The organism is Cellulosimicrobium sp. NPDC055967 (assembly GCF_042269845.1).
Lineage (GTDB): Bacteria > Actinomycetota > Actinomycetes > Actinomycetales > Cellulomonadaceae > Cellulosimicrobium.
In genome coordinates, this window is the sequence record NZ_JBHJYJ010000001.1 from 338,848 (window position 1) to 396,518 (window position 57,671).

General features: G+C 74.7%; 47 protein-coding genes, 1 tRNA gene and 1 pseudogene (1 of these 49 running past the window's edge). 25 read left to right on the plus strand and 24 right to left on the minus strand.

The annotated features are described in order from the left end of the window. From ACFC2L_RS01390 to ACFC2L_RS01405, 4 genes and pseudogenes are all read left to right on the plus strand, one after another. Positions 1–382, plus strand: a pseudogene (locus ACFC2L_RS01390) (acetylated xylan deacetylase); the annotation flags it as partial. Between the two features lie 180 nt (positions 383–562). Beyond that, the gene (locus ACFC2L_RS01395) at positions 563–1,357 is read left to right on the plus strand and encodes a (Fe-S)-binding protein (RefSeq protein ID WP_375822443.1); all 795 of its coding nucleotides are present in this window, start codon (positions 563–565) and stop codon (positions 1,355–1,357) included. Further along, positions 1,354–3,054: a LutB/LldF family L-lactate oxidation iron-sulfur protein gene (locus tag ACFC2L_RS01400; RefSeq protein ID WP_375822444.1), complete on the plus strand. Its 1,701-nt coding sequence runs from the start codon at positions 1,354–1,356 to the stop codon at positions 3,052–3,054. Before ACFC2L_RS01395 ends, ACFC2L_RS01400 begins: the two co-directional genes overlap by 4 nt. Beyond that, on the plus strand, positions 3,051–3,710 hold the full coding sequence (locus ACFC2L_RS01405) for a lactate utilization protein C (protein WP_375822445.1): 660 nt from the start codon (positions 3,051–3,053) through the stop codon (positions 3,708–3,710). Before ACFC2L_RS01400 ends, ACFC2L_RS01405 begins: the two co-directional genes overlap by 4 nt. Before the next feature lie 70 nt (positions 3,711–3,780). Here the strand turns inward: ACFC2L_RS01405 and ACFC2L_RS01410 are convergent, their stop codons facing one another. Further along, on the minus strand, positions 3,781–4,446 hold the full coding sequence (locus ACFC2L_RS01410; RefSeq protein ID WP_375822446.1) for an NUDIX hydrolase: 666 nt from the start codon (positions 4,444–4,446) through the stop codon (positions 3,781–3,783). A gap of 60 nt (positions 4,447–4,506) precedes the next feature. Between ACFC2L_RS01410 and ACFC2L_RS01415 the strand changes: the two genes are divergently transcribed. Beyond that, positions 4,507–5,214, plus strand: a complete 708-nt coding sequence (locus tag ACFC2L_RS01415) for a uridine kinase (protein ID WP_375822447.1) — start codon at positions 4,507–4,509, stop codon at positions 5,212–5,214. 3 nt (positions 5,215–5,217) lie between these two features. On the opposite strand, the gene ACFC2L_RS01420 is transcribed toward ACFC2L_RS01415, so the two are convergent. From ACFC2L_RS01420 to ACFC2L_RS01455, 8 genes are all read right to left on the minus strand, one after another. Beyond that, complete coding sequence (locus ACFC2L_RS01420; RefSeq protein ID WP_375822448.1) at positions 5,218–5,766, minus strand: hypothetical protein; 549 nt, start codon at positions 5,764–5,766, stop codon at positions 5,218–5,220. Positions 5,767–5,923: 157 nt separating this feature from the next. Continuing rightward, positions 5,924–6,979 (minus strand): methyltransferase, encoded by a 1,056-nt coding sequence (locus ACFC2L_RS01425; protein WP_375822449.1) that lies wholly within the window; start codon positions 6,977–6,979, stop codon positions 5,924–5,926. 131 nt (positions 6,980–7,110) lie between these two features. Then, positions 7,111–8,187: an LLM class flavin-dependent oxidoreductase gene (locus tag ACFC2L_RS01430; RefSeq protein WP_375822450.1), complete on the minus strand. Its 1,077-nt coding sequence runs from the start codon at positions 8,185–8,187 to the stop codon at positions 7,111–7,113. Beyond that, the gene (locus tag ACFC2L_RS01435; protein ID WP_375822451.1) at positions 8,184–9,587 is read right to left on the minus strand and encodes an LLM class flavin-dependent oxidoreductase; all 1,404 of its coding nucleotides are present in this window, start codon (positions 9,585–9,587) and stop codon (positions 8,184–8,186) included. Before ACFC2L_RS01435 ends, ACFC2L_RS01430 begins: the two co-directional genes overlap by 4 nt. After that, on the minus strand, positions 9,584–10,387 hold the full coding sequence (locus ACFC2L_RS01440) for an ABC transporter ATP-binding protein (RefSeq protein ID WP_375822452.1): 804 nt from the start codon (positions 10,385–10,387) through the stop codon (positions 9,584–9,586). Before ACFC2L_RS01440 ends, ACFC2L_RS01435 begins: the two co-directional genes overlap by 4 nt. After that, on the minus strand, positions 10,363–11,226 hold the full coding sequence (locus ACFC2L_RS01445) for an ABC transporter permease (protein ID WP_375822453.1): 864 nt from the start codon (positions 11,224–11,226) through the stop codon (positions 10,363–10,365). The genes ACFC2L_RS01440 and ACFC2L_RS01445 overlap by 25 nt, the downstream gene beginning before the upstream one ends. Further along, the gene (locus ACFC2L_RS01450; RefSeq protein ID WP_375822454.1) at positions 11,223–12,356 is read right to left on the minus strand and encodes an ABC transporter substrate-binding protein; all 1,134 of its coding nucleotides are present in this window, start codon (positions 12,354–12,356) and stop codon (positions 11,223–11,225) included. The genes ACFC2L_RS01445 and ACFC2L_RS01450 overlap by 4 nt, the downstream gene beginning before the upstream one ends. Before the next feature lie 517 nt (positions 12,357–12,873). After that, on the minus strand, positions 12,874–15,441 hold the full coding sequence (locus tag ACFC2L_RS01455) for an ATP-dependent Clp protease ATP-binding subunit (protein ID WP_087472769.1): 2,568 nt from the start codon (positions 15,439–15,441) through the stop codon (positions 12,874–12,876). A gap of 279 nt (positions 15,442–15,720) precedes the next feature. Between ACFC2L_RS01455 and ACFC2L_RS01460 the strand changes: the two genes are divergently transcribed. Further along, positions 15,721–16,368: a hypothetical protein gene (locus ACFC2L_RS01460; RefSeq protein WP_375822455.1), complete on the plus strand. Its 648-nt coding sequence runs from the start codon at positions 15,721–15,723 to the stop codon at positions 16,366–16,368. Between the two features lie 249 nt (positions 16,369–16,617). Continuing rightward, the gene (locus tag ACFC2L_RS01465; protein WP_375822456.1) at positions 16,618–17,574 is read left to right on the plus strand and encodes a universal stress protein; all 957 of its coding nucleotides are present in this window, start codon (positions 16,618–16,620) and stop codon (positions 17,572–17,574) included. A gap of 70 nt (positions 17,575–17,644) precedes the next feature. Here the strand turns inward: ACFC2L_RS01465 and ACFC2L_RS01470 are convergent, their stop codons facing one another. Beyond that, positions 17,645–19,717, minus strand: a complete 2,073-nt coding sequence (locus tag ACFC2L_RS01470; RefSeq protein WP_375822457.1) for an ABC1 kinase family protein — start codon at positions 19,715–19,717, stop codon at positions 17,645–17,647. Positions 19,718–19,848: 131 nt separating this feature from the next. On the opposite strand from ACFC2L_RS01470, the gene ACFC2L_RS01475 reads away from it, so the two are divergent. Then, complete coding sequence (locus ACFC2L_RS01475; protein WP_375822458.1) at positions 19,849–20,181, plus strand: cupin; 333 nt, start codon at positions 19,849–19,851, stop codon at positions 20,179–20,181. Positions 20,182–20,271: 90 nt separating this feature from the next. Here the strand turns inward: ACFC2L_RS01475 and ACFC2L_RS01480 are convergent, their stop codons facing one another. Further along, on the minus strand, positions 20,272–20,772 hold the full coding sequence (locus tag ACFC2L_RS01480; RefSeq protein WP_375822459.1) for a hypothetical protein: 501 nt from the start codon (positions 20,770–20,772) through the stop codon (positions 20,272–20,274). 110 nt (positions 20,773–20,882) lie between these two features. Here ACFC2L_RS01480 and ACFC2L_RS01485 point away from each other — a divergent pair, with 110 nt between their 5' ends. The 7 genes from ACFC2L_RS01485 to ACFC2L_RS01515 all read left to right on the plus strand — a co-directional run bounded on the left by ACFC2L_RS01485 (position 20,883) and on the right by ACFC2L_RS01515 (position 29,611). After that, positions 20,883–21,926: a LacI family DNA-binding transcriptional regulator gene (locus ACFC2L_RS01485; RefSeq protein ID WP_375822460.1), complete on the plus strand. Its 1,044-nt coding sequence runs from the start codon at positions 20,883–20,885 to the stop codon at positions 21,924–21,926. 102 nt (positions 21,927–22,028) lie between these two features. After that, the gene (locus ACFC2L_RS01490; RefSeq protein WP_375822461.1) at positions 22,029–23,195 is read left to right on the plus strand and encodes a Gfo/Idh/MocA family protein; all 1,167 of its coding nucleotides are present in this window, start codon (positions 22,029–22,031) and stop codon (positions 23,193–23,195) included. An 86-nt stretch (positions 23,196–23,281) separates the two neighbouring features. Next, a complete protein-coding gene (locus tag ACFC2L_RS01495) occupies positions 23,282–24,511 on the plus strand; it encodes a dihydrodipicolinate synthase family protein (protein ID WP_375822760.1) in 1,230 nt (409 codons plus the stop codon). Then, a complete protein-coding gene (locus ACFC2L_RS01500) occupies positions 24,508–25,428 on the plus strand; it encodes a sugar phosphate isomerase/epimerase family protein (RefSeq protein WP_375822462.1) in 921 nt (306 codons plus the stop codon). Before ACFC2L_RS01495 ends, ACFC2L_RS01500 begins: the two co-directional genes overlap by 4 nt. Before the next feature lie 201 nt (positions 25,429–25,629). Continuing rightward, on the plus strand, positions 25,630–27,933 hold the full coding sequence (locus ACFC2L_RS01505; protein ID WP_375822463.1) for a heavy metal translocating P-type ATPase: 2,304 nt from the start codon (positions 25,630–25,632) through the stop codon (positions 27,931–27,933). Positions 27,934–28,045: 112 nt separating this feature from the next. Next, positions 28,046–28,645: an alpha/beta family hydrolase gene (locus ACFC2L_RS01510; protein WP_375822464.1), complete on the plus strand. Its 600-nt coding sequence runs from the start codon at positions 28,046–28,048 to the stop codon at positions 28,643–28,645. A 219-nt stretch (positions 28,646–28,864) separates the two neighbouring features. Beyond that, entirely contained in the window at positions 28,865–29,611 is a 747-nt protein-coding gene (locus ACFC2L_RS01515) for a hypothetical protein (protein ID WP_375822465.1), read from the plus strand. 10 nt (positions 29,612–29,621) lie between these two features. Here the strand turns inward: ACFC2L_RS01515 and ACFC2L_RS01520 are convergent, their stop codons facing one another. The 5 genes from ACFC2L_RS01520 to ACFC2L_RS01540 form a co-directional block, all read right to left on the minus strand. Continuing rightward, positions 29,622–29,813 carry a hypothetical protein gene (locus ACFC2L_RS01520; protein ID WP_375822466.1) on the minus strand — a complete coding sequence of 64 codons (192 nt, stop codon included), beginning with the start codon at positions 29,811–29,813 and terminating at the stop codon, positions 29,622–29,624. Between the two features lie 202 nt (positions 29,814–30,015). Next, a complete protein-coding gene (locus tag ACFC2L_RS01525) occupies positions 30,016–31,239 on the minus strand; it encodes a Fic family protein (RefSeq protein ID WP_375822467.1) in 1,224 nt (407 codons plus the stop codon). 533 nt (positions 31,240–31,772) lie between these two features. Further along, positions 31,773–31,845, minus strand: a tRNA-Thr gene (locus ACFC2L_RS01530). A gap of 112 nt (positions 31,846–31,957) precedes the next feature. Next, the gene (locus ACFC2L_RS01535; protein WP_375822468.1) at positions 31,958–33,505 is read right to left on the minus strand and encodes an alpha/beta hydrolase; all 1,548 of its coding nucleotides are present in this window, start codon (positions 33,503–33,505) and stop codon (positions 31,958–31,960) included. A gap of 89 nt (positions 33,506–33,594) precedes the next feature. Then, on the minus strand, positions 33,595–34,188 hold the full coding sequence (locus tag ACFC2L_RS01540) for a hypothetical protein (RefSeq protein WP_375822469.1): 594 nt from the start codon (positions 34,186–34,188) through the stop codon (positions 33,595–33,597). Between the two features lie 129 nt (positions 34,189–34,317). On the opposite strand from ACFC2L_RS01540, the gene ACFC2L_RS01545 reads away from it, so the two are divergent. The 3 genes from ACFC2L_RS01545 (at position 34,318) to ACFC2L_RS01555 (ending at position 37,175) form a co-directional block, all read left to right on the plus strand. Beyond that, entirely contained in the window at positions 34,318–35,562 is a 1,245-nt protein-coding gene (locus ACFC2L_RS01545) for a low temperature requirement protein A (RefSeq protein WP_375822470.1), read from the plus strand. Between the two features lie 150 nt (positions 35,563–35,712). Beyond that, positions 35,713–36,087, plus strand: coding sequence for an SHOCT domain-containing protein (locus ACFC2L_RS01550; RefSeq protein ID WP_375822471.1), 375 nt, complete (start codon positions 35,713–35,715; stop codon positions 36,085–36,087). Between the two features lie 86 nt (positions 36,088–36,173). Then, the gene (locus tag ACFC2L_RS01555; RefSeq protein ID WP_375822472.1) at positions 36,174–37,175 is read left to right on the plus strand and encodes a TIGR03557 family F420-dependent LLM class oxidoreductase; all 1,002 of its coding nucleotides are present in this window, start codon (positions 36,174–36,176) and stop codon (positions 37,173–37,175) included. Position 37,176: 1 nt separating this feature from the next. Here ACFC2L_RS01555 and ACFC2L_RS01560 read toward each other — a convergent pair whose 3' ends face one another. The 3 genes from ACFC2L_RS01560 to tmk all read right to left on the minus strand — a co-directional run bounded on the left by ACFC2L_RS01560 (position 37,177) and on the right by tmk (position 44,893). After that, positions 37,177–42,834, minus strand: coding sequence for a PKD domain-containing protein (locus ACFC2L_RS01560; RefSeq protein WP_375822473.1), 5,658 nt, complete (start codon positions 42,832–42,834; stop codon positions 37,177–37,179). A 170-nt stretch (positions 42,835–43,004) separates the two neighbouring features. Continuing rightward, a complete protein-coding gene (locus ACFC2L_RS01565) occupies positions 43,005–44,141 on the minus strand; it encodes a DNA polymerase III subunit delta' (RefSeq protein ID WP_375822474.1) in 1,137 nt (378 codons plus the stop codon). Next, positions 44,138–44,893, minus strand: coding sequence for a dTMP kinase (gene tmk / locus ACFC2L_RS01570; RefSeq protein WP_375822475.1), 756 nt, complete (start codon positions 44,891–44,893; stop codon positions 44,138–44,140). The genes ACFC2L_RS01565 and tmk overlap by 4 nt, the downstream gene beginning before the upstream one ends. A 58-nt stretch (positions 44,894–44,951) precedes the next feature. Here tmk and ACFC2L_RS01575 point away from each other — a divergent pair, with 58 nt between their 5' ends. Next, positions 44,952–45,659, plus strand: coding sequence for an HAD family hydrolase (locus ACFC2L_RS01575; protein WP_375822476.1), 708 nt, complete (start codon positions 44,952–44,954; stop codon positions 45,657–45,659). 88 nt (positions 45,660–45,747) lie between these two features. On the opposite strand, the gene ACFC2L_RS01580 is transcribed toward ACFC2L_RS01575, so the two are convergent. Next, positions 45,748–46,263: a MarR family winged helix-turn-helix transcriptional regulator gene (locus ACFC2L_RS01580; protein WP_375822477.1), complete on the minus strand. Its 516-nt coding sequence runs from the start codon at positions 46,261–46,263 to the stop codon at positions 45,748–45,750. A gap of 121 nt (positions 46,264–46,384) precedes the next feature. On the opposite strand from ACFC2L_RS01580, the gene ACFC2L_RS01585 reads away from it, so the two are divergent. Then, a complete protein-coding gene (locus ACFC2L_RS01585) occupies positions 46,385–46,561 on the plus strand; it encodes a hypothetical protein (protein ID WP_375822478.1) in 177 nt (58 codons plus the stop codon). 87 nt (positions 46,562–46,648) lie between these two features. Here the strand turns inward: ACFC2L_RS01585 and ACFC2L_RS01590 are convergent, their stop codons facing one another. Further along, entirely contained in the window at positions 46,649–47,731 is a 1,083-nt protein-coding gene (locus tag ACFC2L_RS01590; RefSeq protein ID WP_375822479.1) for a Gfo/Idh/MocA family protein, read from the minus strand. Positions 47,732–47,868: 137 nt separating this feature from the next. On the opposite strand from ACFC2L_RS01590, the gene ACFC2L_RS01595 reads away from it, so the two are divergent. Further along, a complete protein-coding gene (locus ACFC2L_RS01595) occupies positions 47,869–48,741 on the plus strand; it encodes an ABC transporter ATP-binding protein (RefSeq protein ID WP_375822480.1) in 873 nt (290 codons plus the stop codon). Next, positions 48,738–51,404: an ABC transporter permease gene (locus ACFC2L_RS01600; protein ID WP_375822481.1), complete on the plus strand. Its 2,667-nt coding sequence runs from the start codon at positions 48,738–48,740 to the stop codon at positions 51,402–51,404. The genes ACFC2L_RS01595 and ACFC2L_RS01600 overlap by 4 nt, the downstream gene beginning before the upstream one ends. Positions 51,405–51,471: 67 nt before the next feature. Here ACFC2L_RS01600 and ACFC2L_RS01605 read toward each other — a convergent pair whose 3' ends face one another. Together ACFC2L_RS01605 and ACFC2L_RS01610 are read right to left on the minus strand one after the other, a co-directional pair. Next, entirely contained in the window at positions 51,472–52,863 is a 1,392-nt protein-coding gene (locus ACFC2L_RS01605; RefSeq protein ID WP_375822482.1) for an MFS transporter, read from the minus strand. A 1-nt stretch (position 52,864) separates the two neighbouring features. Next, positions 52,865–53,419 carry a MarR family winged helix-turn-helix transcriptional regulator gene (locus ACFC2L_RS01610; RefSeq protein ID WP_375822483.1) on the minus strand — a complete coding sequence of 185 codons (555 nt, stop codon included), beginning with the start codon at positions 53,417–53,419 and terminating at the stop codon, positions 52,865–52,867. Positions 53,420–53,511: 92 nt separating this feature from the next. Between ACFC2L_RS01610 and ACFC2L_RS01615 the strand changes: the two genes are divergently transcribed. From ACFC2L_RS01615 to ACFC2L_RS01625, 3 genes are all read left to right on the plus strand, one after another. Further along, positions 53,512–54,012, plus strand: a complete 501-nt coding sequence (locus ACFC2L_RS01615; protein ID WP_375822484.1) for a PadR family transcriptional regulator — start codon at positions 53,512–53,514, stop codon at positions 54,010–54,012. Continuing rightward, on the plus strand, positions 54,009–54,746 hold the full coding sequence (locus ACFC2L_RS01620; RefSeq protein WP_375822485.1) for a hypothetical protein: 738 nt from the start codon (positions 54,009–54,011) through the stop codon (positions 54,744–54,746). Before ACFC2L_RS01615 ends, ACFC2L_RS01620 begins: the two co-directional genes overlap by 4 nt. A gap of 145 nt (positions 54,747–54,891) precedes the next feature. Continuing rightward, the gene (locus ACFC2L_RS01625) at positions 54,892–56,037 is read left to right on the plus strand and encodes a glycerol dehydrogenase (RefSeq protein WP_375822486.1); all 1,146 of its coding nucleotides are present in this window, start codon (positions 54,892–54,894) and stop codon (positions 56,035–56,037) included. Positions 56,038–56,180: 143 nt separating this feature from the next. Here ACFC2L_RS01625 and topA read toward each other — a convergent pair whose 3' ends face one another. Further along, positions 56,181–57,671 carry the 3' portion of a type I DNA topoisomerase gene (topA, locus tag ACFC2L_RS01630; protein WP_375822487.1) on the minus strand. Its footprint extends 1,287 nt past the window's final position, so the window shows 1,491 of its 2,778 coding nt (coding positions 1,288–2,778); its start codon lies beyond the right edge, outside the window — the gene reads right to left on this strand; the stop codon is at positions 56,181–56,183.

Consider the following 57,671-nt stretch of genomic DNA (forward strand, 5'->3'; position numbering starts at 1 on the left):
GAGCGGCACCCTCACCGCGACACCCAACGGGAACGGCGACGCCTTCGGCATCACGCTGTACTCGAACGGCAACACCACGCTCCCGACGGCCACCTGTGCGTCGGCCTCCGGGGGCGGCGGCGAGACGTGCACCGTGACCGTGACCCGGGGCGACTCCTGGGGCGACCGCTTCAACACCACCTTCCAGGTCTCGGGCGCGTCCGACTGGACCGTGACCATCCGCACCGGCTCCGGCCAGAGCCTGCAGAACTCCTGGAACGCCGCCGTCTCCGGCACGAGCGGCACCCTCACCGCGACACCCAACGGGAACGGCGACGCCTTCGGCATCACGCTGTACTCGAACGGCAACACCACGCTCCCGACGGCCACCTGCTCGGCCTGACCGGAGACCGCCGGGGTGGTGGGACCGTCCGTCCCGCCACCCCGGCGTCCGTGCCGCGCCAGGGCCGGCAGAGCCACGTCGTCCGACCACAGCCGCAGCGCCTCGCCGCGGGGGTCTCGACAGGCGGCACGGACGCGCCCCGGCGAGACTGGACCGGACTCGCCCTCTCCCGGAGCAACGATGCGCATAGCCCTCACCGCGACCTGCCTCGGCGACGTGATGTTCCCGCAGGCACCACGCGCCACCGCCCTCCTCCTCGAGCGCCTCGGGCACGAGGTGTTCTTCCCCGAGCGGCAGGCGTGCTGCGGCCAGATGCACGTCAACACCGGCTACCTGGACGAGGCGGTCCCGGTGGTGCGCAACCACGTCGAGGCGTTCTCCCCTGTGCTCGACGGCGAGTGGGACGCGATCGTCGTCCCGTCCGGGTCGTGCACAGGGTCGGTCCGGCACCAGCAGGGCATGGTCTGCCGGCGCGCCGGTCTCGACGACCTCGCGCGCACCGCCGACGCGGTCGCCGCGAAGACGTACGAGCTGTCCGAGCTGCTCGTCGACGTGCTGGGTATCACCGATGTCGGCGCCTACTTCCCGCACCGCGTCACCTACCACCCCACGTGCCACTCGCTGCGCATGCTGCACGTGGGCGACAAGCCGCTGCGCCTGCTGCGCGCGGTCGAGGGCATCGATCTCGTCGAGCTGCCCGCCGCCGAGTCGTGCTGCGGGTTCGGCGGCACGTTCGCGCTGAAGAACGCCGAGACCTCGACCGCGATGCTCGCCGACAAGATGACGCACGTGAAGTCCACCGGCGCCGAGGTCCTCACCGCGGGCGACGCGTCGTGCCTCCTGCACATCGGCGGCGGGCTCTCGCGCATCCGCGCGGGCGTCCGCACGCTGCACCTCGCGGAGATCCTCGCGTCCACGAAGGACACGCCCGCCCCCGCCGGGGCCGGTCCGTCGACGCGCGGGGGTGCCCGGTGAGCCGCACGTTCCTCGGCCTGCCCGTGCGCCGCGGCGCGCGCACCCTGCCCGACGACGTCGCCCGCCCGGGCGGGCGCGGCACCTCTGCGGGCGCCGGGTCGGCGTCGGGGGCGCTCGGCGACGTGCCGCACCCCGACGCGCCGCTGCGCTGGGGCGACGCCTTCCCCGACGCCGCGCGCGCGGCGCTGCAGAACACGCAGCTGCGCCGCAACCTCGCGCACGCGACCTCGACCATCCGGGACAAGCGCGCCGCCGTCGTGGGCGAGGTGCCGGACTGGGAGGCGCTGCGCGACGCGGGCTCCGCGATCAAGACCGACGTCATGGCGCGCCTGCCCGAGCTCCTCGAGGAGCTGGAGCGCAACGTCGTGGCGCGCGGCGGCGTCGTGCACTGGGCGCGCGACGCGGACGAGGCGAACCGGATCGTCGCGGACCTCGTGAAGGCCACGGGCGTCGACGAGGTCGTCAAGGTGAAGTCCATGGCGACGCAGGAGACCGGGCTCAACGAGGCGCTCGCCGCCGAGGGGATCGCAGCGCACGAGACGGACCTTGCGGAGCTCATCGTCCAGCTCGCCGACGACATGCCGTCGCACATCCTCGTCCCCGCGATCCACCGCAACCGCGCGGAGATCCGCGAGATCTTCCTCGCACGCATGGGCGACGCCCCGCCGGACCTGTCGGACGTCCCGCGCGAGCTCGCGATGGCCGCGCGCGCCCACCTGCGCCGCGCGTTCCTCTCGGCGAAGGTCGCGATCAGCGGCGCGAACTTCGGCGTCGCGGACACCGGGACGCTCACCGTCGTCGAGTCCGAGGGCAACGGCCGCATGTGCCTCACGCTCCCCGAGACGCTCATCACCGTCATGGGGATCGAGAAGGTCGTGCCGACGTACACCGACCTCGAGGTGTTCCTCCAGCTCCTGCCGCGCTCGTCCACGGGCGAGCGCATGAACCCGTACACGTCCCTGTGGACGGGCGTCACGCCGGGCGACGGGCCGCAGGAGTTCCACCTCGTGCTGCTCGACAACGGGCGCACGGACGTCCTCGCCGACGAGGTCGGGCGGGCCGCGCTGCACTGCATCCGCTGCTCGGCGTGCCTCAACGTGTGCCCGGTGTACGAGCGCGTCGGGGGCCACGCGTACGGGTCGGTCTACCCCGGCCCGATCGGCGCGATCCTCACGCCGCAGCTCACCAAGTCCTCCGGCGGGCTCTCCGGCCACCACGACCCGAACGCGTCCCTCCCCTACGCCTCGACGCTGTGCGGCGCGTGCTACGAGGTGTGCCCCGTGAAGATCGACATCCCGTCGATCCTCGTCGAGCTCCGCGCGCGCGAGGTCGACGCCGACCGCGGCCGGCTCACCGGCTGGGGCGCCGCGATGAAGGCAGCCTCGTTCGTCATGTCCGACGCGCGGCGGTTCGAGCTCGCGGAGAAGGCGGCCGGGCTGGGCCGCGTCGTCGCGGGCCCGAAGGGCCGGATCTCGACCCTCCCGCCGCCCGCGTCCGCCTGGACTCGCTCGCGCGACCTCCCGGCCCCCGCCAAGCAGACCTTCCGCGACTGGTGGCGCGACCGCCCCACCCCCGCCACCCCGCCCGCCGACCCTGGGGTTTCCGCACCCCCTGGTGCCGTACCCGGGGATACGGGTGGGTTCGGCGCCTCGGCGGCCCACAACCCCGGGTTGGGCGAGGGGGGTGAGGGCCGATGAGCGCGCGCGACGACGTCCTCGCCCGCGTGCGCGCCGCGCTCGGCGGGTCGACGACGACGGGCGACGCGGCGCCGGGCGCCGTCCCGCGTGGCTACCGCGAGCACGGCGACCTCGCGCCGGGTTCACCGGACGCCGTGGACGTGCTCGTCGACCGGCTCGTCGACTACCGGGCGCACGTGCACGTGGCCGCAGGCCCGGCCGAGGTCGCGACGATCGTCGGTGACCTGCTCGCGGACGCAGGCTCCGTCGTCGTGCCACCGGGGCTCGACCCCGCGTGGCTGGGCGCGCTCGGCGCCGGGACCGCCGTCGTGCCCGACGCGCGCGACGACCCCCGCACGCCCGACGAGCTGGACCGGGTGGACGCCGTAGTCACCGCTGCACGCGTCGCGATCGCCGACACCGGCACGATCGTGCTCGACGGCGAGCCCGACCAGGGGCGCCGCGCGATCACGCTCGTCCCCGACCTGCACGTGTGCGTCGTGCGCACGGACCAGGTGGTCCAGACCGTCCCCGAGGCCGTGCGGCTGCTCGCCGCGCACCCGGAGCGACCGCAGACGTGGATCAGCGGCCCCAGCGCGACGAGCGACATCGAGCTCTCCCGCGTCGAGGGCGTCCACGGCCCACGCACCCTCCACGTGATCCTGGCGCCGAGGTAGAACCGGCGGTCGCCAGGTAGAACTCCGCACGTTCTACGTCGCGACCGCACGTTCTACCTCGCGGCAGAGGTCATGTCCGACGGCGGTGGCGCACCTCCGCGAGAACCGTCGCCAGGCGGACGGGGAAGTCGTCCGGCGTGCCGGCGGGGAGCGCGTCGACCCGGAACCAGGCCACGTCCTCGCTCTCGTCGCTCACGACCGTGCGCGCGTCGGGGTCGGCGAACGCGACGAACCCGACGTCCCAGTGCGTGCGGCACGTCCCGAACGCCGCGGCGAGGTCGTGGCGGTGCACGTCGACGGGCGCCGCGGGGCCGACGGCCTGGTGCCCGGCGCCGGGGCCGTCGTCCGGGCCGGTGGACGGCTCGGGGTCCGGGTCGAACGGGACGAGGTCGTCGAGGCCGCTCTCCTCGCGGGCCTCGCGGTAGGCGGCCTCCGCGAGCGTCGTATCGCCCGGCTCCGTGTGCCCGCCCACCTGGACCCAGAACTGGCCCTTGCGGTGGAAGCAGAGCAGCACGCGGTCCAGGTCCGGGCTGAGCACGAAGCAGCTCGCCGTGAGGTGCTGCGGTCCGCCGTCGCGCCGGACGGCGTCGGCACGCGCGCCGGAGCCACCGTCGCCGCGGAGGAACGCGCGGTACTCGGCCGCGAGCGCCGCCTGCTCCGCGTCGACCGGCTCCCACCGGTCGAGGCGGGCGAGGGCGTCGCGGGCGAGCAGGGCGGCGGGGTCGAGAGCGGTCACCGGGGAAGGTTACGCGGCGCGCGTGGCCGTCCCCGTGCGGCGCTGCGAGAATGGGGTCCCGTGAGCGACCCTCAGCACGACGACGGAGGCCCCGTCGAGACCGGCACACGTCCGGCGACCGACGGCCTCGGCACGGACCCCGCGCTGTTCGACCTCCCGCCGGGCTCGCGCGAGGTCCCGACGCGCGTCGTGCTCCTCACGGGCGCGTCCGGCTCGGGCAAGACGTCGCTCACGCGGCGCCTCGGCCTCCCGGTCGTCGCGCTCGACGACTTCTACCTCGACCACGACCACCCGGACCTGCCGCAGCGGTTCGGCATCGTCGACTGGGACGACCCCCGGTCGTGGGACGCCGCAGGCGCGGTCGCGGCGCTCGTCGACCTCGCGCGGACCGGGCACGCGGACGTGCCGGTCTACGACATCCCGACGTCGCGCCGCACGGGGACGACGCACCTCGACGTCACGGGCTCGCGGGTCGTGCTGGCCGAGGGGATCTTCGCGGCGGAGATCGTCGCGGCGTGCCGCGCCCAGGACGTCCTGGCCGACGCGATCTGCCTGCGCCGACCGCGTCTCATGACGTTCTGGTTCCGCCTGCTGCGCGACCTCGCGGAGATGCGCAAGCCACCGCTCACGCTGTTCCGGCGCGGCTGGGCGCTGCTGCGCGCCGAGCCGGCCCTCGTGCGCCACTGGGAATCGCTCGGCTGTCGCGCGCTGACGCCGACGCAGGCCGAGAAGGAGATCCGCGCGCTCCTGCGACCCAGCCCGGCGTAGGCGTCACGCCCGCGGGTCGGTGACCTCGACCGTCGCGACCGACGGGCCGCCGCAGTCGGGCCCGAAGTCGCCGGTCGTCATCTCCCACACGGGGTCGACCTCGTGCACGACGACGACGTCACCCGACGCGAGCTCCACGACGCGGACGGCGATCGGACCGACCGCGCCGTTCATCGCGGAACCCGTCCAGCCGCCGCGCGACGGCTCGACGGGCATGTCCTCCGCCGCCGCCTCGGGCGAGCTCTGGGCAGCCTCGGGCTGGGCCGGCAGGACCAGGTGGTCGGGGACCGCCGTAGGGATCGGCTCCGGGTCGAGCGAGACCGCCCCGTCGCGCACGAGCCCGCAGGGGTTGATCCCGACGCAGCCCACGAGGACGCCGTAGGCATCCCGATCCGGCCAGGAGTCGTCGAGCCGGACCTCGAGGCGCGCCACGTAGCCGACCGCGGGGCACGCGGTGACCGGGCCTCCCGGGCCACCGCACGCGGGCAGCACGGCGACGAGCAGCGCTGCGGCGAGCCCGCGCGCACGCCGTCGTCCCCGTCGGTCGCTCATCGTCGGCACCCCCTCCGCAGGCCGGCACGTTCGCCGGGCCCTCGTCCAGAACCTGTCGTGTGCGGCCGGATCCTTGCACCGAGACCCCCGAGTCCGCCGCGGAGCGCGACGAGACGTGAGAAGTGGTCCCTGACCCGCCCGTCCCGGGGGCCACTTCTCACGTCTCGGCGGGGAGCGTCCCGACGACGATCGTCGCGCCGATCTCCTCGTCGCGGACGACGCGCGCACGCAGTCCGGCCCGTTCGAGGACGTCGACGGCGCCCGACGCCTGGCGCTCGCCGGACTCGGTGAGCAGGTGGCCGCCCGGAGCGAGCCACGCGGGCGCCTCGGCGGCGACGCGGCGCAGCACGTCCAGCCCGTCGCCGCCGCCGTCGAGCGCGACGTGGGCCTCGTGGTCGCGCGCCTCGTGGGGCAGGAGCGGGATCTCGGCCGTGGGCACGTACGGCACGTTGGCGAGCAGCAGGTCGACCCGGCCGCGCAGACCGGGCGGCAACGGGTCGAACAGGTCGCCCGCGTACGCGGTGCCGCCGACCGCGGCGACGTTGCGCGCCGCGCACGCGACGGCGGCCGGGTCGACGTCGCTCGCGTGCAGCGCGACGGTCTCCGCGCCGCCGAGGCCCACCGAGGTCGCGAGCCCGAGCGCCCCGGCGCCGCAGCACACGTCGACCACGACCACCGCCGGGCCGACCGTCCGGCCGTCCGGGCCGCCGCCCGGCCCGCCGTCCAGGCCGTTGTCCCGGCCACCGTCGGGGTCGCCGACCGCCACACCGCCCGCGCTGCCGCCCGCCCCGCTGTCGGGGTCGTCGACCGTCACGCCGCCTGTCCCGCCGCCCGCCCCGCCGTCGGGGTCGCCGACCGCCACGCCGCATGTCCCGCCGTCGGGGTCGCCGACCGCCACGCCGCATGTCCCGCCGTCGGGCACCCGGACCGGGCGCCCGGCCTGCCGCCCGAGAGCGACCGCCTCGTCGACGAGCAGCGCGGTGCGCTGGCGGGGCACGAACACCCCGGGGTCGACGGCGACGCGGAGCCCGTGGAAGTCGACGTACCCGAGCACGTGCTCCAGCGGCTCGCCCGCGACCCTGCGCGCGACGAGCGTCTCGAGGTGTGCGGCGTCGCCGGCCCGCTCGGCGAGGAGCGCGGCCTCGTCCTCCGCGAAGACGCACCCGGCGGCGCGCAGGTGGGCGGCGAGGTCGTCGAGCTGGTCCCTGTCCACGTCCGGACGCTACTCCTGGCCGGGTCGCGTGCGCACGGGGGATCCGTGGCCACGAGATCGACCCGAGCGTCCGAGATCGGCCCTCAGGGGGTCGATCTCGGGACGCACGGGTCGATCTGGGCGATAGCCGGTCAGTCGCGCAGGAGCGGGAGGAGGCGGGTGCCCTGGCGCTCTATCTCGCGCAGGTACGGGGTGTCCGACAGGACGAAGTGCGTGACGCCGAGGTCCTGGTAGCGCCGCAGCGACTTCGCGACGTCCTCCGCGGAGCCGACGAGCCACGTCGTGCCCGCTCCCCCGCCGCCGAACCTGCCGGGCGTCGTCCACAGGTTGTCGTCGAGCACCTCACCCCGCGCCGCGAGGTCGAGCAGACGCTGCTGCCCGACGGCGGTCCGCCGCCCCCGGTCGCGGGCGGACCACGCCTCGGCCTCCTGGGACCGCGCGGCCAGCTCCGCGACCTTCGCTTCGGCGTCGGCCCACGCCTCCTCGGTGGTGTCGCGGACGAACGTCGTGATCCGCAGACCGAACTCGAGCGGAGCGTGCTCACGCCCCAGCTCGGCGCTCAGGCGCTTCAGCCGGTCGATGCGCTCCGCGATCCCGTCGAGCGGCTCGCCCCAGAAGAGCTGCACGTCGGCCTCGGTCGCGGCGACCCGCTCGGCCGCCTCCGACGCGCCGCCGAAGTAGATCCGCGGATGGGCGCGGCCCGCGCGCGCCACGGGGCGCGGCCCCAGCCGTGACCCGGTCACCGAGAAGTGCTCCCCGGCGTACGTCACCTCCTCCTGCGTCCACAGTCGGCGCACGATCTGGAGGAACTCCCGCGTGCGGGCATACCGGTGCGCGGGGTCGGCCTCACCGTCGCCGTACGCCTGCTGCCCGTCGGTGCCGGACACGATGTTGACGCGCAGCCGGCCGCCGCTGAGGTGGTCGAGCGTCGCGGCGGCGGACGCGAAGTGCGCAGGCCGCCAGAACCCGGGCCGGATCGCGACGAGCGGCTCGAACGTCGTCGTGCGCGCCGCGAGCGCCGTCGCGACGGTGAACGTGTCCGGACGCCCCCAGCTCGTCCCGAGCAGCGCCCCCGCGAACCCGTGGCGCTCCAGCGCGTGCGCGTGGCTCGTCAGGGTGTCGAGGCTGTTGTGGTCCTGGACCGTGTCGTCCCCGCGGTGCCCCGGCCGCACCTGGTTCGGGATGTACCAGAGGTGCTCGGCGCTCACGCGAGGGCCCCCTCGAGGACGCGCGGTCCGTCGCCGGGCGCCGCGCCGACGTCGCCCGCGTACCGGTTGGCCGGGCGCTCGAGCCCGTAGTGCTCGCGCAGCGTCCGGCCCTCGTACTCCGCGCGGAACAGCCCGCGCTCGCGCAGGACCGGCAGCACGTGCTCGACGAACCGCTCGAGCCCCGACGGCAGCACCGCGGGCATGATGTTGAACCCGTCGGCGGCCTCGGCGTCGTACCAGTCCTGGATCGCGTCGGCGACCTGCTCGGGCGTGCCCGCGAACGTGCGGTGCCCCCGCCCGCCGCCGAGCCGCCCGATGAGCTGGCGCACCGTGAGCCGCTCGCGCCGCGCGAGCTCGACGACCAGCGTGTACCGGCTCTTGGCCCCCTCGATCTCGTCCTCGGTGGGCAGGCCGTCGGGGAGCTCGCGGTCGAGCGGCAGGTCCTCGGGCGCGAGCCGCAGCGTCTTCGCGAGCTGGGCGCGCGCGTACTCGGGGACGATGAGCTCGTCGAGCTCGCGCTCGCGGGCGAGCGCCTCCGCCTCGGTCGACCCGATGACGGGGACGATGCCGGGCAGGATCTTCATCGTCCCCGGGTCGCGGCCGACGGCGACCGCCCGGGCCTTGAGGTCGGCGTAGAAGGCGCGGGCGTCGTCGAGCGTCTGGTGCGCGGTGAACACCGCCTCGGCGTAGCGCGCGGCGAGGTCCTTGCCGTCCTCCGACGACCCGGCCTGCACGATGAGCGGTCGCGCCTGCGGCGAGCGCGGCGTCGTGAGCGCGCCGTGCACGGAGAAGTGCGTCCCCGCGTGCGCCGGGGCGTGGATCTTCGACGCGTCCGCCCACACGCCGGCGTCCTTGTCCGCGAGCACGGCGTCGTCCTCCCACGAGTCCCAGAGCTGGAACGCGACGTCGAGGAACTCCGCCGCGCGCTCGTAGCGGACCGCGTGGGCGGGCTGGTCGTCGAGGCCGAAGTTGCGCGCGATGTCCGGCCCCGCCGTCGTCACGACGTTCCACCCGGCCCGGCCGCCGGAGACGTGGTCGATCGACGCGAACCGCCGCGCGAGGTTGTACGGCGAGTTGTACGTCGTCGACGCCGTCGCGATGAGGCCGATCCGCTCGGTCACCGTCGCGATGGCGGTGAGGACGATGAGCGGGTCGAGCGACCCCGCCGGGCGGCGCCCGACGTCGGACCGCAGCCCCGGGCCGTCCGCGAAGAAGATCGAGTCGAGCCTGCCCGCCTCCGCGATCTGCGCGAGGCGCTGCAGGTGCGCGATGTTCGTCGACGTCCACGACGGGTCGCTCTCCGGCAGCCGCCACGACGCCTCGTGGTGGCCCGTGCTCATGAGGAACGCGTTGAGGTGCAGGCGCCCGGGGCGGTGGCCTGCGGAGGAGTGGCGGGTCATGCGGCGGTGTCCTTCCTGTCGTCCCGGACCACGCCGAGCGCGTCGAGCAGCTCGGTGCGGAGCCGGGAGAAGCGAGGGTCGGCGGGGTCGCGCGCCTCGCCGGGGCGGTAGCTCTGGTCGATGCGGCGCTCGGCCGCGATGCGTCCCTCGTCGAGGACGACGACGCGGTCCGCGAGGACGATGGCCTCGTCCACGTCGTGCGTCACGAGCAGGACGGCGGGGCGGTGGCGGGCGCACAGGTCGCGCAGCAGCGCGTGCATCCGGATGCGGGTCAGCGCGTCGAGGGCCCCGAAGGGCTCGTCGGCGAGCAGGAGCCGGGGCGAGCGCACGAGCGAGCGGGCGAGCGACACGCGCTGCTGCTCCCCGCCGGAGAGCTCGTTCGGCCACGCGCGCTCGCGCCCGGCGAGCCCCACCTCGGCGAGGCTCGCGCGGCCCGCGTCGCGCGCCGCGCTCCGGCCGCGCGCCCCGGCGTCGAGCCCGAGCACCACGTTGTCCAGCACGCGCGCCCACGGCAGGAGCCGCGAGTCCTGGAAGACGACGGACACCTGGTCCGGGACGACGACCTCGCCCGAGCCGTCGACCCCGTGGTCGAGCGCGGCGAGCGCGCGCAGGAGCGTGCTCTTGCCCGAGCCGGAGCGGCCCAGGATCGCGACGAACTCGCCGTCGTGCACCGTGAGGTCCAGGTCGTCGAGGATGCGTTTCTCCCCGTACGACCGCACGAGCGAGCGGACCCGCACGGCCGCGCCGTCCGCCGTCGGGCGTTCCGCCTCCACGGTCAGTCCTCCAGCGTGCGCCGCCACGACAGCACCCTCCTCTGCAGGAGGCGGACGGCGAGGTCCGCGGAGTAGCCCAGCACGCCGTAGACCACGAGGCCGACGAGGATGATCTCCGTCTGCCCGTACGTCCGGGCGAGCTCCATCATGTAGCCGATCCCGGCCGTCGCGTTGACCTGCTCGACGACGACGAGCGCGAGCATCGACCCCGTCACCGCGAACCGCAGCCCGAGGAAGAACCCGGGCAGCGCGCCCGGCAGGATCACGCGTCGCACGAACTGCCACCGCGAGAGCTGCACCGTCTCGGCCAGCTCGACGTATCGGCTGTCGATCGCCCGCAGGCCGTTGTGCGTGTGCAGGTAGATCGGGATGAACACCCCGAGCGCGATGGTGACGACCTTCATCTCCTCGCCGATCCCGAACCACAGGATGAGCAGCGGCAGCAGCGCCAGGTTGGGGATCGCGCGCTTGACCTGGATCGGGCCGTCGAGCACGGCGTCGCCGACCCGGCTCAGCCCGGCCGCGAGCGCGAGCACGACGCCCGCGACGATGCCGAACGCCAGCCCGAGCGCGGCGCGCGTCAGGGACACCCCGAGGTGCGCGCCGAGCTTGCCGTTCGCGACGAGCTCCGCACCCGTCGTGACGACCGTCCACGGTGCGGAGAGCACGCGCGGGTCGATGAGCCCCGTGGCGGACCCGACCGACCAGACACCCACGAGGAGCGTCACCCCGACGAGCGCCGCGAGCGGGATCGGCCGCCCCAGCCCCAGGCGAGTGCCGCGAGGGCGCACGTCGGTGGTGACCGCTCGTGCGTCGTCGAGCCTCGGGGCCGCGAGGTCCACCCGGTCGACGACCGCCGCGCTCACTGCGCTCCCCCGTCCCGCGCCGCTGCCGCGGCCTCGCCCGCGACGGGGCCGAAGCGCTCGTCGAACAGGTCGGTCGCCTCGAACGCCTCCTGGTCGAGCTCGGTCGCGAGCAGGTCGATCGTCGCCTGCGTGCGCTCGATGCCCTCGGTGAGGTCGGACGGGATGTCCGGGACGGGCGCGTGGTCGATGAGGTACTGCGCGTCCTCCTCGCTCAGGCCCTGGTCCTCGATGTAGTACCCCTGCTTCCACTCCTCGGGGTGCTCGTCGATCCAGATCTTCGCCGCCGCCCACGCCGCGACGTACTCGCGCAGCGCCGCGGCCTTCGCCGGATCCTGCACGACCTCCGTCGGGCCGTAGAGGTGCGAGGCGTCGTCGCGGAGGTGGTGCTTGACCGACGTCGCGCCGTCCGCCTCGTAGGTGGCCAGGTAGCGGAAGAGCTGCGTCCCACCCAGCGGGGCGATGTCGACCTCGCCCGCGGCGAGCGCCGTCGAGTACACGTCGCCCGTGCTCGGCAGCTCGACGAGCTCGACGTCGTCCTGCGTGAGACCGGCCTCCTGCAGCGCCTTGAGCACGATCGCGCCCTGCGCCTGGCCCGGGCTGAAGGCGATGCGGTGGCCGCGGAAGTCCTCGAGGGAGTCGAGCTCGACGCCCGGCGCGCCCGCGAACTCGTAGATCGGCGCGTCCTCCCAGTTCTCGCGGTAGATCGACGCGTAGATCTGCACGTCCAGGCCCGTCCACGTGGCGTGGATCGGCGGGATCTCCGCCACCGCGCCCACGTCGAGGGAACCGGCACGGAACGCCTCGGTCGTCGCCGGGCCGCCGGAGATGTTGGCCCACTCGACCTCGAACGAGAAGTCGCTGTCGAGGTCGTCGCCGGCCAGCTCGAACGCCTTCTGCGTCGTCGGGTCGCCGATGCGCAGGACCGTGCCCTCGGGCACCTCGGTGGGCAGGTCGGCGTCGGCGGCGAGGGTCGCGCCGTCGGCCGGGTCCGTCCCGCCGGACGCCTGCGCGGCGCCGCACGCACCCGTCGCGAGCAGCGCGACGAGGCCGAGCGCGACGGCGGTCACGCTGCGGCGGCCAGACGGTCGGCCGGGCGGTGCGGAGGAACGGACGAGCGGGTGTGCGGGCATGACGAGTCCTCTCGGGGAGAGCGCACGTGGGCATGCGGGAGCCGTGCGCGGGAGGTGCGGTGGTGAAGGGGCCCGACGGCGGCCGGTGCGGCCGTCGGTCAGTGCGTCGACGTGCTCAGCGGCACGGGGTCGGACGACACGTGGCGCGGCGACACGCCCGCGCGTCGAGCGCACGACGACGCGCGAGGCCGGGCACGCGCCCGGCGTCGGCGGCGGGGACGGCGACATGGCCCCCCGGTGTCGTCTGCATGCGGGCGACTGTGCCAGCGCGCGCACGCCACAGGAAGGGCACCCGCACCCCGTCCCACGACGAGGACGAACGTAACGCCGTGCAACGTCGTCGCATCCTTCACCGCGAGGTAGAACCAGCGGTCTCGAGGTAGTGCTCGCGGAGCTCTACGTCGCGACCGCTGGTTCTACCTCGCGCGGCCTCCGCTCTCCCTCGGTGGGACGACGACAGGCCCCGACCCTCCGGGTGGAGGATCGGGGCCCGTGTGTCAGGCGTTTCAGGAGTGCGTCACTCCGCGCCGGCCTGCAGCTCGCCCGTCGGGGGCAGGTCGCGGACCGAGACGCCGGTGGGGGCGTCGAGCGCGGCGGCCGCGCCCACGCTCACCGGGCCGCGGTCGTGCTCGCCCTTGGAGACACCCCGGAAGGTGAACTCCCCGAGCAGGCCCTCGCCCTCGGCGTCGACCAGGACGATCTCGCCGGCCTTGAGCTCGCCGAACAGGATCTTCTCGGACAGCACGTCCTCGATGTCGCGCTGGATCGCGCGGCGCAGCGGACGGGCACCCAGGACCGGGTCGTAGCCCTTCTCCGCGAGGAGGTTCTTCGCGGGCTGCGTGAGCTCGATGCCCATGTCCTTGTCCCGCAGGCGGGTGTCGAGACGGGCGATCATGAGGTCGACGATCTGGATGATCTCGGTCTGCGAGAGCTGCGGGAAGACCACCACGTCGTCGACGCGGTTGAGGAACTCAGGCCGGAAGTGCTGCTTGAGCTCGTCGTTGACCTTCGCCTTCATGCGCTCGTAGGACGTGACCAGGTCGCCGCCGGCGTTGAAGCCGGTCTGGACGCCCTTGGCGATGTCCCGCGTGCCGAGGTTGGTCGTCATGATGATGACGGTGTTCTTGAAGTCCACGACGCGGCCCTGCGAGTCGGTCAGGCGACCGTCCTCGAGGATCTGCAGGAGCGAGTTGAAGATGTCCGCGTGGGCCTTCTCCACCTCGTCGAACAGGACGACCGAGAACGGCTTGCGCCGCACCTTCTCGGTGAGCTGGCCACCCTCGTCGTACCCGACGTAGCCGGGGGGCGAGCCGAACAGCCGCGAGACGGTGTGCTTCTCGGAGAACTCCGACATGTCGAGCTGGATGAGCGCGTCCTCGTCCCCGAAGAGGAACTCGGCGAGCGCCTTGGCCAGCTCCGTCTTCCCGACGCCCGTGGGGCCGGCGAAGATGAACGACCCACCGGGGCGCTTGGGGTCCTTGAGGCCCGCACGCGTACGGCGGATGGCCTGCGACAGCGCCTTGATCGCGGCCTCCTGGCCGACGACGCGCTTGTGCAGCTCGTCCTCCATGTTGAGCAGGCGGCTGGACTCCTCCTCGGTGAGCTTGAAGACCGGGATGCCCGTGGCCATGGCCAGGACCTCCGCGATCAGCTCCTCGTCCACCTCGGCGACGGTGTCCAGGTCACCGGACTTCCACGCCTTCTCCTTGTCGGCGCGCTTCGCGGTGAGCTGCTTCTCCTTGTCGCGCAGGCCGGCGGCCTTCTCGAAGTCCTGCGCGTCGATCGCGGACTCCTTCTCGCGACGCGCCTCGGCGATCTCCTCGTCGAGCTCCTTGAGCTCCGGCGGGGCGGTCATGCGGCGGATGCGCAGGCGCGCGCCCGCCTCGTCGATGAGGTCGATCGCCTTGTCCGGGAGGAACCGGTCGTTGATGTACCGGTCCGCGAGCGTGGCCGCGGAGACGAGCGCGGCGTCCGTGATGGACACGCGGTGGTGCGCCTCGTAGCGGTCGCGCAGGCCCTTGAGGATCTCGATCGCGTGGTTGAGCGACGGCTCGGCGACCTGGATCGGCTGGAAGCGGCGCTCCAGGGCCGGGTCCTTCTCGACGTGCTTGCGGTACTCGTCGAGCGTGGTCGCGCCGATGGTCTGCAGCTCGCCGCGCGCGAGCATCGGCTTGAGGATGCTCGCGGCGTCGATCGCGCCCTCGGCGGCACCCGCCCCGACGAGGGTGTGGATCTCGTCGATGAACAGGATGATGTCGCCGCGCGTGCGGATCTCCTTGAGCACCTTCTTGAGGCGCTCCTCGAAGTCGCCGCGGTAGCGCGAGCCGGCCACGAGGGCACCGAGGTCGAGCGTGTAGAGCTGCTTGTCCTTGAGCGTCTCGGGCACGTCGCCGCGCACGATGTCCTGGGCCAGGCCCTCGACGACGGCGGTCTTGCCGACACCGGGCTCACCGATCAGCACCGGGTTGTTCTTGGTGCGGCGGCTCAGCACCTGCATGACGCGCTCGATCTCGAGGTTGCGCCCGATGACCGGGTCGAGCTTGCCCTCGCGCGCGGCCTGGGTGAGGTTGCGCCCGAACTGGTCGAGCACGGCCGAGCCGGACGGCTGGCCCTCGGCGGGGCCGCCCGCGGCGACGGGCTCCTTGCCCTGGTAGCCGGACAGGAGCTGGATGACCTGCTGACGCACCTTGTTGAGGTCGGCGCCCATCTTGGTCAGGACCTGGGCGGCGACGCCCTCGCCCTCACGGATGAGGCCGAGCAGGATGTGCTCGGTGCCGATGTAGTTGTGGCCGAGCTGCAGCGCCTCGCGCAGCGACAGCTCGAGCACCTTCTTGGCGCGCGGCGTGAACGGGATGTGCCCGCTCGGGGCCTGCTGGCCCTCGCCGATGATCTCGGTCACCTGGGTGCGGACGCCGTCGAGGGAGATCCCGAGGGACTCCAGCGCCTTGGCCGCGACACCCTCGCCCTCGTGGATGAGGCCGAGGAGGATGTGCTCGGTGCCGATGTAGTTGTGGTTGAGCATCCGCGCCTCTTCCTGGGCGAGGACGACGACCCGACGGGCTCGGTCTGTGAATCTCTCGAACATGTGCTGCTCCTCGTGAGCGGCGTACACCTGCCCGCCGGACGACGGGTACAAGCCTGACCGCATTGACTCTATGCGGTTCGAACGAGCCGCACCCCCTCCGTATGCCGTTGTTCGCCAGGGGCGTGAAAGAGGGGTCGGGCCGTGACCTGCGGGCGCGCCGGACGCCGTCGTGCGCAGATCACCCGGCCCGACACGCGCGCGGCGCGTTGACCGCGACGCGCGCCCCGGGCAGGCTCGGGAGTGCGCCCCGCACGGACGGCCAGAAGGGTGGCGAGAGCGATGCACCAGCCGGACCAGCAGCCCGAGGACCCGACCGCGCCGGGAGCCGACGAGCGAGCCGCGCGGCCCGCGAGCGCGCCCGCCACGTGGGAGCAGGTCGTCGCCCGGTTCCACGGCGTCGTCGCCGAGGTGGACGACCCGCTGACGTGGGGCCTCGACCTCGACGAGGAGACGCTCACGGGGGCCGGGCACGGCGCCCACGACCCCGCGGAGGAGCGGTTCCTGCGCTCCTACGTCTCGTTCACGGGCGAGACGCTGGACGTCGAGACGCTGCGCGTCCTGGCAGCGCACGACGAGCAGGCGGAGGACATCGTCCGCACCGCCCTCAGCGGGGCGCTCGCCGCGCCGCTGCACTCCGACACCCCGGGCGACGACGACTTCCTCGACTCCTACCAGGAGTACCGCGCGGCGATGCGCGCGATCGTCGAGGAGGTCGACGTCGCGCCGGTCACGCGCACCACCTTCGTCGTCGACGACGAGCCCCAGGCATGCCTGCACGTCACCGTGCGGGAGCACGCGGCGGTGTACGTCCCGCTGGACGACCGGGCGCTCGTCGTCTCGGGTCCGGCCGATCTGCTCGCGCGCGTGGACGTCGTGACCCGCCCGCTGCGCAACATCCTCCAGGACGAGCCCGAGCCGAGGTTCTGACGCCCGACCCGGTCTTGCGGGCACCCGGGCAGCCGAACCCGGGGATACGGGTGGGTCCGGCGTCGGCAGGGACGACGACCCCGGGTTCGGGGAGCATCCGGCGACCCTCGTCCGTCGGTCCGGGACCGGCGTCCCGGGCGGAGGGCCGCGGCGCGGCCTAGGGTCGAGTCACGACCGGTGCCGGGCGACGGCGCCGGGACAGCACGCCGACGGCGCACGCGGTCGGCCGACCGGGCGGAGGTGGCGCAGATGCGCGGCGTGATCGTCGGTGTGGACGGGTCGGAGGAGTCCGGCGGCGCGCTCGACTGGGCGCTGCGCGAGGCGGCGGACCGGGGCGTGCCGCTCACGGCCGCGCTCGCGTTCGAGTCGCGGCAGGGTCCGGGCGACGGCCCGGACGCGGCGGCCGAGGAGAAGCGCGCGCTGGTCCGGGAGTGGCTGGACGCCGCGCACGCGCGCACGGGTCTCTCACCGGACGCGGTGACGACCGCGGCCGTCGCCGAGCGCGGCAGCCCCGCGGCGGTCCTGCTCGCCCTCGCCCAGCCCGGGACCGCCCAGCCCGTCCAGGACGACGTGCGCCCCGCCCCGGGCGACGGCGACGACGCGGACCTGCTCGTCGTCGGGCGCTGCGGCCGGGGACGCCTGGGACGCATGGTCCTCGGGTCGGTGCCGACCGCCGTCGTGCAGCACGCGACCGTCCCCGTGACCGTGGTGCGCGGCACGCCCGACGTGCGGCACGACCACGCGCGGCCCGTCGTGGTCGGGGTCGACGGGTCGTCCACGTCGGTCCAGGCGCTGCGGCACGGCGCGGACGTCGCGCGGCGCACGGGCGCGACGCTCGAGGCCCTGTTCTGCTGGCAGATCGTGTCGCTCGCACCGCTCCCCGACTCGTGGGGGTGGACGCCGCCGATCGACGACTACGAGAAGTTCGCCTCCCAGAAGCTCGACGCCGCGCTCGAGGCCGCGGGCGTCGACCTGCCCGACGACCGCCTCGTGCGCAGCGTGAAGCACGTGCACGCCGCGAAGGGGATCATCGAGGCCTCGTCGCACGCGGAGCGGCTCGTGCTCGGCAACCGCGGCGTCGGCGGGTTCGACCGCCTCCTGCTCGGCTCGGTGAGCCGGCACGCCGTCGAGTACGCGCACTGCCCCGTGACCGTCGTGCGGCCCCCAGACGCGACCCACCCCTCGGGCGCGCACGACGACAGCTGACGGTCTCGCACCGGCACGTCGCGACCGATGCCCATCTCCCGGCACGTCGGCACCACCGACGACCCGATCGTCACCGCTGACGACCACCAGCCGCCGCGCCTCGGAAGGCGAAGACGAGGACGCGGACGGCGAGCACGGTCCCGACGAACCCGAGCGCCGCGCCGAGGACGGCGAAGAGGCGCAGGCCCTCGACGAGCTCGGGGCCGGAGTCCGCGGAGACGAGCACGACCGCCGCCACGACGGCCGCGGCGGCGATGACCGTGGACACGACCTGCTGCACGAGGCCGGTGACGAACGCGCGGTCGTCGGGGTGGGCGAACGAGCGGACGTTGACGGTGAGCCGCCCGGCCTCGACGTCGCTCGTGATCTTCGCGAGGCGACGCGGGAGCCGTTCGAGCTCGGGGGCGAGGCCCAGGAAGAGGCTGGTCGCGCGCTCGCGCAGGCCCTCCGGCGTGACGACGCGCCGCACGAGCGGCTGCGCGGTCGCGCGCGCCCCGGCGACGAGGTCGAACCCCGGGTCGATCAGGCGCAGCGTCCCCTCGAGCGAGGTGAACGTGCGGAACGCGGCGGCGACCTGCGACGGGACGGCGAGCCCGGCGTCGGTGACGAGCCGGAACAGCGCGGTGAACATCGCGCCGCTCGCGCCGGCGCCGCGGAACCGCACGATCACCTGCCCGACGGCGCGCTCCAGGCGGCGCACGTCGAGGTCGGCCGGGGCGTCGAGCAGCTCGAGCAGCGCGTCGGTCGCGGCGACGGCGTCGTCAGCGTCGACCGCGAGCAGCACGGCCGCGAGCGCCAGGCGCTCGGGCTCGCCGAGCCTCCCGACGGAGCCCATGTCGAGGAGGCCGAGGCGACCGTCGTCGGTGACGAGCACGTTGCCGGGATGCAGGTCGGCGTGGAACGTGCCCGCGACGAGCACCTGCTCGAGCGTCGCGGTGAGGAGCCGGGAGGCGAGGTCGGCGCGCACGGCGTCGTCCAGGCCAGCGAGGACGTCCGCGGCGCGGCCGACGGGAACGCCGTCGAGCCGTTCCATGACGAGCAACGTCGTGCTGGACAGCTCGGGGTAGACCTCCGGGACGCGGACGCGCGGACCCGCACCCGGGTCGGCGCCGTCGGCGTCCGGCAGCCGCTCCCCCATCGCACCTCGCGCGAGCGCCGCGCGCAGCGCGAGCGTGTTCTCCAGCTCGACGGTGTAGTCGAGCTCCTCGCGCAGCGACGCCGCGAACCCGTCGGCGAGGTCGACGACGCCGAGCGATCGCCCCCACGCGGTGTCGCGCTCGATGCGGCGCGCGAGGCGACCGAGGATCGCCAGGTCCGTCTCGACCTGTGCCCGCGCGCCCGGCCGCTGGACCTTGACCACGACGTCCCGCCCGTCGAGCAGGCGCGCCGCGTGCACCTGCCCGACCGACGCCGACGCGAGCGGCTCGGGCGAGAACTCCGCGAACGCCTCGTCGATCGGCTGCCCGAGCGCGCCCGTGACGGCAGCCTCGACCTGCGACCACGGCGCGGGCGGGACCTCGCTCTGGAGCGTGGCCAGCGCGTCGGCGAACGTGGCAGGGAGCAGGTCGCGGCGTGTCGACAGGACCTGGCCGAACTTCACGAACGTCACGCCCGCGTCGCTGAGGGCGTCGCGCAGCGCGGCCGCCTGGCGGCGCTGGTCGGTGCGCGAGAGCCGGGACCCGTCGGGCTGCCGCGCGCCGCGCGTGAGCGCCCCGCCGAGGCCGTGCCGGACGCCGATCGCAAGGATCTGCGCGTACCGCCGGGTCTCGCGCCGCCCCTGGCGCAGTCCCCGCAACGCGCGCCACGGGCCGGGCACCGAGCCGGTCGGTATCAGCAGCTCGAGCACGAGCAGGACGCACAGCCCCAGCACGAACGCCCAGGCGAACGCGAGGACGATCGCCACGAGCGCGACGCCGGGCGCGACGGTGAGCGTCCCGTCCGGGCGCGACCAGCCGACGTCGAGCAGGCCGTTGGTGAGCACCCACGACGTGACGGTGAGCATCGCGAGCGCCACCACGGCGGAACGGATCCAGCCGACCGCGGCCCCCATGACGCGGCGCGCCGTCGCCGCGAGGAGCACGAGCATGACCACCGTGGAGACGACGCCGACGAGCCCGATGAAGAATCCGGAGACGACCTGCATGACCGTCACTCTTCCCGACGCCGCCGCGGATCACCACCACGCGCCCCGGCGGCCGTCCCGACCGCGCACCGGGACGCGCACCGCGCCGCCCGGCACGGCATGATGGAGCTCCCCGACAGGTCGGAGCCCCGATGACGAACGTCGACCTTCTCACCGACGCGCACCTCACCCACGCCCGGACCGCCCCGAACGGGCGCAGCGCCGAGGTCGTGCTGCACGACGGCCCCCTGCGTCAGACGATCCTCGCGCTGCGCGCGGGCGTCGAGCTCGGGGAGCACAACTCGCCGCCCGCCGCGTCGATCCAGGTGCTGCGCGGCCGGGTCCGCGTCACCGCGCTGGGCGAGGGCGACGTCGAGCTGGGCACCGGCGAGCTGCGCGTCCTCACGCACGAGCGCCACGCGGTGGGCGCGCTCGAGGACTCGGCGTTCCTCCTCACGACGGTGACGAGCATCCCGGACGCCTGAGCGACGACGCACGACCTCCGTCGCGCCGAACCCGGGTTCTCGGGTCACGGGCGCTCGACCGTGCCCGGCGACCCCGGGTTCGGCGGGTCGTCAGCGCCGCACCGCCAGCGCCGCGAGGGTGAGCGCGACGGCGTCCTCCGCGACGGCGCCCGGCCAGTCAGGGCGCGAACCGACGGCGAGGCGTCGCCACGCCGCACCGCCCCACGTCCCGACGGCGGCCCCCGCCGCGCCCGCGACCGCGGCGGCGACGACGCCCGCGGCTCCGGTGCGGCGTCGGGCCAGGAGGACGCCACCCGCCGCCCCGCTCGCGAGGCGGAACACCGGCCCGGGCGGGTCGAGGCGGCTCGGCGTCTGCGGAAGCTTGTCGCCGACCAGCTCGCCCGCGACCCCGGCAGCGGCCGCACCGCGCACGAGCACGCCGAGAACACCCGGGCCGTCGCCCGACCCGCGAACCCGACCCCCGACCCAGCCGCCGAGCACCGGCGCCGCGACGCCGAGGCTGCTGCGCGACCCCGCGGCGACGCCGAGCGCGAGCGCCCGGGCGAGGAGCGTCGTCGTGCCGGGTGCGGGTGCTGCGTCGTCAGACGTCATGGGGTCCTCCTGCGGCTCGTCGGCCGTGCTCGGTGGGCGGTCCTCACGAACGTAGCCGCTCCGGGCGCGGCCCACCCGGGCTGCGGGAGCGGTCCCGCTAGCCTGGGTCCGTGCCCGGACCCACTCTGAGCGAGGTCGCGCGCGACGCCGGCGTCTCCCTCGCGACCGCCTCCCGCGCGATCAACGGGAGCGCGAACCGCACGGTGCGCCCCGACCTCCGGGAGCGGGTGCTCGCGTCGGCCCGTCGGCTGGGCTACTCACCGGACCCGAGCGCGCAGGCCATGGCGCGCGGTCGCACGACGAGCGTGGGCCTCGTGGTGCACGACATCGCGGACCCGTACTTCTCGTCCCTCGCCGCAGGCGTCGCGGAGGCGGCCGACCGCGACGGGCTCATCGTCACGCTGACGAACACACGCCACTCGCCGGAGCGCGAGCGCGCGTTCGTCGAGCTCATGGACCGCCAGCGGGCACGGGCGGTCGTGCTGGGCGGCGGGCGGCTGGCGGAGGACGCCGACGGCGCGCTGCGGGGTGCGCTCGAGCGGTACCGCGCGTCGGGGGGCGGGGTCTCGCTCGTGGGTCAGCCGCTCGGCGACCTGCCCGCGGTGGAGATCGCCAACGCCGACGGCGCCGCGGACCTCGCGCGCGCGCTGCACGGCCTGGGCTACCGCGCGTTCGGCGTGCTCGCGGGACCGGGAGGCCACCGCACCGCGCTCGACCGGGCGCGCGGCTTCACCGAGGCGCTGGCCGGGCTGGGCTCGCCCGTCGCCGCGGACGCTGTCGTCGAGTGCGCGTTCACGCGAGACGGCGGCCACGGCGGGATGCGGGCGCTGCTCGACCACCTGGGGCACGGCCTGCGCGGCACAGGAACACCCGTCGCCGTCTTCGCGGTGAACGACGTCATGGCCGTCGGGGCGATGGCCGCGGTGCGCGAGGCGGGCCTGCGCGTCCCCGAGGACGTCGCCGTGGCGGGGTTCGACGACATCGTGACCTTGCGAGACGTCACGCCGGGACTGACGACGGTCCGCATCCCGCTCGCCGAGGTCGGGGAGCAGGCGCTCGCGCTCGCACTCGCGGCGCCTGACGACGACGCCGCGCCGCAGCGGGTCGTGGTCCGGGGAGAGGTCGTGCTCCGGGAGTCCACGCCGCCGCTCTGACGCCTCCCTGTTGACGCGGGAAAACGGTTCCCCTACGCTCACGGAAAGCGCATTCCGCGCTCGGCGGCCCGCCGGGCGCCCGACCGACGACGGAGCCGATCGATGACCACCACCCGAACCCTGCGGATCGCGATGAACGGCGTGACCGGCCGCATGGGGTACCGCCAGCACCTCGTCCGCTCGATCCTGCCGATCCGCGAGCAGGGCGGCGTCGAGCTCCCCGACGGCACGCGCCTCCAGGTCGAGCCGGTGCTCGTCGGGCGCAACGAGACCAGGCTCCGCGAGCTCGCCGCGCTGCACGACGTCGAGCACTGGACCACCGACCTCGACGGCGTGATCGTCGACCCCGCGACCGACGTCGTCTTCGACGCCTCCATGACCGCGCTGCGCGCCAAGACGCTCACCAAGGCGATGCAGGCCGGCAAGCACGTGTACACGGAGAAGCCGACGGCCGAGACGCTCGCCGAGGCGATCGAGCTCGCGCGGCTGCGCGAGGAGACCGGGGTGACCGCCGGCGTCGTGCACGACAAGCTCTACCTGCCCGGCCTCGTCAAGCTCCGCCGGCTCGTCGACGAGGGCTTCTTCGGCCGCATCCTGTCCCTGCGCGGCGAGTTCGGCTACTGGGTGTTCGAGGGCGACCACCAGGCCGCGCAGCGCCCGTCGTGGAACTACCGCGCCGAGGACGGCGGCGGCATGACGACGGACATGTTCTGCCACTGGAACTACGTGCTCGAGGGGATCCTCGGGTCGGTGCGGACCGTCACCGCGCAGACCACGACCCACATCCCCACGCGCTGGGACGAGCAGGGCAGGGAGTACGCCGCGACCGCCGACGACGCCGCGTACGGGATCTTCGAGGTCGAGACGCCGGGCGGGGACCCGGTCGTCGCGCAGATCAACTCGTCCTGGGCCGTGCGCGTCTACCGCGACGAGCTCGTCGAGTTCCAGGTGGACGGCACCCACGGCTCCGCGGTCGCCGGCCTGCGGCGGTGCGTCGCGCAGCAGCGCGCCCACACGCCCAAGCCGGTCTGGAACCCCGACCTCCCCGTCACCGAGCCGTTCCGCGACCAGTGGCTCGAGGTCCCCGCGAACGCCGACCTCGACAACGGCTTCAAGGCCCAGTGGGAGGAGTTCCTGCGCGACGTCGCCGCCGGCCGCCCGCACCGCTACGACCTGCTCTCCGCCGCGCGCGGCGTCCAGCTCGCCGAGCTGGGACTCCGCTCGTCGGCGGAGGGCCGCCGCCTCGACGTCCCGGAGATCGCGCTGTGAGCGCGCCCGCCGCCGCGCCCCGGCACACCACCCCACCGCTCCCCGGCGCGCGCGAGCTGCGCGACCGCGACGGCAGCGGCGCCGTCGTGCGCCTGCCCCGCTTCACCGACGACGGCCGCGTCGCCGGGACCGAGGTGCGCGAGCTGCTCGTGCCCGGGCCGTGGACGACGCCGTCCGCGCCCTTCACGTCGCGCGTCGCCTTCGCGGCGGCGCACGTCGTGCCGCAGGTCGGCGCGGAGAACGTGCCCGGCGCGCCCGCCGTCGTCGACTGGGACACGACGCTCGCCTACCGTCACCGCCTCTGGGAGCACGGGCTGGGCGTCGCCGACGCGATGGACACCGCTCAGCGCGGCATGGGCCTCGACTGGGCCGCGACCCAGGAGCTCGTGCGGCGCTCGGCGGCCGAGGCGCGGACCGTCGGTGGTCGGGTCGCGTGCGGCGCGGGCACCGACCAGCTCGACCCGGCCGTCGTCGCGGGCTGGGCGCCCGGCGACCCCGCCGCGCTCGCCGCCGTCACCGACGCCTACCGCGAGCAGGTGCGCGTGGTCCAGGACGCCGGCGCCCAGGTGATCGTCATGGCGTCGCGCGCGCTCGCCCGCGTCGCCCGCTCCCCCGAGGAGTACGCGCACGTCTACGACGCCGCGCTCGCCGAGGCCGAGGCGCCCGTGATCCTGCACTGGCTCGGCACGATGTTCGACCCTGCGCTCGCCGGGTACTGGGGCACGGGCGACGACGTCGCGGCCGCCACCGACGTGTTCGTCGACCTGGTCCGCGCCCACCAGGGCCGCGTCGACGGCGTGAAGGTGTCGCTGCTCGACGCCGGGCACGAGAAGGACCTGCGGGCCCGCCTGGCCGCGCTCGACCCGGGCGCCGGCGTCGCCGCGCCAGGTCCCGTCCGCCTCTACACGGGCGACGACTTCAACTACCCGGAGCTCGTGGTCGGCGACGGCCGGGCGCACTCCGACGCGCTGCTCGGCATCTTCGCGGCGATCTACCCCGCCGCGTCGACGGCGCTCGGCGCGCTCGACGCCGGGCACCCCGACCGCGCGCACGCGATCCTCGCGTCGACCGAGGCGCTGGGGCGCCACGTGTTCGCCGCGCCGACGTACTACTACAAGACGGGGATCGCGTTCCTGTCGTGGCTCAACGGCACGCAGCCCGCGTTCCAGATGGTCGGCGGCCTCCAGTCGGGGCGCTCGGTCGCGCACCTCGTCGCGCTCGTCCGGCTCGCGGACCGCGCCGGGCTCCTGCTCGACCCGGACCTCGCCGCGCGTCGCACGCGCGCGTTCCTCGAGGCGAACGGGGCGGCGTCGTGACCAGCGCGTCGTCCGGGGCCCGGAACGCACCCGACCTCTCGCGCTGCTCGCTCAACACCGCGACGGTCAAGCGCGCGACGCTCGAGGAGGCGGTCGGCCTCGCCGCCGAGGCGGGCTACGGCGCCGTCGGGCTGTGGCGCGACCGCGTCCAGGAGATCGGCGCCGAGCGGGCCGCGACGGTCGTCGCCGACGCGGGTCTGCGCGTCTCGTCGCTGTGCCGGGGCGGGTTCCTCACCGTGACCGGCGCGGACGACGTCGCCGCGGCGCTCGACGACAACCGGCGCGCGATCGAGGAGGCGGCCACGGTCGGGACGCGCGATCTCGTGCTCGTCGTCGGCGGTCTCCCCGCGAACGGGACGCCCGGGCAGGGACCACGGCCCGATGCCGGACCGGCCGACCGCGACGTCGTCGCCGCGCGCGGTCGGGTGGCCGACCGGCTCGCCGACCTCGCCCCGTTCGCCGCGGACCACGGCGTGCGGCTCGTGCTCGAGGCGCTGCACCCGATCTTCGCGGCGGACCGCGCGGTGCTCTCGACGCTCGGCCAGGCGCTCGACCTCGCCGCGCCGTTCGACCCGGCGGTCGTCGGCGTCGTCGTGGACACGTACCACGTGTGGTGGGACCCGGACCTGCGGTCGAGCGTCGCGCGTGCCGGGAGCGAAGGGCGCATCGCGGGCTACCAGGTGTGCGACTGGGTCCTCCCGCTCGCGGCCGACCCGCTGCTCTCGCGCGGGTACGTGGGCGACGGGTACGTCGACTTCGCGACCATCACCCGGTGGGTCGCCGAGGCCGGGTACGCCGGCGACGTCGAGACCGAGATCTTCCGGCAGGAGATCTGGGACGACGACCCGCGCCGCGTCGTCGCGACCGTGGCCGACCGCTATGACCGCCACGTCCTGCCGCACCTCACCGGCGCCTGACCGGCTCCAACCGGCGCGCGACCCGACCGGGCCCGCTCAGGCCCTCACCCCGCAGCCCGTGCGCTGCTCGGCCTCCCGCCGAGCGACGCACGGGTTGTGCTGCGTCGGCCCACGACACCCCCGAGGGGTTGACGCATCGGACATGACGGTGCATGATCGTGAGCAGAGCATACCCCCTAGGGGTATCTGGGAGGAGGAACGGTGGACCACCGTACGGAGCATGACCACGGGCACGGGCCCGGTCCGGGCACCGATGCCGCGCACCCGGGGTCGCACGCCCACCACGGCGGGCACGCACCCGCCCCGCACACGCCGACCCACGCGCACGCGGAGCACGACCACGCGGGCCACGCCGAGCACGACGCGCACGCCGAGCACGACCACGCCGGGCACGACGCGCACGCCGGGCACGACATGTCCGGCCACGGGGCCCACGCCGGGCACGACATGTCGGGCCACGGTGGCCACGGGGACCACGTCGGGCAGTTCCGCCGCCTGTTCTGGGTCATGCTCGTCCTCGCGGTCCCGACCGTCGCGCTCAGCCCGATGTTCGCGATGCTCCTCGGCTACGACCTGCCCGACGCGGCGTGGCTGCCCTGGATCTCGCCCGTGCTCGGCACGGTCATCTTCTTCTGGGGCGGACGGCCGTTCCTCACGGGCGCGGTGGGCGAGCTCCGCGGTCGCAAGCCTGGGATGATGACGCTCATCTCGCTCGCGATCACGGTCGCGTTCGTGTCGTCGCTCGGGGCGAGCCTGGGGCTGCTCGCGCACGAGCTCGACGTGTGGTGGGAGCTCGCGCTCCTCGTCGTCATCATGCTGCTCGGCCACTGGCTCGAGATGCGCTCGCTCGCCCAGACGGCGTCGGCGCTCGACTCGCTCGCCGCGCTCCTGCCGGACGAGGCGGAGCGCGTCGCGGACGACGGGACCGTGACCACCGTGGCGCCGACGGACCTGCGCGTGGGCGACCTCGTCGTCGTCCGCCCGGGCGGGCGCGTCCCCGCGGACGGCGAGGTCGCGTCCGGGTCGGCGGACGTCGACGAGTCGATGGTCACCGGGGAGTCGCGGCCCGTGCGTCGCGTCGTCGGGGACGCCGTCGTCGCCGGGACCGTCGCGACGGACGACGCGCTGCGCGTGCGGATCACGGCCGTGGGCGAGGACACCGCGCTCGCGGGCATCCAGCGCCTCGTCGCCGACGCCCAGGCGTCCTCGACCAAGACCCAGCGCCTCGCCGACCGCGCCGCCGGCTGGCTGTTCTGGTACGCGCTCGGCGCGGCCGCCCTGACGATCGGCCTGTGGCTCGTCTTCGGCACGCCCGAGCAGGCGCTGATCCGCGCGATCACCGTGCTCGTCATCGCGTGCCCCCACGCCCTGGGCCTCGCCATCCCGCTCGTCGTGTCGCTCTCGACCGAGCGCGCCGCGAAGGCCGGCGTCCTGGTGAAGGACCGCCTCGCGCTGGAGCGCATGCGCACGGTGGACACCGTCCTGTTCGACAAGACCGGGACGCTGACGGCGGGCGAGCCCGTCGTCGCGCACCTCGCGACCGCGGGCGGCACGACCGAGGACGAGCTCCTCGCGCTCGCCGCCGCGGCCGAGGCCGACAGCCAGCACCCGCTCGCGCGGGCGATCGTCGACCGTGCGTCGGAGCGCGAGATCGAGGTCCCGCAGGTGACCGACTTCCGGTCGCTCACCGCGGTCGGGGTCGAGGCGACGGTCCCCACCCCGCACGGCGCGCGCCGCGTCGCGGTCGGCGGCCCCGCGCTCCTGCGCGAGCGCGGCCTCGACCCGCTCCCCGACGCCGAGGCGTGGGCGCACGACGGCGCGACCGTCCTCCACGTGGTGGTCTCCCCCGACGTCGCGGGTGCGGACGCGGACGCGCGCCACGAGCACGGGCACGCGTCGGGCGAGGTCGTGGGTGCGTTCGCCCTCGCGGACGCGATCCGCCCCGAGTCCCGCGAGGCGGTCGACGCCCTGCACCGCCGCGGCATCAAGGTCGTCATGATCACGGGCGACGCCGAGCCCGTCGCCCGCGCGGTCGGGCGCGAGCTGGGCATCGACCAGGTGTTCGCGGGCGTGCGCCCCGAGGACAAGGACGCGAAGGTCGCCGAGCTCCAGCACGACGGCCGCGTCGTCGCGATGGTCGGCGACGGCGTCAACGACGCCCCCGCGCTCGCGCAGGCGGACGTCGGCATCGCGATCGGCGCCGGGACGGACGTCGCGATCGCGTCGGCCGGGGTGATCCTCGCGAGCTCCGACCCGCGCGCGGTCCTGTCGATCATCGAGCTGTCGCACGCCTCCTACCGCAAGATGCAGCAGAACCTGTGGTGGGCCGCGGGCTACAACATCGCGGCAGTGCCGCTCGCGGCGGGCGTGCTCGCCCCGGTCGGGTTCGTCATGCCGATGGCGGTGGGCGCGATCCTCATGTCCGCCTCGACGGTCATCGTGGCGCTCAACGCGCAGCTCCTGCGCCGCATAGACCTCGACCCGGCCCGGCTCGCCTCCCGGTGACCCCGCGGGACCCCGCCGCCGAGCACGACCTGAGGGTCGGAAAGAGGCGTTTGGCGACCCTCAGGTCGTGCTCGACAGCGAGGAACGTCGTGCTCGCTGCGAGACTGGGCGGGTGACCACGACGCACCCCGCCGACCGGCCCGTCGCCGGCGTCCTGCTCACGCCGGGCGCCGGCGCGAGCCGCGACCACCGCGCGCTCGTCGCGATCGACGAGGCACTCGCCGCGCTCGACCCGCCCGTGCCGGTGCGCCGCGTCGACTTCCCGTACCGGACCGCAGGCAAGCGGATGCCCGACCGGCCGCCGGTCGCGATCGCCCACGTCCGCGCGGAGGCCGAGGCCTTCGCCGCCGAGCTCGGCACGACGACGGACCGCCTCGTGCTCGGCGGCCGCTCGTACGGCGGACGCATGTGCTCGATGGCCGTGGCCGAGGGTCTGCCCGCCGCGGGGCTCGCGCTCGTCAGCTACCCCCTGCACCCGCCGGGCAAGCCCGAGCGCCTGCGCACCGAGCACTTCCGCGACCTCCACGTGCCCGTGCTCCTCGTCTCGGGGCGCACGGACCCGTTCGCGACCCCCGCTGAGCTCACCGAGCACACCGTCGCGATCCCCGGCCCGGTCACGCGCGTCGAGCTCCCGGGCGCCCACGACCTCAAGGGCCAGGACGCCGCGGTGTGCGACGCGCTCGTCGCCTGGCTCGCGACGCTCGGTCGCTGAGCCTCGGCGCGAGTCGCCTCGGCGTCGCCGGACCCGGAGCAACGCGGCGTCGACGCGCGGCGGCGGTCACGACGCCGCGCCCGGCGCCGACCTCTCGGCGACGGCTCGGGCGACCCGGTCGACCGAATTGTCCGGGGGCGTCTCCGGACCTTTCCGAGGACGCGGCCGGACTGCGTACGATGTGCCGCGGACCACGCCCGAGCCGACCCGGAGGTGATGATGCGCGCCGCTGGCCGACTGCTCGCGCTCGCGACGCTGGGGGTCGTCACGGCGGCGCTCGCCGCCTCCCCGGCGGTGGCCGCCGACCACGACGGCGGCGGCGTGCTCACCGTCACCGTCGACACCGTGTCCTTCGACGCGACCCGGCTGCACGAGGGCCCGGGGTGGCTCGGGTACGTCGTGACCCGGCCTGACGGGTCGCACGCGCGCAACCTCGGCGACAGCTACTCGAATGAGGACGCCGCGGACGGCGTGCTGGAGCTCGACGTCCCGCGGCGAGGCCCGTACAGCGACGGGTACTGCATCAGCTGGGTCCTCGTGACGGGCATCGACCGGCAGTTCGCGGGGTGGAACGGCGACGCCGCCGTCTGCACCACGGCCGCCGCTCCCTCGCCCACGACGCCGCCCCCCGCTCCCGTGCCCGACGCCCCCGTCGAGGCGCCTCCCGCGGTCGAGGCCGCGGAACCGGTCGCCGAGGCCCCCGTCCAGACGGCGGAGGCGCCCGAGCCGGAGCTCACCGAGGAGCCGACGCAGGAGCCGACGACCGAGGCCCCCGTCGAGCCCTCGCCCGAGCCCACGACGCCGCGGCCGGAGCCCTCCCGGACACCCCTCACGTCCGCGGCAGAGCGCATGGCGCCTCCCCCGCCCGCGGACGAGGCGTTCCCGACGCTCGCCGTCGTCGGCGTCGGCGGGCTCGTCGCCGCCGCAGCGGGTGGGGCGATCCTGCTCCTGCGCCGCGTCGGCTGAGCCGGCGCGCTCAGCGCGTGCGCGACGCGACGGTCCTGGCCGCGCGGCCCTGCCACCGCACCAGCTCGTCGATGTCGCCGGCCGTGTAGTCGGGGTCCGACGGATCGTGCGCGGCGACCACGGGGCGCGGGAACCGTGCGGTGCGCGCCGTCGGGTTCCCGGCAGCGCGAGGGGTCGGTGTATCGGTCTCGCGGAGAGTCATCGGGCTCTCGACCATCGTGGGCCTCGTCTCGTCGGACAGCATCGGCACGAGCCAAGACCGGGAACACGTCCGGCCGGTGACGGCAGACCGTCCGGCAGGCGAACAGTCGGCGGAGCTCCGGCGGCATGCAGGCCCGACGCGCGAGGTGGCAACGAGCCGGCGGGCTTCCTGTCTGCCGTCCGCGCCAGGGCGGGCGTGACCCCTACTGGCCGGAGCCGTTCAGCGGTGCGGCACTGCCGTAGGAAGCGCGGCGCTTGCCTGCGCGCTCGGCGAAGTCGTCGAGGGCGGCGAGAACCTCCATGGCCGACCATGTGACTCCGTGGCGATGAACGCGGGTCTCGTTGACGATCCCTGCCCGGGTCAGGACATCCATGTGGCGACGGACGTTCGTCGGGCCGATACCGAGCGCGTCGTCGAGCACCCTGGCATTGACGACCGGCTGGCGGGTCAGCAGGTCCGCGACGTCGTAGGTGCGCGCACCGCGTCGCACCGGAATGCGCTCGTCCCAGTCGGCCCGGATCGAGCGAACTTGCTCCACCAGCTGACGCCCGTTCACCACTGCGCGGGTGCTGGCCTGGACGAACTGATGGATGATCGCCGCGGGATGCCCTGCGCGGTAGGTCGTCAGTGCAGCGTAGTAGCTGTCGACGTCGGCCAGGAGGCCTGCCGACAGCGGCATGGTGACGTTCCGGGTCAAGCCTGAGCTGTGCATCATCGCCTGCACCAGTGCGCGCCCGGTGCGACCGTTGCCGTCGGCGAAGGGGTGGATGGTCTCGAACTGGGCGTGCGCGATCGCGACGTGCGCCAACGGGACGACGTCGGCGCGGGCGACGAAAGCGACCAGGTCAGCGATACCCTCCGGAACCCGCTCATGATGCGGGGGTACGAAGTCCGCTCCCGCGGGCGAGGTGTCCGAGCCGCCGATCCACACCTGCTCGGTGCGCCAGCGGCCCGCCTGTCCCGGGTCGTCGTCCCGCAGGAGCGCGTGGTGCATCCGCAAGATGGCGGCCTGGTCAGGCTCGTCGGACAACGCGAGCGCCGCACGCATCGCATGGGTGTTCGCCACGATCGTCGGGGCGTTGGAGCCGTTCTTGGCGGCACCCAGCTCTGCCATGGCGATGGCGCGGGAGGACGCGGTCAGCCGCTCGATCTTCGACGAAGCAGCCGACTCGCTGCGCAACAGGACAGAGGAGAAGGGTGCGAGCTCCCCGCCCATCTCGGCATCGAAGCGTGCAATCTCTCGCGACGCTTCGTCCGCCTCGGCAAGGAGCTCGCCGGGTAGCTCCACAGGCAGCGTGGCGATGGGCGGAACGATCGCCGCGACGTACTGTCGGGCAGGTGCACGCCCCATCAACCCCGCGCGCGAGTAGTGCCATTCCAGCTCTTCGAACGTCAGCGCGGGCCATCGCATCTGATCACTCACCACCTCGCTAACGTATCAGTTGGTCGATAACTGATACATGAGTCCGACCCGCTGGTATCAGTTCCCGCTCGCACCGGACATAGCAGGCTCAACCCTCGCGTCGCCTACGTCAACGACGACCTGGGGGGGGAACCCTGGAGAACGCTGTTCGAATGCGCAGCATCTCTCCATGGAGCACACCACGTGGACGCCCCTGCCGGTCCCACCGGTTGGTGTGCACCCGTCGACCGTGCACACGGTCGGGCGTGCGGCGCGCGCGGTGGCGGTCGTGGTGAAGTGCGCGCGAACCCCGGCGGCGAGGTCGTCGTCGAGCCACCAGCTCGCCGCCGCGGTCGACCTCCACGTGCAGCCGACCCCGGACGGCGGACGCGGACACGCCGAGATCGGCTGCGAGGGCGCTGGAGGTCGTCACGGGCATGGATCGCATCCCACGAACGGCGCTTCGCGACACGCATCGCTACACGAGTCGCTGCGGGAGGGCTTGTCCGGCAAACGCAGAAGCCCCGAAACCGTTACGGTTCCGGGGCTTCGGGGAGAGCCGCCTGTCGGAATCGAACCGACGACCTATTCATTACGAGTGAATCGCTCTACCGACTGAGCTAAGGCGGCATGCTACGTCCCGGTCCGCTCCGCGAACCGCTGGCAACGAGCGCCTACTGTACCCAACGACCGGGCCAGATTCCAAAGCGGCCTCCTGGGCCGCCGTCGGGCGCCCTCGGCGTCAGCAGCGCAGCCCGTCCTCGGGCACGGTCCCGTCCACCAGGTAGGCGTCGACGGCGTCGCCCACGCACGCGTTGGAGCGGCCGTAGGCGGTGTGCCCCTCGCCCTCCCACGTGAGCAGGACGGCCGACTCGAGCGTGTCCGCGAGGCCCTCGGCCCACACGTACGGGGTGGCGGGGTCGTTGGTCGTCCCGATGACGACGATCGGCGCGGCGCCCTCGGCGTGGAGGTCGAACTCCTGCTCCGCCACGGGGTACGCCCAGCCGTCGCACGTGAGGCCGCCGAACGCGAAGAAGTAGCCCATGGTGGGCGCCTCCTCCTCGAGGCGGTCGAACTGGGCCTGCATCGCGTCGGGGTCGTCGTCCTGGCGCCCGTCGAGGCAGTTGACCGCGCGGAACGCCTCCGACGAGTTGGACGAGTACGTCCCGTCGGGGTTGCGGTCGTTGTAGAAGTCGGCGAGGTAGAGCAGCAGGTTGCCCGTGCCCTCCTCGAACGCCTCCGTGAGCGCCTGCGTGAGCACCGGCCAGCTCTGGTCGTTGTAGAGCGTGACGGCGACGCCGTAGAAGCCGAGCGTCTGCGTCACGCGGCGGTCGGAGTCGGTGGGTAGCGGGTTCGCCTTCGCGGCGTCGAGGAGCGAGCGGATCTGCCGCATCCCCGCGTCGGCGTCCCCGCGCAGCGGGCAGTCGCCCCCGGCCTGGCAGTCCTCGACGTACGCGCGCAGGGCGTTCTCGAAGCCGACCGCCTGCTGCTCGGAGATCGTGTCGGGGTCGAGGCTCGTGTCGATCGCGCCGTCGAGCACGAGGCGCCCGACCTTGTCCGGGAACAGCCCCGCGTACGTCGCGCCGAGCTGCGTGCCGTAGGAGTAGCCGAGGTAGGCGAGCTTCTCGTCGCCGAGCACGGCCCGCAGCATGTCCATGTCGCGGGCGGCGCTCTGCGTGTCGACCTGGCCGAGCAGGTCGCCCGTGTTCTCGGCGCACGCGTCGGCCCAGGCGCGCCGGTCCTCCGCGAGCGCCTCGAGCCCTGCCTCGTCGGTGTCGAAGTCGCGTGACAGGGACTCGTCCTTCGCGGCGTCGTCGAGGCACACGACGGGCGAGGACTGGCCGACGCCGCGCGGGTCGAACCCGACGAGGTCGTACGCCTCGGCGACGCGCTCGCCGACCGTCGGGGCGAGGGACGTGACGAAGTCGATCCCCGAGGCCCCGGGACCGCCCGGGTTGGTGAGGAGCGATCCGATGCGCTCCCCCGTCGCGGGCTGCCGCTTGACGGCGAGCTCGATCTCGCCCGCCTCCGGGTCCTGCCACGAGAGCGGGGCGCGCGCCGTCGCGCACTCCCAGCCCGCCCCGCAGTCCTCCCAGGCCAGGCTCTGGCCGTAGAACTCCTCGAAGCCCTCCGGGCCGGTCTCGCCCGTGCCGGACGCGGAGGCCGCGACGTCGTCCACGGGGGTCTGCTGCTTGGGCGGCACCGAGCACGCGCCCAGGACGAGGGCCAGCACGAGGGTCGCGGCGCCGGCGAGGGAACGTCGAGCAGCGCGGGAGAGGGGCGTCGTCACCCGCACACGGTAGCCGCTCCCCCGACGCGCGCAGGACGGTCCCGCCGGGGCGGGACCGTCCTTTCACGCGCTCTTCACCGCTGGGGCGGCTACTCCTCGACCCAGGCGGACTCGCCGGTCGTGCCGTCCGCCGCGGGCGGCACGACGACGGTCCCGCGGTCGCCGAGGACGACGCTCACCTCGCCGCTCGCGTCCACGTCGTCGGGGACCCCGACCACGGACGTCGACGGCACGTAGTCCATCGTGCAGGGCGTGTCCGGGGCGATCTCGACGAACGTCACGACGACGTCGCCGCCCTGGACCGCGGCCTCGTCCTCCGCGAGCACGGGGCACGTGCTCGACCCGTACGTCACGACGAACAGCAGCCCGGGCTCCGCGCTCCACGCGGCGCCCGTCCCGCCCTCGGTCGGCGCGTCGACGCCGGGCGGCAGGCCCGTGCCGTGCGCACCCGCCACGACGTCCATCGTCCCGGCGTCGGGCAGGCCCTCCTCCTCGGAGGCGTCGTCCGACGGCTCCTCGGACGCGTCGTCGCTCGGCGCGGTGGACTCCTCGGAGGCGGACGCGTCGTCCCCGCCGCCGTCGGTCTCGGAGGCGCACGCCCCCAGCAGGCCGACCGCGAGGACGAGCGAGAGCGCGGACGCGGTGCGAACCGTCCGGGAGACGGGGCGGCGGACGGGAACCATGAGCACTCCTCGGTCGGCGACGGTGGCGCGACCATCGTGGGCCCTGGTGGGCGGTCGTGCGCGGCGAACCGCGACGCGCCGGGCGATCGTGACCGGACGGTGACCCGGTGCCGGTGGGAGCATCCCAGCATGGACGCTCCGCTCACGACGCCCGGCACCGGGTCCGCCCCGCTGTCCTGGGGCCTGCGCACGGACCTCCGGAGACACGGCGACGGCGGCGACTCGAGCCGCGTCGGCTACGTCGAGCTCTTCTTCGACCTGGTGTTCGTCTTCGCGGTCACGCAGCTCTCGCACGGCCTCATCGCCCACCCGGGCGCCGAGACCCTCGTGCACACGCTCGTCCTGGGCGTCGCGGTGTGGTGGGTGTGGGTCTTCACGATGTGGGCCACCAACTGGCTCGACCCCGAGCGCGTCCCCGTGCGGGCGATGCTCGTCGTCCTCATGCTGCTCGGCCTGGTGCTCGCGAGCGCCATCCCGGAGGCGTTCGGCGACAAGGCCCTGCTGTTCGCGGTGATGCTCGTGACGATGCAGGTGGGGCGCAGCGCGTTCGTGCTCGTCGCCCTGGGCCGGGTCTGGCCGGAGAACGCGGTGAACTTCGTCCGCATCACCACGTGGTTCGTCGTCTCGGGCAGCCTGTGGGTCGCGGGGGCGCTCGTCGAGGAGCAGCGGCTCGTGCTGTGGGCGGTCGCGTGCGTGATCGACCTGGCGGGCCCGCGCGCGATGTTCTGGCTGCCGTGGCTCGGCGCGTCGCGCGCGAGCACGTGGGTCGTGCGGGGCGAGCACATGGCCGAGCGCGTGAGCCTGTTCGTCATCATCTGCCTGGGCGAGTCGATCATCGTCACGGGCGCGGCGTTCGCGGAGCTGCCGCTCGACGCGACGACCGTCTCCGCGTTCTGCTCCGCGTTCGCGAGCACGGTGCTCATGTGGCTGCTCTTCTTCGACCGCTCCGAGCGGCGCGCGACCGAGTACTTCACGTCGCGCGACGAGCGCGGCATGGTGGCGCAGACCGCGTACACGTACGTGCCGTTCGTCATCGTCGCGGGGATCGTACTCACGGCGGTCGCGGACGAGCTGGTCCTGCTGCACCCGCTGGGTCACGACGGCGCGGGTCACGCCGACGCGTGGACCGCCGCGCTCGTGTGCGGGGCGGCGGCGACGTACCTCGTCGGCAACGCGCTGTTCCGCCGCGCGGCCGGCGGCCCGTGGTCCCTCCCGCACCTGCTCGGTGCCGCGGCGGTCGGCGCGCTCTACGCGACGCACCTCTGGCTCACGCCGCTCGCGCTCAACTGGGTCACCGACGGCATCCTGCTCGCGGTCATCGTCGGCGACGTCGTGCGGGCTCGTCGTCGGGTGGCGACGGAGGAACCCGGGTGATCCGCCCCGAGAGACGACGTACGGCCCGTTCGTGCGCTTCACCCGGCTCTCGCCGGGCGCGAACCCCCCATCGTCGCTAGGTTCGCCCTCAAGGTGCGCGGCAGCCGGCCGTGCTCCGGGTACGGGGATCCGTCGAGAAAGGGCGCGACCGTGGACTTCTGGGACTTCTTCTGGCTCCTCGTCTGGAGCTTCTTCTTCATCGCCTACCTCATCGTGCTCTTCCAGATCATCGCGGACCTGTTCCGTGACCGGGAGCTCTCGGGCTGGTGGAAGGCCGTGTGGATCATCTTCCTCATCTTCCTGCCGATCCTGACGTCGCTCGTCTACCTCATCGCGCGCGGGCGCGGCATGGCGGAGCGGCAGGCGGCCGCGGTCGTCCAGGCGAAGCAGGACACCGACGCGTACATCCGCCAGGTCGCGACCACGTCGCCGGCCGAGCAGATCACGCACGCGAAGTCGCTCCTGGACTCCGGGGCGATCTCCCCCGAGGAGTTCGCGCAGCTCAAGGCGAAGGCGCTCGCCTGACGGGCCTCGTCTGACGGGCCTCGCGTGACCGGACGGGCCGGTCGCACCCGCGTGCGGGTGCGACCGGCCCGTCCCACGATCGAGGCATGACCCGCTTCGGCTACACCCTCATGACCGAGCAGTCCGGCCCGCGCGCGCTCGTCGAGCACGCGGTCGACGCGGAGCGCGTCGGCTTCGAGTTCGAGGTGATGAGCGACCACTACTTCCCGTGGCTCGACGCCCAGGGCCACTCCCCGTACGCGTGGTCGGTGCTCGGCGCGGTCGCCCAGGCGACGGAGCGCGTCGGGCTCATGACGTACGTGACCTGCCCCCTCCTGCGCTACCACCCGGCCGTGGTCGCGCAGAAGGCCGCGACGGTCGCCCTCCTCTCCGACGACCGCTTCACGCTCGGCCTCGGCGCCGGGGAGAACCTCAACGAGCACGTCGCGGGTGAGCGCTGGCCCGCGGTCGGCGAGCGGCACGACATGCTCGAGGAGGCCGTGGAGATCATCCGGTCGCTGCTCGACGGCGAGCGCCTCACGTTCGAGGGCGTGCACTACCGCGTCGACTCGGCCCGGCTGTGGGACCTCCCCGACGAGACCGTGGAGATCGGCGTCGCCGTCTCGGGTCCGCAGTCGGTCGAGCGGTTCGCCCCGCTGGCCGACCACCTCGTGACCACCGAGCCCGACGCCGACGTCGTCCGGCGGTGGGCGGGGGTCCGGGACCGCGCGGACCTCGCGCCGTCGCGCGTCGTCGGGCAGATGCCGATCTGCTGGGACCCCGACGCGGACGTCGCCGTGGCGCGCGCGCACGAGCAGTTCCGCTGGTCCGTGGGCGGGTGGCGCGTGAACGCCGACCTGCCCACGACCGAGGCGTTCGAGGCCGCGAGCCAGTTCGTCCGGCCCGAGGACGTCGCCGAGGCGATCCCGTGCGGCCCGGACCTCGACGCGATCGTCGAGGCCGCCGCGGCCTGGTGGGAGGCAGGGTTCACCGACCTCGCGCTCGTCCAGGTCGGTGAGGTCGGTCAGCGCGAGTTCCTCGACCAGGCCGCGGGACCGCTGCTGGAGAGGCTCCGCGCCGCGAGCCCGACCGACACCCGCGGCGCGTAGCTCAGTCTCCCGTCGTCCTCCGGCGGAGCACGAGCACCGAGCCGGCGAGCACGGCGAACACGGCGAGCACCAGGACGACGGCCACCGACGCGCCGGTCGTCGCGAGCCCGCCGGTCGGGCCCTGCGACGGCGGTGCCGCGAGACCGGGAGCCGGTGCGGACACCGGCGGGCCGCCGGGCGCCCCGGCCACCGGGTCGTCCGGTGCCGGCGCTGGTCCTGGTGCTGGTCCCGGTACCGGTGCCGGCGCCGGCGCCGGCGCCTCGACCAGCGTGACGGTGCACGTCACGTCGGCCTCGAGCGGGACGTCCACGGCACCGTCCGCGGCGCACGCGTCGGCGAACCGCACGGTGTACCCGTCGACCGCAGGCTCGACCGCGACGGCGTACGCCCCGGGGACGAGCACGTGCCGGCTCCCCGGGAGGGCGAGCGGCGGTGCCGCCGCGACGGTCCGCCCGTCGCGGTCGCGGACGACGACGGCCGTCCCGAGCGGTACGTCGAGGACGTCCGCCTCGAGCACGGGCGACGGCACGGCGAGGGTGAGCCCTCCGGCCGTGGGAACGGCGGAGCGCGTCGCCAGGGCGGACGGCCCGACGAGGCGAGCGGGCTCCCCGTCGGCCGTCTCCACCGCGGTCACCACCGTGAGTGTCGACGGTCGTGCGACGGTGTCCACGTCCTCCGCGGCGTTGTTGGCGGGGGTCAGGTCGGCGCCGCTCGCGCCGTCGTCCCACGCCTCGGCGCGTACCGTCACCGGCGCGTCGACCTCCTGCGGACCGACGACGCGCGCGACGAACGTGACGCGGGCCGTCGCTCCGGCGGCGACCGTCCGGTCGTGCCACGTGAGCATCCCGCCGACGCTTCCCGGCGCGTCGTGCTCGCCGGCATCGGATGCGCCGACGAGCTCGAGCCCCTCGGGGAGCGCGGCGGTGATCTCGACGCCCGTCGCGTCGGCCGCGCCCTGGTTCTCCACCGTCACGGTGTACGTCACGTGCTCGCCCGCAGCGACGCGGTCACGTCCGTCGTCGACGGTCGTGACGAGGTCAGGACGCTCCGTGACGGCCGTGACGCACGAGCGCGACAGGGACTCGAGGACCGGCTGCGGGTCGCGGCCGAACGCCGCGATGTCGAAGACCGCTCCGCCGCTGCCCGTCGCGAGGTCCTGGTAGTCCTGCGTCGACGCGCCGGGCGAGACGATGGCGAAGAGGACCGCCTCGTGCTCCTCGAGCGCGGCACGCGCGTCCTCGACCGTCGCGCTCGCGCGCTGCGTGCTCTCGTCACCGACGAGCACGAGGCACGTCGCCGCCTCGGGGCGCAGGCCCGTACCAGGTTCCAGCGCGTGGACGACCGCATCGATCCCCGGCTCGGTCCCGCCGCTGGTCCGCAGGCCGGCGAGCGCCGCCTCGACGTCGGTCAGCTCGTCCGTCGCGGGCAGGTGGGTGTGGGGCAGGTAGTCCTGGCCGTCGGCGCCGAAGCCCACGAGACCGATCTGGTAGTCGATCCCGCGCGCCAGCTCGCTCGCGATGAGGAGGACGTGGGCGCGCACGGCGGCCTGGTAGCCGCCCATGCTGCCCGACTCGTCCACGAGGAACAGGACGTCTCCCGGCGGCTGCGGCACGCGCGGTACCGAGTCCGCGTCCTGCGCCGCCGCGTGCACGGCGTCACCGGCGTACCGGGAGACGAGGTCGCGGTCGTCCTCCAGCGGCACGCGCGCCTCGGCGACGCCGTGCTCGTCCGTCTCGGCCTCGACCTCCCGGCCGGCGGTCCCGAGCGTCACCACGCGGCCCGCGAGCGGCTCCCACGTGGCGCGGTCCCACAGGACCGCCCGGGCCGTGACGTGGCCACGGGACTCGGTCCCCGGAACCACGTGCGCGCTGACGTAGGCCGGACGTCGCTCGACCGTCACGACCGTGCTGTCGCTCGCGGTCGCCCCGTCCTTGTCCGTCACGGTGAGCGTCGCGGTGTACGTGCCGGCGGTCGCGTAGTCGTAGCGGGCGCGCACGGTCGACGTCGTGCACGGGCTGAGCCGCTCGACCGTTCCGTCGCCGCGGTCCCACACGCACTCGAGCGACCGTGCGTCGGTGCTCCCGGGGTCCGCGACGGAGGCCGCCGGGGCCCAGCCGTCGAGGAGGCGCACCGTGGTGTCCGCGCCCGCGGACACGGTGGGCGCGGCGTTGGACACCGTCACGGTCGTCGTCGCGGACGACGTGCGTCCGCGCGTGTCGCGGACCGACATCGTCACCTCGTACGTGCCGTCGTCCGGGAACACGTGGGAGGGGGCGGTGGTCCCGGTCGTCCGGCTCCCGTCCCCGAAGTCCCACGCGCGCTCGACGATCGCCGCGTCCTGCGGGACGGTCGTGTCCTCGATCCGGACGGACGTCCCCTCCACGGTCCGCGCGGGCGCCGTGACCTCCGCCTGCAGCGGGCCCACGACCGTCTGCTCGAGCGTCGTCGTGCCCCGCTCGCCCGCGTCGTCCGTGACGGTGAGCGTGACGACGTACGTCCCCGGCGCGGCGTAGGTGTGCGTCGGCTCGCGCTCGGCCGACGTGCTCCCGTCCCCGAAGTCCCACTCCCACGCCACGACGGTCCCGTCCGGGTCCGTGGAGCGGTCCTCGAACGTCACGGTGGCGTCGCCCACCTGTCCGGTGACGACGCGCAGCTCGTCGGTGGCGATCGAAGAACCGCCCCGGTTGTCGAGCGCCTCGTAGCGCACGCGGTCCGCCGCGACGGGCGCGTCGAGCTCGACGACCTGGAGACCCGAGTCGTCCGCGAGCACGGCCTCGGCAACGGTGGTGAACGCGTCGGACTCGGCTGCCGCCGCGCCGACCCGGACGTTCACCGGACGGGTCGCGCGCGAGTACGACGAGCGGACCTCGACGCGGTCGACGAGGTACGTCCGGTCGAGCCGCACGGTCGCGTGCTGGTTCGTCACGGCGCCGTTCGCCGTCCGCCAGGGTCGCTCCGTGCTCGGGTAGTCGACGTCGATCATCTCGACGCCCGCGTACGTCGACGACCACTCGCTCGACACCTCCGCGAGCACGCCGCCGTGCGCGGTGAGCGCGACGTCCGTGCCCCCGCCCGCGGGTCGCGGGACGAAGGACGCTGCCGGCGGGCCGACGACGCGCACCTCGCCCGTCACGACGTGCGAGACCACGCCCAGCGCGTCCGTCACGCGCAGCGCGACCGTCCTCGTGCGGTCGAACGTCACCGTGGGCGAGGCGTCCGTGCTGTCGACGTCGAACGTCGTGCCGTCGTGGTCGAGGTCCCACTCGTGCCGGACGACGCCGTCGGCGTCCGTCGACCCGTCGACGAGCTGCACCGGCTGGCCGGGGGCGGGCTCGACCGGGGAGACCTCGAACCGGGCGACGGGGCGGTCGGTGACGACGACGTCGCGCGTGACCGTGTCGCCCAGGCCCGCACCGTCGACCACCTCCAGCGTCACCGGGACGGTCCCGCGCGCGGCGAACGTGTGCTCCGGACGCTCGGTCGTGTAGTCGGCCGAACCGTCCCCGTCGACGTCCCACGACCAGGCGACGGGAGCCCCGCCCGCGCTCGCCACGGTGGTGTCGCGCAGGACGGCGGCCTCCCCGACGATCGCGGGCTCCGGCTCGACGACGAAGCGCGCGACGGGGGGCCCGACGTCGGGCGTCGCGGGGTCGCAGTCGTCGTCCCTGCCGTTGCCGGGGACCTCGACCCCGTCCGGTCGCGCCGACGCGTCGGCGTCGTCGCAGTCGACGTTGGCGGTCCACCCGTCGCCGTCGGCGTCGGGGTGCACCGCGAGCACGCGCCACCGCAGCGCGCGCGTCGCGCCCTCCGCGGTGGTCACGACCGCGCGCACGTTCGCGATCGTCGAGTCGGGGGCGGCGGCCGGCACGTGGTCGTACGTCGTGCCCGTGCCCACGGGGGTGCCGTCGACGTCCCAGTCGACGGTCGAGCCCGGCGCGTCGGCCCGGAACGTGCGGGTCGTCCCCACGGGGACCCGCACGAGGTCGTCCGTCGGCGGGTCGACCGCCACGAGCGCCGGGCCGTCGAGCGCGGCGACGTCGACGTGGGCGAGGTCGACCGACCTGCGCCCGGCCGCGTCGGTCCCCCGCACGCTCACGACGGCGCTGCCCGCGCGGTCGAACGTCCCGACGACGCTCGTGCCCGTCGCGTCGTCGTGCTCACCGTCGGCGTCGAGGTCCCACGCGACCTCCGTGCACGTCGCGCACGTCGCGGTGAGCGTCACCGCGGTCCCGGCGGTGGCCGTGTGCGTGCCGCCCGCGTCGACCACAGGGTACGGGGAGCCGCCGGAGCCCGCGACGGCCGCCTCGAGCGCGGGGACCAGCGCTCCCACGCCCGTGGCCACCTCGTCGAAGGCGGCGGTCATCGAGGCGTTGGCGGCCTTCTGCCCGGCGACGAGCGCGTCGAGGCTCCCCGCCGGGTTGTCCAGGTCGAGGCCGACGATCGCGTTCTCCAGGGCGGCAACCCCCGCGGCGTCGAGGCCGGCGTTGCGCAGCTCCCGCGCGTCGTCCGACGCGATGCCGTCCGCCGCGATCGCCGCCTGCTCGGCCGCGAGCGTCGCGAGCGTCGCATCGAGGTCCGCGCCGAGCTCCGCCTCGACCCGCAGGAGCTCGTCCGCTGCCGCGTCCTGAGCCGCCATCACGTGCTGCAGGTCGCGGGCGTACCCCTCGATCGCGCGTGCGTGCATGAGGGCCGCCGCCGCGTCGCCGGCCTCCTGCGCGCCCTGGTACTTCTCGAGCGCGCCGAGGAACGCCGCGCTGAGCGCCGCGCCTTCTCCGGTGGTGTCGGCCCACGCCGCGGTCGCAGCGTCGAGCGGGTCGCCCAGCGGTGCCGGGAAGGTGTCGACCGGGCCGACGAGGGCGGGCCCGACGAAGTCGGGGTCCGGCGGGTCGGCGGCGATCCCGGCGTAGTGGTCGGACTGGTTGAGGATGGTCAGGACGACGCCGACGTACAGCTCGGTCATGAGGTTGACGCCCACCGTGGGGCAGTACCAGTCGGCCGGGTAGGGCGTGGGGATCGCCAGGCACACGTACGTGAGGTAGAAGTTCACGAGCTTGCCGCCCAGGCCCGGACCCGTGAAGCCGGACGCCATGGAGTACCCGATGTGCGCGGACAGGAGCGCCGCGTACGCGTAGGCCGCGGTGCGCCAGTGCTCGGCCTGATCGGTCGCGCCGGCCTTCATCGCCGCGATCGCGGGGTCGGGGAGCGGCGGGACGTCAGACGGGAAGCGGACGCTGAACGCCTCGCGCAGGATCGTGTCCGAACCGTCGAACACGCCGTTCTGGCACGTGTCCTCGACGACGTCGTACGTGCCCGGCCCGAGCGTGCCCGACGGCTGGGTGATCGCCAGCACCTCGTCGATGAACGCGCTGCCGAGCATCGCGCTCTGGATCGTGTTCGGCGTGCCGGAGACGTCCGACAGGCCGCTGCCCGTGGACACGGTCCCGCTCGGGACGACGTACACGTCAGACGCCGTGTAGATGAAGTCGCAGTCGCGGGTCAGGGCACCGCTCGCCAGGACCGTCTGGTTCGGGCCGTAGACACCTTCCAGACCCCAGTACCCCGTGGCGTCCGCCTGTGCCGGGACCGCGCCGGCGGTCACGAGGCCCACCCCCAGCAGCGTCGCCGTCAGTGCCGCCGTGGCGCTCCGCCAGGTGCTCACGTCGTCGTGCCCCCTCTGCTCGTCCCCGTCCCGGGTGACGGGTGTACGCGCGAGGAACCCTACCGGCGGCCGCTCTCAGGAAACACCCAGCAACAGGCGAGCGGCGGGTGAAATCGCTCGTCCCGAGCAGCGCTGCGCCGCGTGCGCGGGCATGCCGGGGAAGGGCCGGCTCAGCCCTGGGGGCGCAGCGCGATGACCATCGCCTCGACGGCGAGCAGCGGCGCGACGTTGCCCTCGAGCCGCTCGCGCGCGACGCCGATCGCGTCCATCCGCCGCACGGTCTGCTCCGGCGTGGAGTCCTCGGCCAGCGTGCGCACCGCCTCGGCGAGCTCGACGTTGACGAGCTCGACCTCCGCCCCGAGCTGCACGACGAGCACGTCCCGGTAGAGGGACAGCAGGTCGACCATCGCGCGGTCGAGCACGTCGCGCTGGTGCCGGGTCGCGCGCCGCTTCTGGTCGGCCTCGAGGTCGCGGAGCTGGGACCGCAGGCGCGGCGGGAGGGTCTCGCCGTCGGCGACGCCGAGCGCGCGCAGCAGCTCGGCCTTCTCGGCCGCGTCGCGCTCCTCGGTCGCGGCCTTCGCCTCGGCCTGCGCGAGGTCCACGAGCTCTCCCGCCGCCAGCACGGCGTCGCCCACCCCGCGGACGCGGCGCGCGAGCGAGAGCACCGACGTCCGCCGGTCGCGGGCCCCCGCGTCGCGGGCCAGCCGGCGCGCGAGCCCGATGTGGCTCTGCGCCGCCCGGGCCGCGACGAGCGCGACGCGCTCGTCGACGCCGTCGCGCTGGACCAGCAGCCCGGCCACGGCCTCGACGGGCGGCACGCGGAGCACGACGCCACGGCACCGCGAACGGATGGTCACGAGCACGTCCTGCGGGCTCGGCGCGCAGAGGATCCACACCGTGTGGGGGGCGGGCTCCTCGATCGCCTTGAGCAGCACGTTCGTCGTGCGCTCGGCCATGCGGTCGGCGTCCTCGACGACGATCACGCGCCGTCGGCCCTGGGACGGGCTGCGGCTCGCGACCGTCACGAGGTCACGCACCTCGTCGATCTTGATCGTGACGAGCTCGGTCGCGACGAGCGTGACGTCGGGGTGGGTCCCGGCGAGCGTCGTGCGGCACGCCTGGCAGCGCCCGCAGCCGCCCTGCTCGCACTGCAGCGCGGCGGCGAACGCGCGCGCCGCGTTGGAGCGGCCGGACCCGGGCGGGCCGGTGAGCAGCCACGCGTGCGTCATCGCGGCGGGGTCCGTCGCGGCGGTGCGGAGCACCTCGACGGCCTGGTCCTGACCGACGACGTCGTCCCAGACGGTCACGCCGCCCCGCTCCCCGTCGCGGGCCCGGCCCCGATCCCCGAGCCGGGCTCGTAGCCGATCGCGCTGTCCGTGTCGTCGAAGCCGTCGTCCGGGTCTGCAGCGACGGTGTCCTCCGCCTCCTCCACGACCGGCGTGAGCTCGAGCCGGGCCGCGACGTCGACGCGGATCTGCGCCTGCAGGTCGTCGACCGAGGCGGCGGCGTCGAGCACGACCCAGCGCTCCGGGTCCGCCGCGGCGCGCGCGAGGAACGCGTCGCGCGTGCGGCGGTGGAACTCCGCTCCGGCACGCTCCAGCCGGTCGTGCTGTCGCCGGATCCGCGCCCCGGCCACGGCCGGGTCGAGGTCGAGCAGGATCGTGACGTCCGGCATGAGGTCCTGCACGGCCCAGCGCGAGATGAGCTCGACCTCGTCCGCGCCGAGCTCGCGACCGCCCGCCTGGTACGCGACCGAGGAGTCGAGGTAGCGGTCCGTCACGACCACCGCGCCGCGCTCGAGGGCCGGGCGCACGAGGCTCGCGACGTGGTGCGCGCGGTCCGCGGCGTAGATGAGCGCCTCCGTGCGCGGGTCCATGTCCTGCCCGTGGAGCACAGCGGCGCGCAGCTCCTTGCCGAGCTCGGTGCCGCCGGGCTCGCGCGTCAGCACGACCTCGCGCCCCGTGAGCTCGCCGAGCCACTGCCCGAGCAGGCGGGACTGGGTGGACTTGCCGACGCCGTCGCCGCCCTCGAACGAGATGAAGTACCCGGGTGCGCTCACGGCGTCCACCCTATCCGCGCCGTCGGACACGGGTGCGGCCGCGGGCTAGCCTCGAGGCATGCCCGACCCCGTTGCCGCCCGCCCCCTGCCCTCTCCCGGCGTCGCGTTCGCCGGACGCACGTTCGACGCCGTCCTGTTCGACATGGACGGCACGCTCATCGACTCCGTCCCGGCCGTGAACCGGAGCTGGCGCCGGATGGCGTCCGAGCACGGGCTCCCCGACCCCGACGACTTCCAGATCCCCCACGGGACCCCTGCCCGCACCCTCATCGCGACCCTGCTGCCCGCCGACCGCGTGGAAGCCGCGTTCGAGCGCATCCACGAGCTCGAGCTCGAGGACACCGACGGCGTGACGATCCTGCCCGGGACGCGCGACGCGCTCGCCACGCTGCCGCAGGCGCGGCAGGCGATCGTCACGTCGTGCACGCGCCCGCTGGCGGCGGTCCGCATCGCGGCGTCGGGTCTCGCCGCGCCGTCGGTCGTCGTGACGGCCGACGACGTCGCGCGCGGCAAGCCCGACCCGGACCCGTTCCTGCTCGGCGCGGAGCGCCTGGGCGTCGACCCGGCGCGCTGCCTCGTCGTCGAGGACGCCCCGGCGGGGATCGCCGCAGCGCGTGCCGCGGGCTGCACGACGCTCGCCGTGACCGGCACCCACTCGGCCGACGAGCTCGCGACGGCGTCCCCCGCCCCGGACGCCCTGGCGACGGGCCTGGCTGCGGTCCGCTTCGTCGTGGACCCCGACGGCGTCCGCGTCACCGACGCCTGACCACCCCGCCGAACAGGGGGGGCGCCTCCCACCCTCGCCCCCTGACGAGCCACGACCGCGTGGTCGGCAGGCTGCAGGCGCACGTTCGTCAGTAGACGCCGGCGCGCAGCGCGGCCGTGACGACCTTCGACGCCGCGGCGTGGACCTCGGCGAGCTCGTCGAGGCTGAGCCCCGTGGCGGCGACGATCGACGGCGGGATGCGCTCGGCGTCGCGGCGGCGGGCGCGGCCCTCGGCGGTGAGGGTCACGCGCACCTGACGGCCGTCGTCGGGCGAGCGCGACCGGCGCACGTAGCCGAGCGCCTCGAGCCGCTTGAGGAGCGGCGAGAGCGTCCCGGCGTCGAGGTGCAGGCGCGCGGCGAGGTCGCCGACGGTCGAGGTCGTGCCCGCGGCGTCGTCCTGCCAGAGCGCGAGGAGCACGAGGTACTGCGGGTGCGTGATGCCGAGCGGCTCGAGCAGCGGACGGTACAGCGCGACCATGCCGCGCGCGCCCGCGGAGAGCGCGAAGCAGACCTGCGCCTCCAGCGCGAGGGGGTCGGCGAACAGCGTGGCCGCGCCCTGCGCGACCGTCCCCTCGACCGTCGTGTCGACCTCACCACCCGCCATGGCGCCATCGTACCGAGGATCGCGTTATTCTTGGTACACCAATGATTGGTGCACCAATCATCTGACGAGACCTGCAGCGGAGGACACCGTGGCGCGGAAGAACGACAGGCGCACGCTCGGCATGCGCATCACCGAGGGCTTCCTCCCGATCTTCGGCCCCGCCCAGGTCGGGCGCCATGACGCCGACGGCCGAGGCGTCTCCGACGCGGAACGCGAACGCGACCAGGACCTGAAGACCCGCTTCGAACGCGTGACGGGCCCGGACGGCCGCAGCTACGTCGTCGAGCACACCGACTGACACCCCCGCGAGATCGACCCGAGCGTCCCCAGATCGACCCACCGAGGGTCGATCTCGGGCGCTCGGGTCGATCTCGCGCCGGCAGCCTCACTCCCCGGGGTACACGACCCCGATCTGGCGGCGGACCTCGTCGAGCGTGCGCATGACCTCGAGCGTCGAGTCCCACGACATGCGTGGGCTCTGCGTCTCACCCGCGGCGACGCGGCGCGCGACCTCGGCCGCCTGGTACTGCTTGCCCTCGCCCGTGAACCCGTCGTAGTACCAGGACGAGCCGTCGTGCCGGACCACGCGGAACGACGTCGGTGCGTAGAAGTTCCCCTCGACCTCGATGCGCCCCGCGGTCCCCGAGATCACGGCCGTCGTGGCCGTGCGCGACCACAGCGTCGTGGAGAGCGTCGCCTGCGTGTCGCCGTAGCCGAGCACGACGCTCACCTGCCCGTCGACGCCCGTCTCCGTGAGCGCGCCCACCGCGGTGACCGACGACGGCGCGCCCAGCAGGTCGTGCGCGAACGACACCGGGTACACGCCCAGGTCGAGCAGCGCGCCGCCCGCGAGCTCGGGCGCGTAGAGCCGGTGCACCGGGTCGTACGCGAACCACTGCCCGTGGTCGGCGCTGAGGTTGACGACGTCGCCGATCTCCCCGCGCGCGATCACCCCGCGCAGCGCGGCCACGTGCGGCAGGAACCGCGTCCACATGGCCTCCATGACGAACACGCCGGCCGCGCGCGCGGCGTCGAGCACCTCGACGGCCTCCGCCGCGTTGCGCGTGAACGCCTTCTCCACGAGCACGTGCTTGCCCGCGGCGATGGCGAGGAGCGCGTGCTCGCGGTGGTGGGAGTGCGGCGTCGCGACGTAGACGACGTCGACCTGCGGGTCCTCGACGAGCTCCTGGTAGCCGTGGTGCGTCGTCGGGACGCCGTGCGCGGTCGCGAAGCGCTCCGCGCGGACACGGTCGCGCGAGCCGACGGACGCGACCCGACCCTGGGTGTGCAGGCGCACCGCCTCGGCGAACGACGACGCGATGCCGCCCGCCCCGAGGATGCCCCAGCGGATCGACGGCGCGCTGCGCGGGTCGGGGACCGTGCCGGTCACGTCGGCGGTCAGGTCGGGGACGGGGTGGACGGCGAGTCGTGCCGAGTTCTCGGCAGCCGCCTGGGCCTCGATGCTCATGGGCCCACGCTATCCCGGTGGGATCGCTCCCACGCCGAGGTGTCCACGGAACCTCGGGGAGACGTGCGACCCCGCGGGACGACATCTCCCCCGTGCGGGTGGTGCGGCGTGCGGCCCGGCGCGCCACGATGGGGACCATGACGTCCCCCGCGCCCCGGACCGACGCGCCGACCGACACCCCGGACGTGCCCGAGGCGCGCGCGAGCGCCCGCGGGCTCGTCAAGGTCTACGGGTCCGGCACGACGGCGGTGCGCGCGCTCGACGGCGTCGACGTCGACTTCGCGCGCGGGCGGCTCACCGCGATCATGGGCCCGTCCGGCTCGGGCAAGTCGACGCTCATGCACTGCCTGGCGGGCCTGGACTCGCCGACCTCCGGGAGCGTCGTGATCGACGGGCAGGAGATCAGCCGGATGTCGCAGCGGCGCCTCACGGCGCTGCGCCGCACGCGCGTCGGGTTCGTCTTCCAGGCGTACAACCTCGTCCCCACGCTCACCGCGGCGGAGAACATCACGCTCCCCCTCGACATCGCGCGCACGCACGTGGACCGGGCCTGGTTCGACGAGGTCGTCGACTCCGTCGGGCTGCGCGACCGCCTGCACCACCGCCCGTCCGAGCTCTCCGGCGGGCAGCAGCAGCGCGTCGCGTGCGCGCGGGCGCTGGTCTCGCGGCCGTCGATCGTGTTCGCCGACGAGCCGACCGGCAACCTCGACTCGCGCTCGGCCGGCGAGGTGCTGGCGTTCCTGCGCCGCTCCGTGGACGAGCTCGACCAGACCGTCGTCATGGTCACGCACGACCCGCGCGCGGCGTCGTACGCGCACCGCGTCGTGTTCCTCGCCGACGGCCGCCTCGCGGGCGAGCTGCACGACCCCACGCAGCAGGACATCCTCGACGCCCTCGCGCTCGCGGCGGACGACGACGGCCCTCCGGCCGGGCCGGCCGCCGGGCCCACGACCTCGGCCGGGCCGGCGGCGCCCGTCGGGCGGCACGCGGCCCCGGCCGACCCGGCATGATCCGCGTCGCGCTGCGGGGCGTGCGCGCGCACGTCGTGCGGTTCGTGCTCTCGGTGCTCGCCGTGACGCTCGGCGTCGCGTTCGTCGTGGGCACGTTCGCGTTCCGCGGCATGCTCTCCTCGACGTTCGACGACATCATCGCGACGACGCTCACCGCCGACGTCTACGTGCGCGGGTCGCAGGAGGTCACCGGGGACGCGACCGGCCCGGGCGGCGGGAGCGGCGGGAACGGGTTCGCGGGCGACCGCACGCTCGTCTCCGCCGACCTCGCGGGACAGGTCGAGGCGGTCGACGGCGTCGCGCGCGCCGTGCCGGACGTCTCCGGGCCGGTCGTGCTCGTCGCGGCCGACGGGACCGCCGTCGTGACGACGGGACCGCCCAGCACGGCGTTCTCGATCGACCCCGAGGACCCGAGCCTCACCCTGCTCGACGGCGCGTGGCCCGGGCCGGGCGAGATCGTGCTCGAGCAGAGCGCCGCGGAGACGGCGGGGCTGTCGACCGGTGACGCGACGACGGTCGTGCTGGGCGGCGAGCCCACGCCCGTGACCGTGTCCGGCGTCTTCGGGATCGAGGCCGCCGCGGCGGGCGCGGTGCTCGTCGGGATCGACGGGGAGACCGCGCGCGACGTGTTCGCGCCCGACGGGATGGTGCCGCAGCTCGCGGTCTGGGCGACGCCGTCGTCCGAGTCGGTCGACGAGGACGCGCTCGCCCAGCGCGTCGGCGACGTGCTGCCCGACGGCGCCGAGGCCGTGACCGGCGAGCAGGCGCGCGCCGAGGCGAGCGAGGCCGTCGAGGAGGTGCTCGGCTTCGTCGAGACGTTCCTGCTCGTGTTCGCGGCGATCGCGCTGTTCGTCGGCGCGTTCATCATCGCGAACACGTTCGCCATGTCGGTGCGCGAACGCTTGCGCGAGCTCGCGCTCCTGCGCGCGCTCGGCGCGTCACCCGGTCAGGTGTTCACGTCGGTGCTCGTGCAGGCGCTCGTCGTGGGTCTCGTGGGGGGCGGGCTGGGGGTGCTCGCCGGGGCCGGTCTGGTGCGCGTCATCCGGTGGGGCCTCGCCCTCGCGGGCATGGAGTTCTCCGGTCGGGTGCCGCTCGGCGCGCCGCAGGTCGTCGCGGCCGTCGGGCTGGGCGCGGTCGTCAGCCTGCTCGCCGCGGTCCTGCCCGCGCGGCGCGCCGCGGCGATCCCGCCCGTCCAGGCGATGCGCGACGACGTCGCCCCGGACCGCGGGACCGGCGTCCGGGCCGTCGGCGGGGTCGTGCTCGTCGCGGTGGGCGCCGGGGTCCTGTGGCTCGCCGCGTTCCTCGGGTCGTCGGTCGCCGACGCCCCGACCGGGTGGGCGTGGGTCGACGACCTCAGCCCGCGCGTGCTGCTCGGCGTCGGCGCCGGGCTCGTGCTCGTCGGCGTGCTCGTCGGGTCCCCGGCCGTCGCGCGCGGCGTGCTCACCGTGCTCGCGTGGCCGCTCGTCGTCGCGCTGCGGCCCCTGGGGCGTCTCGCGCGCGGCAACGTGACGCGCAACCCGCGCCGCACCGCGAGCACCGCGGGCGCCCTGCTCATCGGCATGGCGCTCGTGTCGGTCACGGGCGTCATCGCGGCCTCGACCCAGGCGTCCGTCCGCAGCATCGTCGAGAACGAGGTGCGGGCCGACCTCGTCGTCGACTCCGCGACCCTCGTGGTCCCCGACGGTGCGGTCGACGCCGTGACGGCGACGCCCGGCGCCGCGGTCGTCGACACCGTGCGCCTCGGCCTCGCGCCCGTCGCGACGGTCGACCCCGCCGGGACCGGGACCACCGGGTCCGACGACGGGTCGGGTGCCGCCGAGGCCCGCGGGACCGACGTCGCGGGCGTGCCCGCCGGCTTCTTCGACACCGCCCTGGACCCCGTGGCGCTCGCGGGAGACCCGACGGCGACGCTCGAGGCGGGGGACGTCGTCGTGCACCGGCGCACCGCGCGCGAGCGCGGCTGGGAGGTGGGCGACACGCTGCACCTCGACGAGGGGGACGCCGCGGTCGAGGCGCGCGTGGGCGCGGTGATCGACAGCCAGCTCGTCGGGACCGGGATCCTCGTGCGCGACGACGTGTTCGACGCCGTCGTGCCCGCCGCGCAGGCGAGCGTCCGGATCGTCTACGTCTCGGCCGCGGAGGGCGCGCCCCCCGCCGAGGTGGAGGACCTGCGCGCGGCGCTGACGACCGCCGTCGAGCCGTTCCTCGTCGTCACGGTGCTCGACCGCGAGGACACCGCCTCCGCGTTCGCCGACCAGGTGAACCAGGTGCTCGTGATCCTCTACGCGCTGCTCGCGCTGTCGATCGTCATCGCGCTGCTCGGGATCGTCAACACGCTCGCGCTGTCGATCATCGAGCGCACGCGCGAGATCGGGCTGCTGCGCGCCGTCGGGCTCGGCCGCCTCCAGCTCGCGGGCGTCATCGCGATCGAGTCGGTGCTCACCGCGGTCTACGGCACGGTGCTGGGCGTCGCGACGGGCATCGGGATCGGCGCCGCGCTGCCCGGCGTGCTCGCCGACGAGGGCCTGAGCACGCTCGCGGTCCCCTGGGGCCAGGTCCTCGCGATCCTCGGCGTCGCCGTGGTGATCGGCCTCGTCGCGAGCGTCTGGCCCGCGATCCGTGCCGCCCGCCTCCCGGTTCTCGACGCGGTCACGGTCGACTGACCCCCTCGCCCGCTGAGAGCTGGGTGTTCGTCGTCCCGGTGCCGTCAGCACGACACGTACCCAGCACTCAGCGGACGGGGACCGGTTCCGGGGCCGGGGTGCGGTAGCGGCGGAGCGGGGCGTTGCGCCAGGCGACCAGCCCGACGACGGCGCTCGCCGCCAGTCCGCCCACCGCCAGGGCGACCGGAGCGGACGTGAGCGACGCGAGCAGGCCGCCGCGGAAGTTGCCGACCTCCGGCCCCGCGACGCCCACGACGTGCTCGACCGACGACACGCGCCCGCGGAACTCGTCCGGCGTCTCGAGCTGGACGAGCGCGCCCCGGGTCACGACGCTCACCGTGTCGGCGGCGCCCGCGACGACGAGGCAGCCCAGCGCGAGCCACAGCGGGCCCGCGAGGCCGAACCCGGCGAGCGCGACACCCCACGTCGCCGCGGCGGCGAGCTGGAGCGCGCCGGCCCGCGGCGCCCGGGTCACCGCACCCGAGAACAGGCCCGCCCCGATCCCGCCCACCGCGACGGCCGAGAGGAACAGCCCGAGGGTGCGCGGGTCGCCGTCGAACCGGAGCTCGTTGACGAGCGGGAAGAGCGAGATCGGCATCGCGAGCACCGTCGCCGCGACGTCGGTCGCGAACGACCCGCGCAGGGTCGGCCGGCGCCACACGATCGACCACCCGCCGGCGGCGGCCCGACGGCGCGGCGCGCGTCCGGTCGGCGCGGCCGGCCCCGTCAGCGCGGTCGGCGCGGTCGGCACGGTCGGCACGGCCTGCTCCTCCCCCGCCGCACGGTCGTCGCCAGGTGCTCCGACGGGGATGACGGCGGCCACGGCGTCGGACGGTCCCGGCGGCGCCGCTGAAGGGCCGCCCGGCGGAAGCGGCGGGAGGCGCACGAGCCCGAGCAGGGCGACGACCGCCGCCACGGCCTGGAGCCCGTACGCCGCCGCGACGTCCCAGCGCGCGACCACCAGACCGGCGAGCGCCGGGCCGACCAGCATCGCGACCTGGAACGCGAGGTTCTGCAGGGCCAGCCCCGCGGCGACCTGGTCGGGCGGGAGCAGGCGCGGCGGCACCGTGCGCCGGGCCGGGGAGCCCAGCGCGTTGCACGCGGCGCCGAGGCTCACGAGGCCGAGGAGCAGCCACACGGACCGGTTGCCCGCGACGGCCTGCGCCACGAGCCCGACCGCGGCGAGCACCTGCCCGGCCGCGGCGAGCCGCATGATCGTCCGCCGGTCGTGGACGTCGGCCAGGTGACCGCCCACGAGCCCGAGCGTGAGGAGCGGGACGGCCGTGGCGAGACCGATCGTGCCCGTCCACAGCGGGCTGTGCGTGAGCTCCCAGACCTGGAGCAGCACCGCGACGCTCGCGACCTGGAACCCCAGCCCGCCGACGGCGGACCCGGCCCAGAGGTCGCGGTATGCGCGGCTGGAGCGCAGAGGACGGACGTCGAGGACGTGGTCGCGCACCTCAGCGATCCTCGGGCGGGGCGGCGTCGGTACCGGATCCCGCGGTTTCGGCGGCTCCCACCGGCAGGGGGTAGCCCGCCGCGTCGAGCCGATCCACGAGCCGCGCGCGCAGCGAGCGGCGGGCGAGGACGCGCTCCAGCTCGACCACGACGGCGCTCAACGCGTGCGGCAGCTCGTCGTCGATCTCGGCGACGGACTCCTCCGTCGCGCGCCACTCCGCCTCCAGGAGCGGGACGAGCGCGCGAGCCTTCTCGGTGAGCGCGACCCGGCGCGTCCGGGCGTCCAGGCCGGGCTCCGTCTCGACCAGTCCCTCGCGCCGCATGGCCGTGACGGTCTGGCTCATCGCCGAGTGCGTCCGCCCGAGCGACTCCGCGAGCTCACGGATGGTCAGGGGGCCGGTGTGCGCGAGCCGGATCAGCGGGTAGACGAACCGCGACCGCACGCCCTCGATGCCTCGGTCGGTGTAGACCGTGCCGATCTCGTCGTCGAGGCGTCGAAGCACGGCGTGCAGGGAGTCCCATCGGCCGGGGACCGTGGTCGGGTCCTGAGAAGTCATAGCACTGTTATAACAGCACTCATGCGATTGTGGGCACCTGTCCGAGGCGTCACTAGGTTGCCGCCCTAACTAGATAGCCGTACTGTCTAGTCATGAGGTTCGACGAGCGGCTCGACCGCGAGCTCCTGCGCGGCGTGCTCCCGCTGTGCGTGCTGGCGGTCGTCGCGACCCACGGCCCCACCTACGGCTACGCGATCACACGGTCCCTCGCCGACGCGGGCCTCGGCACCGTGAAGGGCGGCACGCTCTACCCGCTGCTGCAGCGCCTGGAGGACGACGGCCTCGTCGCGACCTCCTGGCACCAGGGCGAGCGCGGGCCGAGCCGTCGGTACTACGCCGTCACGGACCAGGGTCGCGCCGCGCTCGCCGACGCGACCTCCCGCTGGGACGCCGTGACGACCGCGGCGAGCACCCTCGTCGCGGGCCCTTCCGGCACGCCCTCGCCGGACGGCGCTCGCCCGGCCGCGAGCCTCGCCCCGCACGCGGGGGCGCGCCCGGACCCCGCTCCGGGCCCAGGACCCGTCCCGGAGCCGGGCGCGATCCCGGCAGACGCACCCCCTCCCGACCTCACCCCGAGAAGGACCCCCCGATGAGCGACACGACCCGCTACACGATCGAGCGCCGCCACGCGCCGCACGTCGACCCGCGCTGGGCCGAGGCGCTCCTGCTGGAGCTGCGGCTCCAGGGCGTCGCGGGAGCGCGCATCGGCGCGGTGCTTGCCGAGGTGGACGCGCACGTCGTCGACTCCGGCGAGACCGCGCAGGAGACGTTCGGCGATCCCGTGGCATACGCGCGCTCGCTCGACCTGCCCGAGGACCCCGCGCAGTCGAGCTCCTCGATCGGCCGCACGGTGGCCGCCTCCGCCGTGCAGACGGTCGGGATGCTCGGCGTGCTGTGGTCGCTGCGACCCGCGCTCGACGGCGGCACCCTCGTGGTCCCCGCCGGGATGCTGCTCGTCCTCGTGGCCGCGCTCGCGGGCTTCGTCGGGCTGTGGCGCGCCGGCGACCGGCTGCTGCGCGCCGCCCTCGCCCACCCCGTGCCGGCCGTCCTCGGGAACATGGTCGTGACGGGCGCCCTCGTGGCCGTCGCGGTCACGCTGCGCACCCCGGTCGCGACCCTCCCCGCGGTCCCGGTCCTGGTCGCGGCCGCCGTCGCGCTCGTCGTGGGGACCGTCTGGGGCCTGCGCGAGCAGGGCTCGGGAGACCCCGTCGTCGACCCGCTCGACGACGCGCCGCACGCCCGCACCGACCGCACCGGGCGCTGGGGCGTGCTGCTCCTGCCCGCCGTGACGGTCGTGCTCGGCACGATCGCGCTGCTGGCCCGCTGACCCGGGCGGGACCAAGGTCACGCACCCCGGCGTCCCGGTGGTGGTCCCCCGGGCCGCGTGCCACGGTGGGGAAGGCCGGCGGGCACCGGCCTCGCACGGCTGCGGCGCGCCCGACGGCGACCCACCGACTCCACAGGAGGCCACGATGTCCGAGGTTCCCGTCCGCACGCTCATCAGCCCGCTGCGCTACGTCCAGGCCCGCGGTGCGCTCACGCGGCTCAGCGAGTTCGTCCGACCGATCGGCACGAAGCCGCTGCTCGTCGCCGACGACGTCGTGTGGGGCATCGTCCAGGACACGGTCGCCGTGTCCTTCCAGGACCAGGACCTCCCCCGGCACCGCACCGGGTTCGGCACGTACGCCACCGCCGCGGAGGTCGACCGGCTCGCGCGCGAGATCGACGAGCTCGGCGCCGACGTGATCGTCGGCATCGGCGGCGGCTCGACGATCGACGCCGTGAAGGCCGCGGGCCACCTGCGTGGCATCCGCTGGGTCTCCGTGCCGACCGTCGCGTCCACCGACGCCCCCTGCTCCGCCCTGTCCGTCATCTACACCGAGGACGGCGCGTTCGAGGAGTACCGGTTCTTCCCGCACAACCCGGACCTCGTGCTCGTCGACACGGGCCTCGTCGCGAACGCGCCCGTGAAGTTCCTCGTCGCCGGCGTCGGCGACGCGCTCGCGACGTGGATCGAGGCGCGCGCCGTCGCCGAGGCGAACGCGTCGACCATGGCCGGCGGCCTCCCGCTCGTCACGGGCACGGCGCTCGCGCAGCTCTCGTGGGACATCCTCTGGGAGAACGCGCTGCCCGCGATCGACGCGGTGAAGGACCACCTCGTGACGCCCGCGGTCGAGAAGGTCGTCGAGGCGAACACGCTCCTGTCCGGGCTGGGCTTCGAGTCCGGCGGCCTCGCCGCCGCGCACGCGATCCACAACGGCCTCACCGCGGCGCCCCAGACGCACGGGCTCACGCACGGCCAGAAGGTGAACATCGGCTCCGTGACGCAGCTCGTGCTGGAGGGTGCACCGACCGAGGAGATCGAGGAGTTCGTGCGCTTCACGACGCGCGTCGGCCTGCCGAACACGCTCACCGAGATCGGACTGACCGCCGACGACGTGCACGACCTCACGCGCGTCGCGGAGGCCGCCACCGCGGAGGGCGAGACGATCCACGCCATGCCGTTCCCCGTGCGCGTGCCGGAGCTCGTCGACGCCCTGCGCTCCATCGAGGGCTTCTCCCGCCGCGTCCGCGCCGAGGCGGGCCTCCCCGAGCCGGTCGAGCACACCGCGCACTGACCGTTCCCACGGCCCCAGGCCCCCGTCGCCGGAGGGGCCCGGCCCGGGAGAGGACGACCAGACGGTACCGACCCCTCGACCAGGGGGATCTGGCGCGTCCGGCCGCCCGGACGCGCCACGATCACCTGGTCGGCCGACGGCCGCTACTTCTTGGCGGCCGGCTTCTTCGCGGGGGCCTTCTTCGCGGCCGGCTTGCGGGCCGTGGTGCGCTTCTTCGCCGGGCCCTGGGCGCGCTTCTCGGCGAGGAGCTCGATCGCGCGCTCGGGGGTGATCGACTCGGGCGTGACGTCGCGCGGGAGGGTGCGGTTGGTCTCGCCGTCGGTGACGTACGCGCCGAAGCGACCGTCCTTGACGACGATCGGCTTGCCGCTGTTCGGGTCGTCGCCGAGCTCGCGCAGGGGCGGGGTCGCGGCGCGCTGGCCACGGCCGCGCTTGGGCTGCTTGTAGAGCTCGATGGCCTCGTCGAGGGTGACGGTGAACATCGACTCCTCGTCGGGCAGCGAGCGCGAGTCGGTGCCCTTCTTGAGGTACGGGCCGTAGCGGCCGTTCTGCGCCGTGATCTCCTCGCCGGACTCGGGGTCGGTCCCGACGACGCGGGGCAGCGACAGCAGGCGCAGGGCGTCGTCGATCGTGATCGTGTCGAGCGACTGCGTCTTGAGCAGCGACGCCGTGCGGGGCTTGGGCTGTGCGGCCTTGGCCTTCTTCTGCGCGGCGGCGGACAGGCTCGTGTCGATCGGCGGGAGGTCGAGGACCTCGGTGACGTAGGGCCCGTAGCGTCCGGCCTTCGCGACGACCTCGTTGCCCGAGACGGGGTCGGTGCCCAGCACCTTGCCGTCGTCGGCGCCGGCCGCGAGCAGCTCGCGCGCCTTGGCGACGGTCAGCTCGTCGGGGGCGACGTCGTCGGGCACGGACGCGCGCGGCGGGTTCTCGCCCTCCTTGACGGGGACGGACAGGTCCTCCACGTACGGGCCGTAGCGCCCGACGCGGAGCTGGATGCCCTCGCCGATCGGGACCGAGTTGATGCCGCGGGCGTCGATGTCGCCGAGGTTCGCGACGAGGTCGCGCAGACCCTCGGCGTCCTCACCCTTCGCGGCGTCGCCGAAGTAGAACTCGGTGAGCCACGCGACGCGGTCACGGCGTCCGGCGGCGATCTCGTCGAGGTCGGCCTCCATGCGCGCCGTGAAGTCGTAGTCGACGAGCCGGTCGAAGTGCTCCTCGAGCAGCCGCACGACGGCGAACGCGAGCCAGCTCGGCACGAGCGCCTGCCCGCGCGAGAGCACGTACCCACGGTCCTGGATGGTCGAGATCGTCGACGCGTAGGTCGAGGGCCGCCCGATGCCGAGCTCCTCGAGCGCCTTGACCAGGCTCGCCTCGGTGTAGCGGGGCGGGGCCGACGTCGAGTGCCCGTCGGCCGTGAGGTCGTCGCCGCGCAGCGGGTCGCCCTCGGCCATCTGCGGCAGGCGCGCGTCGTCGTCGCCCTTGGCCCCGACGACGGGCGCGTCCTCCGCGTACCGGTCGACGTCGGAGCTCTCCTCGTACGCGGCGAGGAACCCGCGGAACGTGATGACGGTGCCGGACGCGGCGAAGACGGCGTCGCGGCCCGCGACGTCCCCCGCGGCCGCGGACAGCGTCGC

Bases quoted from the DNA above. Each gene is read 5' to 3' on its own strand.
- ACFC2L_RS01395 (WP_375822443.1), top strand. From the start codon at position 563: ATGCGCATAGCCCTCACCGCGACCTGCCTCGGCGACGTGATGTTCCCG.
- ACFC2L_RS01405 (WP_375822445.1), top strand. From the start codon at position 3,051: ATGAGCGCGCGCGACGACGTCCTCGCCCGCGTGCGCGCCGCGCTCGGC.
- ACFC2L_RS01420 (WP_375822448.1), bottom strand. From the start codon at position 5,766: ATGAGCGACCGACGGGGACGACGGCGTGCGCGCGGGCTCGCCGCAGCG.
- ACFC2L_RS01435 (WP_375822451.1), bottom strand. From the start codon at position 9,587: ATGACCCGCCACTCCTCCGCAGGCCACCGCCCCGGGCGCCTGCACCTC.
- ACFC2L_RS01450 (WP_375822454.1), bottom strand. From the start codon at position 12,356: ATGCCCGCACACCCGCTCGTCCGTTCCTCCGCACCGCCCGGCCGACCG.
- ACFC2L_RS01455 (WP_087472769.1), bottom strand. From the start codon at position 15,441: ATGTTCGAGAGATTCACAGACCGAGCCCGTCGGGTCGTCGTCCTCGCC.
- ACFC2L_RS01460 (WP_375822455.1), top strand. From the start codon at position 15,721: ATGCACCAGCCGGACCAGCAGCCCGAGGACCCGACCGCGCCGGGAGCC.
- ACFC2L_RS01465 (WP_375822456.1), top strand. From the start codon at position 16,618: ATGCGCGGCGTGATCGTCGGTGTGGACGGGTCGGAGGAGTCCGGCGGC.
- ACFC2L_RS01470 (WP_375822457.1), bottom strand. From the start codon at position 19,717: ATGCAGGTCGTCTCCGGATTCTTCATCGGGCTCGTCGGCGTCGTCTCC.
- ACFC2L_RS01475 (WP_375822458.1), top strand. From the start codon at position 19,849: ATGACGAACGTCGACCTTCTCACCGACGCGCACCTCACCCACGCCCGG.
- ACFC2L_RS01480 (WP_375822459.1), bottom strand. From the start codon at position 20,772: ATGACGTCTGACGACGCAGCACCCGCACCCGGCACGACGACGCTCCTC.
- ACFC2L_RS01490 (WP_375822461.1), top strand. From the start codon at position 22,029: ATGACCACCACCCGAACCCTGCGGATCGCGATGAACGGCGTGACCGGC.
- ACFC2L_RS01515 (WP_375822465.1), top strand. From the start codon at position 28,865: ATGCGCGCCGCTGGCCGACTGCTCGCGCTCGCGACGCTGGGGGTCGTC.
- ACFC2L_RS01520 (WP_375822466.1), bottom strand. From the start codon at position 29,813: ATGACTCTCCGCGAGACCGATACACCGACCCCTCGCGCTGCCGGGAAC.
- ACFC2L_RS01540 (WP_375822469.1), bottom strand. From the start codon at position 34,188: ATGGTTCCCGTCCGCCGCCCCGTCTCCCGGACGGTTCGCACCGCGTCC.
- ACFC2L_RS01545 (WP_375822470.1), top strand. From the start codon at position 34,318: ATGGACGCTCCGCTCACGACGCCCGGCACCGGGTCCGCCCCGCTGTCC.
- ACFC2L_RS01555 (WP_375822472.1), top strand. From the start codon at position 36,174: ATGACCCGCTTCGGCTACACCCTCATGACCGAGCAGTCCGGCCCGCGC.
- ACFC2L_RS01575 (WP_375822476.1), top strand. From the start codon at position 44,952: ATGCCCGACCCCGTTGCCGCCCGCCCCCTGCCCTCTCCCGGCGTCGCG.
- ACFC2L_RS01580 (WP_375822477.1), bottom strand. From the start codon at position 46,263: ATGGCGGGTGGTGAGGTCGACACGACGGTCGAGGGGACGGTCGCGCAG.
- ACFC2L_RS01585 (WP_375822478.1), top strand. From the start codon at position 46,385: ATGCGCATCACCGAGGGCTTCCTCCCGATCTTCGGCCCCGCCCAGGTC.
- ACFC2L_RS01590 (WP_375822479.1), bottom strand. From the start codon at position 47,731: ATGAGCATCGAGGCCCAGGCGGCTGCCGAGAACTCGGCACGACTCGCC.
- ACFC2L_RS01595 (WP_375822480.1), top strand. From the start codon at position 47,869: ATGACGTCCCCCGCGCCCCGGACCGACGCGCCGACCGACACCCCGGAC.
- ACFC2L_RS01600 (WP_375822481.1), top strand. From the start codon at position 48,738: ATGATCCGCGTCGCGCTGCGGGGCGTGCGCGCGCACGTCGTGCGGTTC.
- ACFC2L_RS01610 (WP_375822483.1), bottom strand. From the start codon at position 53,419: ATGACTTCTCAGGACCCGACCACGGTCCCCGGCCGATGGGACTCCCTG.
- ACFC2L_RS01615 (WP_375822484.1), top strand. From the start codon at position 53,512: ATGAGGTTCGACGAGCGGCTCGACCGCGAGCTCCTGCGCGGCGTGCTC.
- ACFC2L_RS01620 (WP_375822485.1), top strand. From the start codon at position 54,009: ATGAGCGACACGACCCGCTACACGATCGAGCGCCGCCACGCGCCGCAC.
- ACFC2L_RS01625 (WP_375822486.1), top strand. From the start codon at position 54,892: ATGTCCGAGGTTCCCGTCCGCACGCTCATCAGCCCGCTGCGCTACGTC.